Here is a 57,671-nt window from a genome sequence, read left to right on the forward strand (position 1 = left end):
ATGAATTGACTGTGTCAAAATCAAGTAAACTTGATTCTGATTGGTCACTCAGTTCATTGATAAATCTTTTTCGATTATCATCAACGAGTGCCCACACAGATTGATAGGTTTATATTGTTAAAGAGCGATCTTCGTTTGGTTGCCGTGGCTTCCTTGGAAGAGGGGGCCATTCTAGCGATATAATTTTTTGTGTCAAACACTTTTTTAAATTATTTCGTTTTACCAATTTGGCCTACTGATTGACTCGCTAGTGGGCTTGAACCCTTACTGGCTGTGCCGTGTCAGTGAGGCGGCATTATAGGGAGATAAAATATGATGGCAAGCCATTTTTAATAAAAACTGACAAAAACAGGTTGTTTGATTAAATATCCGTCGAAAGTGCACAAAAGAAGGTTTTTAGCCTTCTCTTAGTTATGATTGAATAGCAATATCTATATAAAGGCATATGCATCAGCGAACATTCGATCACTTTTGGCTTGTTTATACTGAGTAAACTGTTCTCTTGCCGAGCCTGCCATTTCAAAACGACCTGCAATATAGATATCGTAGTCTTCTAAAGACTCAAAGTCTTCACTAATTGCCTGAAGTACATTACCAACTTTACCGCTCCAAACTTCATCTGCGTTTTCAACAACAGGCACAAAATGTATGTTATCAAATTGCTGTGCAATATCCTTTAGTTCATCTTGCGCATACAACTGGCAGCTATCTTTGGCTCCCCAGTATAAATAGATAGGTGTTGTTTTATTTCGACTTATACATTGATCGAGGATTGAACGCACGTAGCTAAAACCTGTCCCCCCTGCAATCAAAAGCAGAGGTCGCTCACTTTCTTTGAGCCATGCTTCACCGTGTGGAGCATCGATACTTACAGTCCCATTGCCATTCAAAACCGCTTTCATCATTTCTACAACTTCAAATGCATAAGCATTGTGCTCTGCTGCACCAATATGCAATTCCAACTCACCATTATGGCGGCAAGGGCTACTTGCAATTGAAAATGGACGTTTATCTTTTTCACCCATTTCAACCATCAAATACTGTCCAGCTTTGAAAGTCAAAGCTGTTTCAGGATTAAGAATTATTTTATACGTATTACAAGCTAATGGTTCAATAGACTGCACTTTACATTGAATGGTCATGTTCTTCCTCTTACTTACTCAGCGAAAGTAAGTACTAAATTACTTTTTGCAAAAGCTAGGCAAGGGAATATCCAACCTTGTTGTTGCTCACTATCCGTCAACATTGGTTCAAGGTTGTATTCCACTTCACCTTCTAATTTTTTGCACATACACATAGCGCATGCGCCTATATGACAGCGGTTCGGAAAGCTGATGTTATTATTGAGTGCAGCTTCCAATATGGTTTGTCTGTCTTGAACATCGAAACTATCGCCTTTAGGCAGTAAGATCACGCTGTAGGTCATAAAATATCTAATTCATCCCACAATGAATCAATTTTACCGACAAGTTGCGCATCTTTTTTAATTGGTGTTCCCCACTCCCTCTGAACCTCATCACCTAATTTATTGGTTGCATCTAAAGCCAATTTAGAACATCGGCCTGATTGTGCTTTGAGCTGGATAGTATCGCGCGCAGGATCCATGCGAGTGGTGATAGCCCAGATTACATCATTCCAGTCACGGGCATTAACATCTTCATCACACAGCACAATAAATTTTGCGTCAGTGAACCGCCCTAAGAATGACCAAACACCTTGTAATACTGTTATAGATTGTCCTGCGCTTTGCTTCTTCATCGTGATAGTTACAAAGCGATTATCTTGAGGTGCTAACGGCAGGTAGACATCAATAATTTCTGGATGCAGTGTTTTTAACTGTTCTATATGCTCAGAGCAAATACTTGCTGTTTCCAATTCCAAAACTTCGGCGGAACTTAACGATTCTACATCCCATTTGATGGTTGCATCGAGGCCCATCTTTGAGCCTAAACCAACAACCGGAGAAGCAAAGTCTAATGAATCAATCGGAGTGTGTTCAATGAACAATGTATCTCGGACCGGCTCCATATGCTCTGTCATCGCTTGTGTTACTGAGCTCCAATCTCGGGCATTCACCGATTCATCACAAACAATCACATATTTGGTATACATAAATTGACGTAAGAATGACCATACTCCCATCATGACCCGTTTCGCATGGCCAGGATACTGTTTCTTCATTGTCACCACAGCCATTCGATACGAACAACCTTCGGGTGGTAAATAGAAGTCAACAATTTCAGGGAATTGCTTTTGGAGTATTGGTACGAAAACCTCATTAAGTGCCACGCCTAACACAGCAGGTTCATCCGGCGGGCGCCCCGTGTAAGTACTGTGATAGATTGGATTTTTACGCATCGTAATATGAGTGACGGTAAATACATGATGTTTTTCTACTTCATTATAGTAACCAGTGTGGTCACCATAAGGTCCTTCATCAGCAAATTCGTTTGGATCGATGTAGCCTTCCAGCACAATTTCAGCACTGGCAGGCACGTCTAGATCATTGCTAATTGATTTAACGACTTCGGTTTTGCTACCACGGAGCAAGCCTGCAAAAGCGTATTCAGAAAGTGTATCGGGAACGGGGGTTACCGCGCCTAAAATGGTTGCCGGATCTGCACCAAAGGCCACAGAAACTGGGAAATTTTCCCCAGGGTGAGTTTCCATCCAATCTCTTAGATCCAGAGCACCACCTCGGTGAGCAAGCCAGCGCATGATAATTTTATTTTTACCTAGCTTCTGCTGACGATAAATCCCGAGATTTTGTCTCTTCTTATTAGGCCCTTTGGTCACCGTTAAACCCCAAGTAAGGAGCGGTGCAACATCGTCAGCCCAACAACTCATCACTGGAATTTTATCTAGATCAACTTGCTCACCCTGCCAGATCACTTCTTGGCAAAATGCTTTACGCAAACGTTTAGTCGGCATATTAAGCACCTGTTTAAAAACTGGTAGCTTATCAATCGCATCCTTAAAACCTTTCGGTGGCTCCGGCTCTTTGAGATAAGCCAACAATTTACCTACTTCTCGTAGTTCTTGAACCTCTTGACGCCCCATACCAATAGCCACACGCTCTGGCGTACCGAACAGGTTGGTCAGTACGGGAAAATTGTAACCGATAGGATTTTCAAACAACAAAGCAGGACCAGCAGCACGCAAAATACGATCGCTGATCTCCGTCATTTCATAATGAGGGTCGATGGGGTGAGTTATGCGCTTCAATTGACCGATTTTTTCTAGGTGGTCAATGAACTCACGTAAATCCTTAAAACTCATAGGCCTACTGCATGGCTGGTTAAACTGCATGCAGTATACCAAAAACAAACGTGAGACGATCCCCAATTTTAATGAGGTTATTGCGAGAGCACCTGCAAAATATTATGGCTTTTTACTCGATGATTACTAGATACTAATTCTTTCAGCCAATTTGACTGCCCTTGTTCAACCAATGCACTAGCTACAAGAGATACATCATCATTGGTTGACATTTTTGCGATCAAAAACTCACGAACTAACGGTGGCATCGGCTCTATTCGCACTAACTCATCAATCGCTTGTATTTTTAAGCTTGGGTTTTCACTGGCTAGTATTATCTGACTGATGGCAAACTCGTTGCCAACACTAGCTAGACGAACCAATTCTTGTTCAAGATGGAAGTCAGCCCGCATTAGCCAGAGCAACTTATATATGTCTGGATTTTCGCTCACTTGAGCTAAACGCACCATCACTTGAGAAGATGGCAACCAACTTGTCACCGATTCAGAGGTCAATTGAGCAGCAAGATACAAAAGCGCTTCCGTTGATAAACGGTCTAATTCACGGATCAATAACGCTTCTCGTATACGCACCTGATTGGCACTGCCAGATAGCCAGGTTTTTAATATCAAATCTTTCTGCTCTACCTTGATCAAAAAATCGAGAATGGTTTGCTCTTGCTGCTGCTTTTTAATTAAGCGGTTTGCTATAGAGGGAGAATTAAAAGCAGGCGTTGAAAATTCATACCCCTCTTCTTTTTCCACTACTTGATAAGTCGGTACTATTGCTTGTTGAGATTCGACAAAGATAAGCATTTTCGGCGTTAGAGTGAGATTCAACTGCTCTATTTTCTGCAATAAAAGAAAACGCACAGCTTCTTGCTGCGGTAATGCTAAACGCTGTAACGCAAAATTCAGAGAATCAACTTCATCAAGCATCACATACTGCAGTAATTCCGCTGTTTTATTGCGAATTGACTCTTCTTGTAGCCATTGTTGGGCATTAGCTGACGGCATTTCAATTGCCAACGCTGTGGGCGTCGCCTGCAACAAAACAGCCGAAAGGAGAAGTGACGACAACATTCCTTGTTGCATGTTAACCTCCTTGTAACATTTCATCCATTGTGAAAGGTTATTGAGGATAATGCAAATAAAAACACCACCTAAGTAGGTGGCGTTCGCAAAGTATAACTTAGCTGTCGTTATTGACGACGCATTGCATCAAAAAACTCATCGTTAGTTTTCGTCATTGCAAGCTTATCAATAAGGAATTCCATCGCATCCGACTCACCCATAGGATGAACGATCTTACGTAGAATCCACATTTTTTGCAGTTCATCGGTCTTAGTTAACAACTCTTCACGACGAGTACCACTGCGGTTGAAATCAATCGCTGGGAATACACGTTTTTCTGCAATCTTACGGTTAAGGTGCAGTTCCATGTTACCTGTACCTTTAAACTCTTCGTAGATAACTTCATCCATTTTAGAGCCTGTATCCACAAGTGCAGTCGCGATAATGGTTAAACTACCACCCTCTTCGACATTACGAGCGGCACCGAAGAAACGTTTAGGACGATGCAGTGCGTTAGCGTCGACACCACCAGTCAATACCTTACCAGATGAAGGAACAACAGTGTTGTAAGCACGAGCTAAGCGGGTAATTGAGTCAAGCAAGATAACAACGTCTTTCTTATGCTCAACCAGACGCTTCGCTTTTTCAATTACCATTTCAGCAACTTGAACGTGGCGGGAAGCAGGTTCATCAAACGTCGATGCAATCACTTCACCTTTTACCAAACGTTGCATTTCAGTAACTTCTTCAGGGCGTTCATCGATAAGCAGCACCATCAACTCACATTCTGGGTGGTTGTTAGCAATACTTTGTGCAATGTTCTGTAACAACATGGTTTTACCCGCTTTTGGCGGAGCAACAATCAAACCACGCTGACCTTTACCGATAGGTGAAGCAAGATCGAGAACACGTGCGGTAATATCTTCTGTCGAACCATTACCACGCTCCATGATCATACGCTCGTTAGCGTGAAGAGGTGTTAAGTTCTCGAATAAGATTTTATTACGTGCGTTATCAGGCTTATCACGGTTAACCGTGTTAACTTTCAGCAAAGCAAAGTAACGCTCACCTTCTTTGGGTGGACGGATTTTACCCGCTACTGAGTCACCAGTGCGTAAGTTGAAACGACGAATTTGGCTTGGTGATACGTAAATATCGTCAGGACCAGCTAGGTATGAGCTGTCGGCACTGCGAAGAAAACCAAAACCGTCTTGAAGAATTTCCAAGACCCCGTCGCCAAATATGTCTTCACCACTTTTTGCGTGCGCTTTTAGGATGGAGAAGATAATGTCTTGTTTTCTTAGACGCGCTAGGTTTTCGAGGCCTAGGCTCTCACCAAGTTTCACAAGATCAGACACTGGTCTGTTCTTCAATTCTGTTAGATTCATTGTGGTGGATACTTGTTTAGTCAAAATAGGATCTATTTTCTAGTTAAGATGGATTTTGGTCTCAGGGTCGACCAAGAAGTGAACACTTGTCTAATTAACGTGCGATAAACTAGCACTAAATACTAGCCTAGTCTAGAGTTTGTTTAATTTCAAAAAACAAAGCCGTACATCAAAAATGTACGGCCTTATGATACCAGTTATAGGTTAGCGTCCAAAAACTCTTTTAACTGAGTTTTTGATAACGCGCCTACTTTCGTTGCTGCAACACTACCATTTTTAAACAGCAATAGCGTTGGGATGCCACGAATACCAAACTTAGGTGGAGTACCTGCGTTGTGGTCGATATTTAATTTACCGATAGTCAGTTTGCCTTCGTACTCTTCTGCAATTTCATCCAGAATTGGGGCAATCATCTTACAAGGACCACACCATTCTGCCCAAAAATCAACAAGAACTGGGCCTGCAGCTTTGATTACATCGTTCTCAAAACCTTCATCCGTAAGCTGCAAAATCTTATCGCTCATCTTCCACTCCAATGTGTTTTTCTGAACTGGTTGTAAGCTAACCAGTAAATAGATGCTCTATTGGAATGTATTTACTTTCGTATTGCAAGCTTAAGCTGATATTCTATAGCAATGAAAAAGACGCATATCACAGAGCAAAAGTTCGCCGATTTGGGATTAAACCCTCAAGTTGTTGAAGGATTGGAGAAAAAAGGGTTCGATTATTGTACCCCGATCCAAGCCTTGGCGTTGCCGGTACTGCTCACCGGCCAAGACATTGCAGGCCAGGCCCAAACTGGGACTGGTAAAACGCTTGCGTTTCTTACTGCTACTTTTAACCATTTGCTTACCACCCCTGAACATGAGGGACGTAAACCGACTCAGCCTCGTGCCATTATCATGGCTCCTACGCGTGAGCTAGCGATCCAGATTTACAATGATGCAGAACCACTGATTGCTAGCACTGGCATTAAAGCCGCGTTAGCGTATGGCGGTGAAAGCTATGATAAACAGTTAACCAAGTTACAAGGTGGTGTGGATGTATTGATCGGTACCACTGGCCGTATCATTGATTTCTACAAGCAGCACGTATTTAACTTAAACAACATTCAAGCAGTTGTACTTGATGAAGCCGATCGCATGTTCGACCTCGGTTTTATTAAAGATATTCGTTTCTTGTTCCGCCGTATGCCAGAACCAAAAGATCGTTTGAACATGCTTTTCTCAGCAACCTTGTCATATCGTGTGCAAGAGTTAGCTTTTGAACACATGAACAACCCAGAGCACGTGGTAGTAGAGCCTGAGCAAAAAACAGGTCATCGTATTCAAGAAGAGCTTTTCTACCCTTCTAATGAACACAAGATGGCATTATTACAGACCATTATCGAAGAAGATTGGCCAGAGCGCGCCATTATTTTTGCTAATACTAAATACCGTTGTGATTCAATCTGGGGACACTTAGCTGCAGATGGTCACCGTGTAGGTTTGCTAACGGGTGATGTTCCACAGAAAAAACGTGAAAAAATCCTTGAGCAATTCACAACTGGTGAAGTTGATATTCTCGTCGCAACAGATGTCGCCGCTCGTGGTTTGCATATTCCACAAGTAACTCACGTATTTAACTATGATTTACCCGACGATTGCGAAGATTACGTTCACCGCATTGGCCGTACCGGTCGAGCAGGAGCAAGTGGTCATTCCATCAGTTTTGCATGTGAAGAATATGCCATTAACTTAACGGCGATTGAAGAATACACCGGACACGCGATTCCTGTATCCGACTACGATGCTTCAGCTCTCATTGAAGACCTTCCAGCACCAATACGTATGCGTAGTCGCAACCCGCAACAACGTCGTACCAATAATAACGGTCCTCGTTCTGGCAATAATCGCAAGCCGCAAAACCGTCGACCACGTCAACCGCATCAGAATAAGAGTTCTTAATTCATTTATGAGCAAAGCCGCCTCTTCTCCACTCTATGCTGCCATCGACCTTGGGTCGAACAGTTTTCATATGCTCATTGTGCGTCATATCAATGGTAGTGTGCAGACCATGGCCAAAATAAAGCGTAAGGTTCGCTTAGCTGCTGGGTTAAACGATAACAACCAACTCAACCATGAAGCCATGCAAAGCGGATGGGACTGCTTAAGCTTATTTGCGGAACGACTGCAAGACATACCCGCCAGCAATATTCGTATTGTTGGTACTGCCACACTACGCACTGCGACTAACGTTGATTTGTTCTTAACCAAAGCCAATAGCATCTTAGGCCATCGAATTAACGTTATCTCTGGTGAAGAAGAAGCTGCCACTATCTACAAAGGAGTAGCTCATACTTCTGGTGGCTTAGGACGTCGCTTAGTGGTCGATATTGGTGGTGCCAGTACCGAACTCATTATTGGTGAAGGTTTTGAAGCCAAAGCCCTAACCAGTCTAAAAATGGGTTGTGTAACTTGGCTTGAACGTCATTTTAAAGATCGACAGCTCAACGTCACCAATTTCAATCAAGCGATTGAAGCTGCCAAGCAAACTCTAGAACCAATTCTTGATCAATACTCTCAGTTGGGATGGGATGTTTGTGTCGGTGCCAGCGGCACAGTACAAGCACTACAAGAAATTATGTTAGCGCAAGGTATGGATGAGGTGATCACTCATGCCAAGCTCAAACGCTTGCAAAAACAAGCGATGTTGGCCGACCATTTAGAAGAGCTAGAGATCGAAGGCTTAACCCTAGAGAGAGCGTTAGTTTTCCCAAGTGGTCTTTCCATTTTGATTGCTATCTTTGAGTTACTCAACATTGAGTCAATGACTTTAGCTGGAGGCGCACTACGCGAAGGCTTAGTTTATGAGATGGTCGACGAATTACGCCAAGACGATATTCGAGCTCGTACGATTAACAGTGTGCAAGCTCGATATCAAATTGATACTGAATACGCCCAGCAAGTTTCTAAACTGACGTTATCACTACTGCAACAGTGTGGTGGTGAAGATTGGGTTGCGGAACCACAAGCTGCAATGCTGCTATCAACGGCAGCACAATTACATGAAATCGGCTTAGCGATCGATTTCAAAAAAGGGGGCGAACACAGCGCCTACCTACTACAAAACCTCGATCTACCCGGTTATACGCGAGCACAAAAGCACTTTTTAGCTGAAGTGGTGCGCCGTTATCGTGAACAGCTTTATTCATTGCCAGAACAACACGCGCTGTCTGCAAACAGTGGTAAACGAGTTTTACGTCTACTACGCCTTGCTGTATTACTTAGCCATCGCCGAAATAGTCAGTTAGAGCCGACCTTCACGCTTCATGCGCAAGACGATCAGCTCACACTCACTTTGCAAGCAAGTTGGTTAAAAGCCAATCCTCTTACTGCAGCAGAATTAGAGATAGAGGCTAACCGTCAAACCGATATTGGTTGGCCGCTAGCTATCGAAAATAGCTAAAACAATATCAATAAAAAAGCCCGAGCACTCACCATACTCGGGCTTTTTATATTTGGCACTATTTATAGAGAAACTTATTGCGCTTTCATACCAACTGTACGAAAACCAGAGTTCACTGCCGTCAGCTTCTTAATTAAATAATTAAGTAATACGCCGTACATAGGTACAAATAAACCTAAACTAATCACTAGTTTAAAACCGTAATCAACCAACGCGATTTCAGTCCAATGTTCGGCCATAAATGGATCAGGGCTTTGGTAAAATGCAATAGCAAAAAAGGCGATGGTATCGAGAGCATTACCAAATAGCGTCGAACAGGTCGGTGCCACCCACCACTGCTTCATTTGGCGTAAGCGGTTAAAGACATGAACATCCATAATTTGTCCAAGCAAGTAAGCCATAAAGCTCGCAATCGCAATCCGCGCGACAAACAGGTTAAATTCCTGTAAGTGAGCCACTCCTTGATATTGACCTTCAAAGAACACCACCGACAAAAAGTACGACACAGCCAGTGCCGGTAACATCACTAAGAAGATAATCTTACGGGCCAATGGCGCACCAAAAATGCGCACGGTTAAGTCTGTCGCTAGAAAAATAAACGGAAATGTAAATGCCCCCCAGGTCGTATGGAAACCAAACACCGTAAAGGGTAATTGAACAAGGTAGTTGCTTGAAGCAATAATGATCAAATGAAACAGCACCAATAGTGCCAAAGCTTTGCGCTGCTGCGCAGGGGTAAAGTTATTCATACTGTACCTTTTTAGTTTGTTTTGGGGGCGAGGGAACCCAAATTGAAGAAAAATCTTCTGTGAATAAATGGTATGGCCAAGCATGAAAACTCAGCGGGCGGCGATTATACATTAATCAATTTACGCTGCAAGTGACTCCAAAAAAGCAAACGTTTAAGCTAATAAACTTTCTTTACGCTATTTTTATAGTTGGTAGCATTTTCCTTTATCACTTATGATCAAGCTTTCTCTTGTGAAGATCTGAAAGATCATGCTACTCTTCGCCTCCATTTTTTCTGGCCTAATTTTCCATCAAACTTGATGTGACTGTCGTGGTCAGTGTTATCTTTTATAATGTTGATAGACATATTATCAACATTCAATCCAAACCTTAAAGTGGAACAGAACTGATGGGCAAAGGTACTCTTTATATCGTCTCTGCACCGAGTGGCGCAGGCAAATCTAGCTTGATCTCTGCAATGTTGGAAACCAACCCAGCTTATGCAATGAAAGTGTCTGTTTCCCATACTACTCGCAGCATGCGTCCTGGCGAACAAGATGGCGTACACTATCACTTTGTTCAAAAAGAGCAGTTTAAAACACTCATTGCCCAGGGTGAATTTTTAGAGCATGCGGAAGTGTTTGGTAACTACTACGGTACTTCTCGTATTTGGATTGAAAATAACTTAGATAAAGGAATTGATGTGTTCTTGGATATTGACTGGCAAGGTGCCCGTCAAATTCGAGAGCAGATGCCACTTGCAAAAAGCGTGTTCATTTTGCCGCCATCAAACGGTGAATTAGAGCGTCGCCTTAACACTCGTGGTCAAGACAGCGAAGCGGTTATCGCCAAGCGCATGGCTGAAGCAAAATCTGAAATTTCTCATTATGATGAATACGATTATTTGATCATTAACGATGATTTCGACACTGCCCTGATTGATTTTAAAGCCATCATTCGAGCAGAAAGATTGAAGCAAGACAAGCAAGCTGCTAAATATAACGGCATGCTTAAAGCACTATTGGCTGAATAACCTCAGCCACAAACTGATATAGAGCAGTCTAATTGCTAGAATCTAGTATCGTTAGACTGTATACTTTCTCGTCATTCAAAAATTTAGTTAACTATTTGGAGTTCTCATGGCACGCGTAACTGTTCAAGACGCTGTTGAAAAAGTTGGCAACCGTTTCGACCTAGTTCTGATTGCGGCTCGCCGCGCACGTCAAATGCAAACTGGCGGTAAAGATTCACTTGTGCCAGAAGAGAACGATAAGACGACAGTTATCGCTCTTCGCGAAATTGAAGAAGGTCTTATCACGAAAGATGTACTTGATGCACGTGAGCGTCAAGAGCAACAAGAGCAAGAAGCAGCAGAATTGGCCGCAGTAAGCAGCATCGCTCACAACCGTTAATTCTGACATTCAAATTCAACAACCTTCCGGGCCTATAATTTGTACCTATTTGATAGCCTTAAAGACGTTGTACAAGAATATCTAACAGAGCCTCAAGTTGAGGCTCTGCGTCAATCTTATGTTGTCGCACGTGAGGCTCATGAAGGGCAGACACGTTCCAGCGGCGAGCCTTATATCATTCACCCTGTTGCTGTTTCTCGTATCTTGGCCGAAATGCGTCTAGATTTAGAAACGCTTCAAGCGGCATTGCTACATGATGTCATTGAAGATTGCGACGTCACCAAAGACGATCTCGAAAATCAATTTGGCCATGCCGTGGCAGAACTGGTGGATGGCGTTTCCAAGCTCGACAAACTTAAATTCCGTGACCGCAAAGAAGCACAAGCTGAGAACTTTCGTAAGATGGTGCTCGCAATGGTGCAAGATATTCGCGTTATTCTTATCAAACTTGCTGATCGCACACATAACATGCGCACTCTGGGCGCTCTGCGACCTGATAAAAAACGTCGTATTGCCCGCGAAACGCTAGAGATTTACGCCCCACTTGCTCATCGTTTGGGTATCCATAACATCAAGACTGAACTCGAAGAGCTTGGCTTTGAAGCTCTGTATCCCAATCGCTATCGTGTTCTAAAAGAAGTGGTAAAGTCAGCGCGTGGTAATCGAAAAGAAATGATCCAGCGTATCCATAGTGAAATTGAAGGCCGTCTGCAAGACGTTAACCTGCAAGTTCGCGTGGTTGGCCGTGAAAAAAACCTGTTCTCTATCTACAACAAGATGAAAACCAAAGAGCAGCGCTTTCATACCATCATGGATATCTACGCATTTCGAGTCATCGTTGATAGTGCCGATACATGCTATCGTGTGTTAGGACAAGTACACAGCCTTTACAAGCCTCGTCCAGGTCGTATGAAGGATTATATTGCCGTACCAAAAGCGAATGGCTATCAATCACTTCATACTTCAATGGTTGGCCCTCACGGTGTGCCTGTTGAAGTCCAAATCCGAACGGAAGATATGGATCAAATGGCGGACAAAGGGGTTGCGGCGCATTGGTCTTATAAAGGCAATGCTGACCGCACTGGTACCACTGCGCAAATCAAAGCGCAGCGTTGGATGCAAAGCCTACTTGAGCTTCAACAAAGTGCTGGTAACTCATTTGAATTTATTGAAAACGTAAAATCTGATCTCTTCCCTGATGAGATTTATGTCTTTACTCCAAAAGGTCGCATTGTTGAACTACCTGTCGGTGCAACCGCCGTTGATTTTGCTTACGCAGTTCATACCGACGTTGGCAATACTTGTGTTGGTACACGTGTAGATCGCAACCCATACCCACTGAGCAAAGCCCTAAAAAATGGCCAAACAATAGAAATCATCAGTGCACCTGGTGCTCGTCCTAACGCTGCTTGGCTTAACTACGTAGTAACCTCTCGTGCACGTACGAAGATCCGTCAAGTACTCAAAACGATGCGTCGCGAAGAATCAATCACTCTCGGCCGCCGTTTACTAAACCATGCGTTAGGCGATCTCTCACTGAGTGATATCAATGAGAGCAATATCAAACACGTATTAGGCGAACTAAAAATTGCCTCCGTCGATGATCTCCTTGCTGCCATTGGTTTGGGAGAACTGATGAGCATTGTCATTGCGCGCCGCTTATTGGGCGATGCTGATGAACTGACCGAAGTGCAAAGCAGTGATGGAAAGCCGAGGAAAAAACTACCAATCCGTGGCGCTGAAGGAATTTTGCTGACCTTTGCGAACTGCTGTCACCCTATTCCAGATGATCACATCATTGCTCATGTCTCTCCGGGACGTGGTTTAGTCGTGCACCGTGAAACTTGTCCAAATGTCCGTGGCTATCAACGAGAACCGGACAAATACATGGCAGTGGAATGGTCGAAAGATTATGACCAAGAGTTCATTACCGAGCTTAAAGTGGATATGCAAAACCACCAAGGTGCTTTAGCGGCATTGACCAATGTGATCTCAAAAACGGGATCAAACATTCATGGTCTATCAACAGAAGAGCGTGATGGTCGTTTGTATACGGTAACGGTACTACTGACCACAAAAGATCGCATTCACTTGGCTGGCATTATGAAGAAAATTCGCGTGATGCCTCATGCACTCAAAGTGCGACGTAGAAAGAACTAAAGATCAAAACGTGCCCTTGATGCTGATGCTCAAGGGCATTTTTATTTCCATACAAGCTAAATTTTTTATGAATATCGAACGATACCAACGAATCCAACAAGTATTAAAAGCTCGTCAACCAGACCTCACCCTATGCCTAGAGGAAGTTCACAAACCCAACAATGTGTCAGCGGTTATCCGCACCGCGGATGCAACTGGCATACATAAAATACATGCCGTGTGGCCAGATAAAAAAATGCGCACTCTAACCCATACTTCAGCGGGGGCAAGAAACTGGGTCGAGGTCGATACCCATGACACCATCGGCGATGCGGTAAGTGAATTAAAAAACCAAGGCATGCAGGTATTAGTGACGCATTTATCAGATAGCGCTGTGGATTTTAGAGAGATTGATTACACCAAACCGACCGCCATCATTTTAGGCGGTGAAAAAAATGGGATCACTCAACAAGCGTTAGATCTCGCAGACCAAGACATCATCATTCCCATGGTAGGTATGGTGCAATCACTCAATGTTTCTGTCGCCAGTGCTTTGATTCTGTATGAAGCACAGCGTCAACGCCAAGCGGCAGGCATGTATGACCGAGAAAAGAGTCTCCTACCGAGGCAAACCATTCAACGCATTATTTTTGAACGTGGTCATCCAGTCTTAGCCAAAGTGGCCAAACGTAAGGGGTTACCCTACCCCGAATTAGACCATGTAGGACAAATTGTGGCGGATGAAGCTTGGTGGCAGGCGATGCAAAGCAAGTAACCTCAACTCACCTTATTTTATCCTGTACAAAAAAACAGTTAGATGATTGAATAACAACAAAATGAACTGTTAACGAGCCACTTTATGTCACAGCTACTTTCTGCAATTCCTTTAACCTCACTCTCTGGAGTGGGGGCAAAAGTGGCTGAGAAGCTCAGTAAAATTGGCTTGAATAACGTTCAAGACCTGCTGTTTCATCTTCCTTTACGCTACGAAGACCGAACTCGTATCTACCCAATAGCCAAACTTCACCCTGGGCTTTGGGCTGCTGTACAAGGTAAAGTGATGACCGTTGATACGGTATTTGGTAAACGTAAAATGCTGACGGTTAAAATCAGCGATGGCAATGGTACGATCACACTGCGTTTTTTTAATTTCACAGCAGGAATGAAAAATAACTTTTCGGAAGGTAAGCTAGTACACGCTTACGGCGAAATAAAGCGCGGTGGTTTTGGATTAGAAATTGTCCACCCTGATTACAAATTCCATATCCCACAGCAACAACCAGATATTGAAGCCAGCTTAACACCGGTTTACCCAACCACCGATGGTCTGCGCCAATTGACGCTGCGCACCCTAACAGATCAAGCTCTCGATTTACTCGATAAAGCCGCAGTGCAAGAGTTACTGCCTTCCGGTTTATACGATCACCAATTAACGCTAGCCCAAGCGCTGCACATCATCCATCGCCCACCAACTGACATCAATCTCGAACTGTTTGATGAAGGTAAACACCCGGCACAAATTCGCTTAATCATCGAAGAATTACTTGCGCAGAATCTTTCGATGTTGGCAGTTCGTAGCCAAGGGCAACAAGATATTGCACTGCCACTGACAGAATCTGCAAACCTCAAACAGCAGCTACTTAAACAACTGCCTTTTTCGCCAACCAATGCTCAGACACGTGTGGTGCAAGAGATCGAAGCTGACCTTGCCAAACCACACCCGATGATGCGCTTGGTTCAAGGTGATGTTGGTTCCGGTAAAACATTAGTGGCAGCGTTGGCCGCTCTACGCGCGATAGAACATGGATATCAGGTTGCGTTAATGGCCCCCACCGAATTACTGGCCGAGCAACATGCGATCAATTTTGCCAACTGGTTTGAAAATATGGGCATTACTGTTGGCTGGCTGGCGGGTAAACTAAAAGGAAAAGCCAAAGAAACTGAACTTGCGCGTATTGCTAGCGGCGAGGCAAAAATGGTAGTAGGTACTCACGCACTGTTCCAAGAACATGTGCAATTCCACCATTTGGCTCTGGTGATCATTGATGAACAACATCGCTTTGGTGTCCACCAGCGTTTGGAACTGCGAGAAAAAGGAGCCAAACAAGGGGCTTATCCGCATCAGCTAATTATGACGGCCACACCGATTCCACGCACACTGGCCATGACCGCCTATGCTGACTTAGAAACCTCAGTGATTGATGAACTGCCACCGGGGCGAACCCCCATTCAAACGGTCGCCATTCCTGATACCAAACGTGATGACATCGTCGAACGAGTGCGTAACGCCTGCCTCAATGAAGGAAAACAAGCCTATTGGGTTTGTACCTTAATTGATGAATCAGAAGTATTAGAAGCACAAGCTGCGGCAGATACCGCTGAAGAACTGCAACGAACACTGCCCGATGTCAAAATTGGCTTAGTGCATGGCAGAATGAAGCCAGCTGAAAAACAGGCGGTGATGAAAGCGTTCAAAGATAACGAGCTACACTTACTGGTCGCGACCACGGTCATTGAGGTTGGAGTGGACGTTCCCAATTCGAGTTTAATGATCATTGAGAACCCAGAACGCTTAGGTTTAGCTCAACTTCATCAATTACGTGGACGCGTTGGACGCGGTTCCGTCGCCAGCCATTGTGTATTGCTTTACCACGCCCCACTCTCTAAAACGGCACAAAAAAGACTCGCGGTATTGCGCGAAAGCAATGATGGTTTTGTGATTGCCCAGCGTGATTTAGAAATCCGTGGCCCGGGCGAATTACTCGGCACCAAGCAAACTGGTTTGGCTGATTTTAAAATTGCCGATTTAATCCGCGATCAACGCTTAATACCTGAAGTACAACGTATTGCGCGTTATTTACACGACCACTATCCAAGTAACGCCACCGCGATTATTGAACGCTGGCTCGGTGATAAAGACGTTTACGCTAAAGCTTAGTACGTGACTCCTTTGCATATTAATTTGGCACCCCACCAGAAGCAAACGTTTGCTTTTCACAATAAAGCCTCTATAATTTCGCCAATTTTTTGGTGAGCGACTCACCACTCCCAGTCCGAGCGGATTCTGACTAACAGCAATCACAGATGACGTATCTGCTCCACTTAGCGCTCCCATTCAGCGGGCTCTAAGCTACTATGCACAATTAGGAAAACACTATGACTACCCAAAACGCTTCGCGTAAGTCTGACTTGGTTTATCAACTTAATGATCGACCGCCACTGCCACAAACGATTTTTGCGGCCCTACAACACTTACTGGCCATGTTTGTTGCCGTGATTACGCCATCATTAATCATCTGCCAAGCTCTCGGTGTGTCACCAGAACAAACCAACACCATTATTAGCATGTCATTGTTCGCGTCTGGTTTATCCTCTTTCATTCAAATTCGTACCATTGGTCCGATTGGCTCTGGATTATTGTCAATTCAAGGGACCAGCTTTAACTTTCTTGGCCCAATCATTGGCGCTGGCTTATCACTAAAAGCGGGCGGCGCGGATATATCAACCATGATGGCCGCAATCTTCGGCACCATTTTGGTCGCCTCCTTTGCTGAAATTTTGCTATCTCGCGTTTTAGAATACGCACGCCGAGTCATTACGCCCTTGGTCTCTGGCATTGTGGTCACACTGATTGGCCTAACGTTAGTACAAGTTGGTTTAGTCTCAATGGGGGGCGGTTACGCCGCTTTAAGCGACGGAACCTTTGGCAGCCTAGATAAACTGGCGCTAGCTGGAACCGTATTGGGGCTGATTGTGCTACTGAACCGCTCAAGCAACCCTTACATTCGTGTTGCCTCAATCGTGATTGCGATGCTCACCGGTTATGTGATGGCGTATTTCATGGGCATGATAGACACCTCCTCATTAGGTGAAACAGCAACCATTGCACTACCAATACCAATGCAGTTTGGTCTCGGTTTTGATTGGTCGCTATTTATTCCATTAGTACTAATTTTCTTGATCACCGCTCTCGAAGCAATTGGTGATATCACCGCTACATCAGAAGTGTCAGGAGAGCCTGTAAAAGGACCGATCTACATGAAGCGGATTAAAGGCGGCGTCTTAGCCGATGGTCTAAACTCTGCACTGGCAGCGGTATTTAATAGTTTCCCCAATTCAACCTTTAGCCAAAACAACGGCGTGATCATGCTAACTGGCGTGGCAAGTCGCTACGTAGGTTATTTTATCTCAGCAATGTTAGTGCTACTTGGTTTATTCCCAGGTGTTGCCAGCTTTGTGCAGTTGATTCCTGAACCAGTATTAGGCGGTGCGACCATTGTTATGTTTGGCACAATCGCAGCCGCTGGAGTGCGTATTATTTCGCGTGTTGAACTCGACCGCCGCGCCATTTTGATCATGGCACTGTCATTTTCGATGGGCTTAGGTATTGCTCAAAAACCTGAAATCTTACAATTCATGCCTGAATTCATTAAGAGTATTTTCTCATCTGGCGTAGCCGCTGGCGGTATTACCGCTATTTTGCTTAATCTAATTTTGCCAGAAAGATTGCCAGAAGAAGATGGCCTCTTAGAAGAGATGAAATCGAATTAACCAGCAAATACAACGATGGGCTCAGATGAGCCCATTTTTATTGCTATCGATTTACGATAGCAAGCGATAGGATATTAAACGATGTTGCGTTAACTTCATTTAGTTGGGAAGCTGATCTGCGCTTTCAAACCACCTTCACTGCGATTACGAACCGTCACGCTACCATGGTGCTGTCCGACAATACGTTTGACGATCGCAAGCCCCAATCCGGTCCCTTCGCTGCCTCGTGCAGTATCTCCACGCGTAAAAGGTTCAAATACTTTACTCACTTGGCTAGGCTCAATACCGGGACCATTATCTTCAACACATATCCACGCCATTTTATTATCGGCAGTGGTGCCCGTGCTGACTTTTACCCATCCATTTCCATAACGAATCGCATTCACCACCAAGTTACTCACCGCACGCTTAATTGCAATGGGGTTACCGAAAGCGGTCTGCATCGATGAATGCAAAGAGACATCAATCTTTATCTCATATCCCCCTTCAGCAGTTGCGACATCGTTGGCAATCTCATTGAGATCAACCTTCTCAAATGTCTGTATATTGACCGGTTTTAGATAATCCATAAATTGACTGATAATCTCATTGCACTCCTCGGTATCACTGATGATCCCTTCCGCTAAATAGCTGTCTTGAGGTGACATCATCTCCGTCGCAAGACGAATGCGCGTCAATGGCGTGCGTAAGTCATGGCTTATGCCTGCCATCAGTAATGCTCTATCTTCCTCTAAGGCTTGTATCCCTTGTGACATTTGGTTAAACGCCACTGTGACGGAACGAATTTCCGATGCCCCTTTTACTGGCAATGGAGGTGGATGGTCACCTCGCCCCACCGCCTTAGCCGCTTTTTCTAGCGCAATTAAAGGACGATTTTGTAAACGGATAAACAACCACCCGCCGACAACAATAAAAATCGCCATCAGCAAACTGTTGCGAAATAACGGTGAAAAATCTTCCTTTTGCAACTCAGATAGTGGGATTCGAATCAATGATCCAGGGAACGACTCCACTTTTATCCATAAAATGTAACTCTCTTTGCCGAGCATCATACGTACATCAGTGGGAGAGCCGAGCTCATGAGTCATCTCCTCACTCATCAAATCAATACTAAGCGCCTGTTCATACTCTTGTGCAATTTCACTGCCTTCAGCATGAATGGTTACCCCTAACTGCTCTAACACACGGCGGCGCTGCGGAGCATCCATATCCAACCCATCAGTATCGCTGGCTGCATCATCGAGCATGAGGTTAATTTCGTGCCCGAGAATTTTATTGAACTGCTGCAAACTTGGCATCAAAGCATAATTGAACACCGCATAGTAAGAGTACATTTGGCTAGCAATGAGTAATGAAAAGAAAAGTAGAATCGATTGAGTGAACGAGCTGCGAATACGCATACGAAGACCTTGCTGTGAAAAAAGCTCCTGATGGTAACCATTCAGGAGCTCGTTAAATCTTAAGACTCTTTACCATCTGGGACAAAGACGTAACCAAGCCCCCAAACGGTTTGAATATATCGAGGTTTGCTTGGATCAACTTCAAGCATGCGACGTAAACGGGAAATCTGCACGTCGATAGAACGCTCCATTGCGGAATATTCACGACCGCGCGCCATGTTCATCAGTTTGTCACGAGACATAGGTTCACGCGCATTGGTCACTAAAGTTTTCAATACCGCAAACTCACCGGATGTGAGTGGCATTGGTTCATCACCACGAAACATTTCACGCGTGCCTAAATTTAGGCGGAATTCACCAAATTCAATCACCGACTCTTCAGCGCTCGGAGCTCCCGGTGCTTCAATCACTTGACGACGCAATACCGCTTTAATTCGAGCCAATAGCTCACGTGGATTGAACGGTTTTGGTAGATAATCATCGGCTCCAACTTCTAACCCGACAATGCGATCCACTTCGTCGCCTTTCGCAGTAAGCATTAAAATTGGCAGCATATTGTTGGCATTACGCAAACGGCGACAAATGGATAACCCATCTTCACCAGGTAACATTAAGTCCAATACCATCAAATGGAAGTTTTCACGAGTTAACAGGCGGTCCATCTGCTCACTGTTTGCCACACTACGAACAAGAAAACCTTGTTCCGATAGGTAACGTTCAAGCAATGAACGCAAGCGTGCATCGTCATCAACCACTAAAATTTTATAGTTTTCTTGCATCTATGATCCCACCTAATTCTTAACTCGAGCCAATATCCAACCGAGTTAGTAAAATGTAACACCGTTCTGACTAAAGTCGCTGAAAGAATTGTTAACGTTTATGTCTTTTTTAGCTAATGTAGCGGACAGTTTCAACCAAGGAACGTCAGGACTATGAAGACAAACCTAATTACGCGTGAAGGCTTTAACCGTCTCAAACAAGAATTGGACTTTTTGTGGCGTGAAGAACGCCCCGAAGTGACCAAAAAAGTGACGTGGGCTGCAAGCCTTGGTGATCGCAGTGAAAATGCGGATTATCAGTACAACAAGAAGCGCCTGCGTGAAATTGACCGCCGAGTGCGTTTTTTACGCAAACGCCTCGAGCAAGTCAACGTTGTTGATTACTCGCCACAACAAGAAGGCAAAGTATTCTTTGGTGCTTGGGTCGAAATTGAAAATGAAGCCGGAGATAAGAAAAAATTCCGCATTGTCGGCCCAGATGAAATCTACGGCGGTGTAAAAAGCTACATTTCGATTGATTCACCTATGGCGCGCGCTTTGCTAAAAAAAGAAGTCGATGATGAATTTGTGGTTCGTACCCCAGAAGGAGAAAAAGAGTGGTTTGTAAATGCTATCGAATACCAGCAAGACTAGAAATCACCGCCACGAACCCCAATATTTACCCTATTCCAACCACCACCCCTGGTGGTTCTACCGAACAATAAAGAGAACCCACGGATGAGCCAAGCTATCTGTAACATGATTGCTCAAGAACTGAATGTTCGCCCAGAGCAAGTGACCGCTGCGGTTACCCTAATTGATGACGGTAATACCGTTCCTTTTATCGCCCGTTATCGTAAAGAGGTTACAGGTGGGCTTGATGATACCCAACTGCGTAACCTAGATAGTCGTTTATCCTATCTGCGTGAGCTCGATGACCGCCGTCAAACGATTCTTAAGTCGATTCAAGAACAAGGCAAACTGACTGCAGAGCTAGAGCACGATATCAACCAAGCCGACAGCAAAACTCGCCTTGAAGATTTATATCTGCCTTACAAGCCTAAGCGTCGTACCAAGGGGCAAATTGCAATTGAAGCTGGCTTAGAGCCTTTAGCTGACAAGCTGTGGAATGAACCGCAAACTGACCCTGAACGTGAAGCCATGCAATACATCAATGCAGAGCAAGGGGTCGCCGATAGCAAAGCAGCTTTAGATGGCGCACGAGCCATTGTGATGGAACGTATTGCTGAAGATGCCAACTTACTGGAAAAAATTCGCCGCCATTTAACCCGCAATGCTCAACTGGTTTCGCGAGTGATTGATGGCAAAGAAAACGCGGGCGAGAAATTCAAAGATTATTTCACTCACGATGAAGCAATCAGCAAAGTGCCATCACACCGAGCACTTGCCATGCTGCGCGGCCGTAATGAAGGCTTCTTAACGCTCAATATCAACGCAGACCCAGAACAAGAAGAAGGTGCGCGCCAGTCGTACTGCGAAACCATTATTGCCGAACATTATGGTATTCATTTAAGTTCAGCGCCTGCCGATAACTGGCGCAAGCAAGTCATTAGCTGGGCTTGGCGCATCAAGGTATCTATGCATATGGAAACCGAGCTGATGGGTGCAATGAAAGAACGAGCTGAAATCGAAGCGATTGAAGTCTTTGCCACTAACTTAAAAGACTTGTTGATGGCCGCTCCAGCTGGGCCGAGAGCCACTCTCGGCTTGGATCCTGGCTTGCGAACGGGTTCCAAAATTGCCGTTGTCGACTCCACCGGTAAAGTACTGGCGACTGAAACCATCTACCCACACCAACCGCATAATCAGCATGAGAAATCAGCCAAAATTGTTGACCAACTGGTGCGTCAGTTTAATGTGGATTTGATTGCGATTGGCAACGGTACCGCCTCACGTGAAACCGATACCTTTGTCGCCGACGTGATTAAACGTGGCAATTTGAAGGTACTGAAAATTATCGTCAGTGAAGCTGGAGCATCGGTGTACTCCGCGTCTGAGCTAGCAGCCAAAGAGTTCCCCAATATGGATGTGTCGCTACGTGGCGCAGTCTCAATTGCTCGCCGCTTACAAGATCCACTTGCGGAGTTGGTGAAAATCGACCCGAAATCGATCGGTGTCGGTCAATACCAGCACGATGTCAGTCAATCGATGCTCGCCAAACGCCTAGATGCGATTGTTGAAGACTGTGTAAACGCTGTCGGTGTTGATGTTAATACGGCTTCAGCAGCACTTTTGACTCGCGTTGCTGGCCTTTCCAATACGCTCGCACAGAATATTGTCGATTATCGCGATGAAAATGGACGCTTCGCTTCTCGTTCAACACTGAAAAAAGTAGCGCGCCTTGGACCTAAAGCATTTGAACAATGTGCCGGCTTCTTGCGCATTATGGATGGTAAAAACCCTCTGGATGCTTCCGCTGTTCACCCAGAAGCCTACCCTGTAGTAAAAGCCATCGCTGAGAAAAATAATAAAGAGATCAAAGCACTGATCGGTAATAGTGATTTTCTACGTGGACTACACGCGGTGGATTACACCAATGACAACTTCGGTGTCCCTACCGTAAGCGACATTATCAAAGAGCTAGATAAACCAGGCCGAGATCCAAGACCAGAGTTTAAAACAGCGACCTTTGCCGACGGAGTCACCGAAGTAAAAGATCTTGAAATTGGTATGATTTTGGAGGGCGTTGTATCAAACGTGGCTAATTTTGGTGCCTTTATTGATATAGGTGTTCACCAAGATGGTTTAGTGCATATTTCTGCATTAACGGATCGCTATATTGCCGACCCTCGTGAAGCAGTCAAAGCGGGGGATATCGTCAAGGTAAAAGTAATGGAAGTGGATGTTCAACGTAAGCGTATTGCGCTTTCTATGCGTTTGAATGACGAACCTGGTCAAGACAATCGTAGCCAGAGAAGTAGCGCACCAAATCAACATCAGCACAAGCCGCGCAACCAGCAGCAAAATAACCGTCGTGAAGAGCCACAACAAAACGGTGCGATGGGTGGTGCATTTGCCGCCGCTTTCGCCAAAGCAAAAAAATAATTAGCCTAAGCAAGGCTAAACGGCCCTGACATAGACGCTTAAAAACACAAATCCCCACTCATGCATCCGCATTGGGTGGGGATTTTATTTATCGCGATAGATAACGTTAACGCTACCTACAACACCGCAATGACTTCAGAAGGAGTATTAGGAGCAACTGCGTGGCCATAATGATATTTAATTACGGTTCGCCTGCGCGCCATTTTTCCCTCGGTTATCGCAGCATCAATAATGTGTTTAGGTAGCCTAAACCGCATTGCATAGCCTTTACCTTGTTCCTTGCTGTAAGTAGCGAGTGCTAATAGATCAAAGAGCCTTTCTAACTCACTTTTCTGCTCAGCTTGATAAGAAGTCGATGTTTCGTGTTCGGTGCCAACCTCATAGCCAGGATGCTCTGAAGGGTCCCATGACGACTGTTTTCGTCTTTTATCATCCGCTTTAACCTTACGCTCAGCGTTGGTTTTAGCCAGTTCAACGGTTGGCATAACCGGTGCACGAATTTTATTATCACGCGCAGCCTGTTCCGTTTGCACATTAACCGATGGGGCGATGAGTGGCACACTTATATTCGCTGGTGACACAATCATAGCCGAAACCTCCTCAGTATCGCCCGCCCCGCGAGGCTAGCCTTTAACTAAGCCAGCCTGGTTGGGTTAGATTATATATCGACCAGATTGCACAAAGTTTTAGCATCTTTAACAAATATTTACTGTTTAGTGTTTATTTATCGCTGGTAGACCGATAACGTCATTGGCTAACTTGAGAAAAAGCAATCAGCTGTTGGCAAAAAGCATCAGACTCAGTCATGAAGGGTGCATGAGATGACTCACTAAAGATATATTGCTCACTTTTTGGCAAAGCTTGTTGCAGATCGTGCGCGACCTTAATCGGTACAAGGCCATCTAATCGACCATATAAACGCAACATCGGCACCGAAATGGTTGTCAGTTGCTCACGTAAATCGACATCAGCTAACATCTTAAGCCCGGCGAGTAAGGACTGCGGATTAGGGGACGGTCTCGACAATATCGCCTGTTTGAGCAATTTGACATCTTGCCTAGCAGAAGGGCTACCCATCGCTTGCAACGCCATAAAGCGTTCAATAGTGGTGTGAAAATCATCAACCAATTGATCAGTAAAAGCGCTAAGTACGTGAGGTTGAATACCACGCCACGGTTTGTCAGCCGCAAATTTCGGTGAGCTAGCCACGGTGACCAGTTGGCTGACGTATTCACTATGGTGCAGCGCCATATGCGTGGCGACTAGGCCACCAAGAGACCATCCAACCCAAATCGCCGCTTTTGGCGCTTGCTCGAGCAGCGCCAGAGCAATGGCTTCTAAATTGGCCGCATGATTATTCGCGCTGTGTCCATAACCGGGTAAATCGACAACATGGACACGAAAATGATGCTTCAGTACATCGACGGTTTGTTGCCATACTGCACCGTTCATTCCCCAGCCATGCACTAGGACTAAATCAGCCCCTTCTCCTTCCACTTGCCAATACAACGCTGTTGCCATGGTCGCAAACTCTCCCACTAAATTCATTCTTTTGCATTACAGAAATACCGATCATAGCAGAACATCCTTTCGCCACTTTCGGTGAGTTATGTTATCGCATTGGCTTCAAAAAACCATCTATCGCTTAGTCAGCAGGCAATGCCCACTTTGCCACCTACCTATCGCTACACACCAAAATAGTGCTTGGTGTGGAACCTGTTTGACCTACTTTGCTCCCCAGCCTCGTTGTCAACAATGTGGCTTGCCGACACTGCTTAATGTACCGCAGTGCGGACAATGCTTAGCTAGTCCACCGCTTTGGCATCGTTTGTATTGTGTCGGTGATTACATATTTCCACTCAACCACACCGTTCATAGACTGAAATACGAAGGGCAATTTTGGCAAGCGCATAATTTAAGCGCGCTTTTGGCTCCACGAATTGATGAGCCGGCCCCGTTGATAACTAGCGTTCCTCTGCACTGGCAAAGACGCTTAACACGAGGCTTTAATCAAAGTGAGTTACTTGCTAATCAATTAAGCAGGCAACTTATTAATGCCACTTGTGATCATCAACTGATAAAACGTAAGCGCGCCACGCCGCAACAAAAAGGATTATCTAAGGCGCAGCGTAAACAAAACCTACAACATGCCTTTGCACTACAACGCAAACCAAATCAGAAACATATCGCAATTGTTGACGATGTTGTCACCACAGGCAGTACCATCCAACAGATCTGTAAATTACTGCTTGAAGTTGGCGTCGAAAGGATTGATATTTATTGTATCTGCCGCACTCCTGAACCAAAAGATTAGCCATTACGTTTTTGTTTAGAAAACAAAAAAGGACTGGATCCGCAGCTTTTCAGGAGTAGAATGGTGAGCAAATAGCCTACAAAATTACTCAGGTATTCGTCGTGTCAAATTCTATTACTATTACCGAAACAGCCCAAACCCATTTCGCCAAGTTGCTTGGTCAGCAACCTGATGGCACCAACATTCGTGTTTTTGTGGTGAACCCTGGTACCCAAAATGCGGAGTGCGGTGTGTCTTACTGCCCACCAGAAGCAGTAGAAGCGACCGATACTGAAATCAAATATGATGCTTTCTCTGCCTATGTGGATGAATTAAGCCTGCCTTTCTTGGAAGATGCAGAAATCGATTTCGTTACCGATAAAATGGGCTCTCAACTAACATTGAAGGCACCAAACGCCAAAATGCGCAAAGTCGCAGATGACGCGAGCTTAATCGAACGTGTTGAATATGCGATTCAAACTCAAGTTAACCCACAACTTGCAGGCCACGGTGGTCATGTAAGCTTAGTGGAAATCACCGAAGATGGCGTTGCCATCGTTGCATTTGGTGGCGGTTGTAACGGTTGTTCAATGGTTGATGTCACCCTAAAAGAAGGCATCGAGAAAGAACTACTTCAACAATTCGAAGGTGAATTGACTGCCGTTCGCGATGCTACAGAACATGACCGTGGTGATCACTCTTACTACTAAGTTAGAATCAATAAAATTAAGTTAAAACGCACAAAATGCGAAGCCGAGATAACATTCTCGGCTTTTTTTATCTTTAAATGCTTTCACTACCGTTAGTTCTTTTCAAATCAGGCATTTTTCTCATATAGTTAGAAAAGTCATTTGCCTGCAAGGAATTAGCGTATGCCACCTAGAAAACTGCCCGATATTTTAGCGACCAACACGGAAGCGAAGTCGAAACTGTTTACGATTGAATCGTTGGATTTACGCTTTTCAAATGGGGAACAGCGCACCTATGAGCGAATGAAACCCAGCGGCCGACATGCAGTGATGATGGTACCTATCACTGCGCAAGGTGATCTGCTATTGGTTCGAGAATATGCCGCAGGTACAGAACGTTATGAACTCGGTTTTCCCAAAGGTTTGATTGACCAAGGTGAAACACCACAACAAGCCGCTGTTCGTGAATTAAAAGAAGAGATTGGCTTCGGTGCCCATACGCTAACGCCTCTTAAAGAGGTCGTCCTCGCTCCCTCTTACTTTTCAAGTCGGATGACCCTATTCCTTGCACAAGATCTATACTCAGAAAAGCTAGAAGGTGATGAACCTGAGCCATTAGAAGTGATTCGCTGGCCTTTAGCGCAAGCTGAAGAGCTACTCACCCATCTCGACTTTTGTGAAGCCCGAAGTATTACCGCGCTACTGCTTGCTTTGCGCCGCTTAAAATAACAAAGCAGAGCTAAAGGATTGATGATGCCAACAGCCAAAGATTTATCTCACCTATTGCCAAATGTCATTGAAATTGCACGCTCCGCAGGGCAATTGATTCTCGATATCTACGAGAAAAAAAACTACGAAGCTTTTACTAAAAGTGACCACACACCTGTCACGAGCGCTGATCTTGCGGCCCATAAATTCATCAATGAACGACTGAGCGAGCTAACACCAGACATTCCGGTATTGTCTGAAGAAGCAGCCGACATCAGCTTAGAAAAACGTAGCCAATGGAATCGTTATTGGTTAGTCGACCCACTGGATGGCACCCAAGAGTTTATTGCTCGCAGCGGTGACTTTGCCACTATTATTGCTTTAATTGAGGATAATAAACCTGTGATGGGAGTGGTGTATGGGCCAGTTTCTGGTGTAACTTATTATGCTTATGCGGGCAAAGGGGCATGGAAAATCCCCGATATGTCTGAAAACCTACGTATTCAAACCCACAAGCATGAAACTCCGGGACAATCGATCGCCATTGCGATTAGCCGTCGTCAAGACATCAACCGCATCACTAACCGCATGAGCAGTGCTTGGAATTATGAGCTAGTGCCACTTGGCTCTGCCGCTTTAAAAGCGTGTTTAGTTGCTGAAGGGGCTGTTGACTGTTATTTGCGCTTAGGGCCAACCGGTGAATGGGACACGGCGGCGACTCAATGTATTGTTGAAGAAGCTGGGGGGAAAATCCTCAGCACTCAGCTAGAGCCGTTGTCATACAACGAGCGAGAAACGTTAGAAAACCCGAATTTCATCGTGCTTGGTGACGCGGGCTTACCTTGGGACGATATCCTTAAAGTAAAAGGCTGACCACTTGGGTCAGCCTCTAGATTTTCGCGGTTCAGTTTTCAGACTTACAGTTGCCCTTGGTACTGGAACTGATATCGGCCTTGGTTATCAGGACTACCAACCCACTTTAGCTGCTCGCCCATTTCGCTTGGAAATTGTGCTTCCGGCTTAAACCATGCTTGAAAGCTATAATTCATGTCTGGCTTAAGCTGCGCAGAGAAATCACTACTGACTTGCGCACTGCTTTGTTGACCAGTCAACGCCACATCATTGGCTTGGCAAGTTAAATCAGCCACTACAGGGCCTGGAGACAACTCTCCTAACGGTGAGCCTATTTTGCTATCGGTCCATGCTAATGTACCTTGAGCCGACTCACACCATGGGCTTGAGTATTGATACTGCTTGAGTGACAGTTCTAGCTGACCTTGGAGATCAATAGGAAATGGCAAGACTAGTGCTGCTGTTAGCTGCTTAGTCGCGGCAGACAGCACCAAGTTTTCCGCGTAAGGACCAGACAAACTAAGGCCGACATTACCTTTACCTCGCACGCCCATATAACTACCTCGCCCAAAGCGCACGGCCGCTTCTAACTTAGCCATAAACAGTGATGACAGTTGAATATCCCATTTTAGGTCACCGATATTTTTCCCCTGCCAAAATACCTGCTGAGCACTGCCAGACCAAATCGTCCCCGCGATACCTGTGATGCGTAATTCAGGTGGCATCGGGGCTTGGCTTACGACAAAAGAGGCTGGAATATGTGCAACCAAACTTGTTGTAAAAGCCAGTAGCGACAGTCCACCATATAACCATCCATGTTTCACCTAGCCACCTCGCTTCAATTGCAGACGTTTCACTTCAACCACACCACTTTGCTGCGCTCGGCCAATATCCATAAACTCAACATCAACGCCTTGAGTTTCTTTTAGAAACGCAATCCAATCGACCAACTTGGTGAAAGGCAAAGGTTGAACCCATACCTGCATCATCTCATCACGAGGTTGGATTCGAATGAGTTCAATCTGAAAACGCTGTGCACTTGAAGAAATCACTTGGTTAAACGGCTGATTGGATGCAACGACACCACCTTGCGCACGTAATCGGACAATATCATCCGCTTTATCTGTTACCCAATTCAGTAACTGTTTTTCACTCACAATACGCGCTTTAGCCAGCTCAGTTCTTTGATCTAATGGTGACAAAACACCCCAATAAATCACCCCGACAATGCCCAACACCAAACAACCCAACACCATTTTTTGTTCGCGAGCACTGATACTCGTCCACCAAGTTTGAAGTGCGTTAAGACTATTTTTCATTCAACTCACCTCATTTACTTTTGAGTACAAAAGTGCCATTCACAATCTCACCGGAGCGGTTTAACTGCCCTTGCTCAACCATAAACTGCGTTTCCAGTTGAACGCGCGCCAACTCAAAGCTCTGAAAATCGTTGCTTTGTGCTTCAAGACGAATTTCACCACGATTGCCATCATATTTAATACTTTGCACACGCATGTTCGGCACACTACCGACACTTGCTGGCAGCTTAGCTAACCATTCAAGCATGGCGCCACCACTGCCGCCACCAGCAAGACGCGACGCTTCATCATTCATCTGTCTTTTTAAATAGCTAACCGTCGGTATCTTCTGTTTATCAGGGAAAACGGCGCGAAAAACGCGTTCACTTTCGACTCGGTAAGCGGTCGCTTGTGCCTCATATTGCCCTGATTGCAATACGTTATAAGCCGTCGAGATCACCAATAACAAACACGCGGCCAGCGTACTTTTTTGCCAAACCTGCCAATGCTTGAAGAAAGAAGATTTAGCTTTGAAACTACCGGTTAACAACGTGGTTTTGCTCGCAATGGCTTGCTCTGTCAGCAACTCCATCACTAATTGAGGTTCAGCTTGCTGCCAATGTTGACCTTCAGCCAAGGTTAACCCTGGTAAAGGGGTATAAGCATTCAGCGGCAAGTATTGATCATCTTGTTTCACCCATTCAGAATGGCTAAACAGCTCTAACCACTCAGCCTCAAGGCTTACGCCTAAATATTCCCCTTTACGAATCAGCCACTCCTTACCCATTTGCAGTGCTGATAACCCGTCATGCAAAGGAACGGCGAGCACATCTGGTAGCACTTTCTTAACTTCCATTCCTGCCGATTTTAACTGTTCAAGGCAGTGGGTAAGATAGCTACGATCAACCCCCGCTACATAAGCGGTTGACGCCGTTTTCTGCAAAATAGAAAAATGCAGATCATCGACATCTTGAGCAATCTCATCTTCAATTAAATAAGGCAACATTGCTTCCAACTGACGAGAAGCGCCCGATGGAATATCAACCTTCGTAAGTACCAAATCGCTTGCAGCCAGCAACACAATTGTGGTTCGCTGCGCAGCGTAAGTGGCGAGCTCAGATAACTGCTCCCAACCAGATATTTCACCACTGGCAATGACTTCTTGTTGTTGTGATGACCACACCAACCAAGGTATTTCAGCGTCCTGTTGACTACTCAGTCGAACGGTCAGAAACTCGCTCACTGATCCCTCCAAAGCGACGGCGTACTACCGTTGCGGTTTCTCTATTATCACTAAACAATAAACTGCGAATGCGAACTCGCGAGTCATCAACCAATATTTGAGCATCGAGTTCAAAGTAAGCGCTATCCACTGAGAGATACTGTTTCGCTTCATCTTTCACTTTGCTATCTACGGCGGCAATTGATGCCTCCGCTAAGAAATCATCGACACTCCCCCACCCATCAAATGGACGGTTTTCTAATACGTTTTTTGCATCAGATTCACTTAAATGCGGGCTGAACATCGCCACCAGCAATTTTGCGTTCTCTGGTGCGACAGTATTAACGTTTAATCGCCAATCATCGCTTGGCAATGCACAAACGTAAGGAGCTATACGTTGCATCACGTCACCCGTCACTTGCTGTACTGCGCGAAGCTCACTGCTATCAGCCAGTAAAGTGTTAGCCGCTAAATAAGCCGGAGACATCGACTCATAATAGCTGTCTTCAACACCGTAAGATGACTGGACATTGCTGTCGTCATCAATGTATTCCCATGCAGAATCAGCAATCACCTCCGCTTGGTAGCTATCAACTTCTGACTCTTCCAATAAATGTTGCAGCACCTGCACTAAATAGGGCTTATTAGCTCCGCCTGTAGTGGACGTAACTCGAGCTAATACATTGAGATTAAAACACGCCTGCTTATCGGTAACACGACCTTTAACTGTGCCGTAATCGAGAGGATAGGTTTGCTCTTCCAACGCCCAAGGCTGGCTCAAATTAATGTTATCGCTATCTTTGTAGCTCTGCTCTATAGCAGCTTGCGCTAACGATTCAACCCCAAGGCTATACCAGTAAGCCTGTTGATAGTTGATCTGATTACTGGCTCTTTGAAACTGAGTAAACAAACGTTCTGACATGGTCGCCGCAATTGATACCATGATCGCCAGCAGCAATAAAATAACAATCAATGCCACACCTTGTTGCGAACGCCTACCTTGTAGTGAGCGATTATGATGCGTCATTATCAGCTCCCTGCGTGTTCTGGTTGATGGCACCACCAGACGTCAGATAAATACGTTCAATTTCACCGTAATCTTTCAGCACTAGCTTCACCGCGACGGCTTGCGGTATTTTTAATGATTCTTGCCAATCCTCACTCCAGTTGTCATTGCTATAAAAACGCAACGACATCGATTCCACATCTGATAAAAGTGGAGTGATAATGCCTTCTTGACCAGCAGGCGTATCAGGGTAACGCCACCAAACGCGTTCAAGTACCCCTTCTTTGATGCGATAACCTACTTTAGTCACTTCGCCACGTGGAAATTGTTGCTGTGGGTTATGCCACCCAAGACGAGCAAACAACACACCCTTTTGATCGGAGTCGAGCAAGTACTCTTTCCACTGCAATATCTGTTTATTGGGTTCTTCACCATTGGTGCGAAATTGACGAGTCGCCATTTGGCGAAAATCACCGTCCATTAACACCATGGCTCGCTGCAACGCATTTAAACGCTGGCTGCGCTGCTGAGAAATTTCATTGCTACGCTGTACCTGATTAAGCACCTGATAAGCACCAACACTTAAACTCGCAAAGATAGCGATCGCCACCAGCACTTCAATCAGAGTAAAACCTTGGCGTTTTTTATTTGACGACATAGCTTCTTACCGTCACCAAAGGTGATCCTTGTTTCTCTAATGCTGCACTGACATCAAACGCTTTCAATAAATTGTCGGCCGTAGGCACTAACGTGACTTTCCAATACCAAGTACGCCCAGCCAACTCCTGTGTTCCTGTTTGCGCTTTCAAGCTTTTAGGGCTGAGCATCACTTGCGCCATTTGATTATCGACCACCATCGCCGCAAAGGTTTTTTCTTCCAAATAGCTGATGGTGTTAATGTGTTGGCTCACTGAACGAATCACGCTGATCGACGCGGTGGCAAAAATCGCTAGAGCAACCAAGACTTCTAATAAGGTCATGCCTCGTGTTCTACGCATCATCCGATGCCCCTGGCTCTAATAGCTTAATTTCGCCATTGTCTTTGACAATAACCCGCCAACCTTGCTCGGCATCTTGCGTGTTGGGATATATGCTCAAGACAAAGGGCGTTAGCTCGCCACTCGACAAGATAAACACTTGCGGTGGTCGCTGTTTTTCTTGCTCTTTCTCTTCAGCAAACATCTCTTCATCAAATAAAGAGCCAGGCTTAAACAGCCGATCATCATTTTTCCAAGCGTCACCCCCAAGCTCAAATTGCATCGCGAGCTCTTCTGGAAGTTGAATTGCATTGGTCATTTTTTTACTCTCTAATGGCTGCCAACCTTTGTCATCCAATGCTAGAAACACAAGACGTGATGTCTTCTCATCCACTCGCAAACCAAAATCCTTACCACTGAGAATAGCTTCTTCATTCACCAGTTGCAGACGTTGGTACAAACTCATCGCATATTGTTTTGCTTCATCTTTTCCTGAACTAGGAAGCGTAGCAATGACTGCCACTGCACTAAGAGAAAGCAGTACTAGCACGAGTAATATTTCGAGTAGGGTGAAACCACGTTTGCTTGTCATCAGAAAATTGCTGTCACTAGAAAATCGTTGCCGTCAGAAAAATGAGGCGACCCGATAGTCGCCCTCTGTTATTTGCTTATCGGAAGTCTTGCATGTTCCAGTTGCCAATATCAGCACTCACCCCTTCACCGCCTTCTTGACCATCAGCACCTAAGGTGAAAATGTCCACGGTACCGTTGTCGCCAGGGCTTAGGTATTGGTAAGGGTTACCCCAAGGGTCATTTGGTAAACGACGAATGTACCCACCATCACGATAATTACGTGGTTCTGGGCTAGACGGCTTGGTCACTAACGCCTCAAGTCCTTGATCGGTTGTTGGATAAACGCTGTTATCAAGCTTGTACATATCCAAAGCATTTTCTAATGCCACGATGTCGGTGATGGCTTTTTGTTGGTCGGCTTTTTCTTTGTTTCCCAATAAATTAGGAACAACAAAGCTCGCTAAAATACCCAAAATTACCACTACAACCATTACTTCAAGCAAGGTAAAACCTGATTGCTTGTCTGCTTTTTTTCTCATTCCAATCTCCAACGTAGTTTTTGTCTAAATAACAGGTGAATGTTTACCTATTACTAACGACTCATTAAATTATTCATTTCTAAAATTGGCATCAAGGTCGCCATTACGATAAATAGAACCAAACCTGCCATTAAAGCGATGAGCGCTGGGGTGAAAATGCCCAATGCGATATTGATGGTCGACTCAAAGTTTGCGTCCTGGTTATCCGCTGCGCGAGTCAACATACTTTCAAGTTCACCACTTTGCTCACCACTGGCGATCATATGCAACATCATCGGTGGGAATAATTTGGTTTGATCCAATGCCTTACGCAAACTGGCACCTTCACGTACGTTATCGGCAGCCATCGTTACTTGCTGCTTGACGTATTGGTTTGCCATTACGTCCACCGCCACCTTCATACCTTCCAAAATAGGAATGGCACTGGAGGTACAAATAGACAAGGTGCGTGCAAAACGTGAGGTATTCAAACCGCGCGAGATCTTACCTATCATCGGCATGTAAATTACTTTTCGGTCCCACTTCAAACGTAAATTTGGTTTACTCAGTAACCATTTAGCAAGGAATACCAGTGCAATGGTTAGCACTAATAGCTGTATACCCCAGTGCTGAATAAAATCACTCGATGACAACAGGAATTGAGTCGACTTAGGTAATTCCTGCCCCATCTGTACAAACTGGCCAATAATTTTTGGCACGACCGCCGCCAGCAAAAAGGCGACAATACCGACGGCAAAAACAACCAAGACTATTGGATAGATCATGGCTTGCATCAGCTTTGAACGCATTTTTTGGCGATTTTCTGCATAATCAGCCAAGCGTTCCAACACCGAATCAAGATGTCCTGATTTTTCACCCGCAGCAACCATTGAACGAAACAATTCATCGAAAATATGCGGGTAGTCACCCAGGCTATCCGACAATGTGTAGCCTTCGGTCACTTTTGAACGCACAGCTGCTAACATGTTACGAATTCGCGGCTTTTCAGACTGTTCGGATACCGCTTTTAAACACTCTTCCAGTGGCATTCCTGACTGCACTAGCGTCGATAATTGGCGCGTGATTAATGCTAAGTCTGGCGTGCTAATGCCGCGTTTCATGCTAAACGGTGACTGTTCTTGCTTCGCTGCTTTCGCTTTGGTTCCCAGCACTTCAACCGGAATTAGCCCTTGCTCTTTTAAGCGTTGGCGAACTTGACGGGCATTATCACCTTCAATAACACCCTTTTTCTGTTTGCCTTTAGCATCTAATGCTTTGTATTCAAATGCGCCCATTAATTACGCTTCCTTGGTCACTCGCATCACTTCTTCTAATGAAGTAATGCCTTGAAGCACTTTATCTAACCCATCATCACGGATACTTGGCGTTCGTTCTCGAACCGATTTTTCGATAGACTGTTCACCCGCTTCACTGTGAATCAACTCTTGCACTTTATCGTCAATTAACAGTAATTCATGGATCCCAGTTCGGCCGCGATAGCCTTTTTGGTTACATTTTTCACAACCTTTGGCACGATATAACGTCAGTTCTTGATCCGGTTGCAGATTAAACAGTTTCTTTTGCTCTTTGTCGGCTGGATAAGCTTCTTTACAATCTGAGCACAAAGTGCGCACCAAACGCTGCGCTAATACGCCAAGCAGCGATGATGAAATAAGAAATGGTTCAATCCCCATATCTCGCAGACGAGTAATCGCGCCAATCGCGGTATTGGTGTGCAAGGTCGACATCACTAAGTGGCCAGTTAAAGAGGCTTGAACGGCAATTTGTGCAGTCTCTAAATCACGAATTTCACCGACCATTACCACATCTGGGTCTTGACGCAAAATAGCACGTAATCCACGTGCAAACGTCATATCCACTTTAGGGTTAACCTGCGTTTGACCAATACCGTCAATATCAAATTCGATTGGATCTTCAACGGTCAAAATGTTGCGTTCGTTGCTGTTGAGCTCTTGCAACCCAGCATACAAGGTGGTCGATTTACCCGAGCCTGTTGGGCCGGTGACCAAGATAATGCCATGCGGCCTTTTGATTAATTGGCGGAAGTTTTCATGGTTTGCCGCTGTCATACCTAAGCTGTGTAAATCAAGGCGAGTGGCATTTTTGTCCAATAGACGCATTACCACACGCTCTCCATGCGAAGATGGCATGGTAGATACACGAACATCAACCGCACGGCCACCAATACGTAATGAAATACGACCATCTTGTGGGACGCGTTTTTCGGCGATATCAAGCTTGGCCATCACCTTCACGCGTGACACGAGCAAGGGGGCAAGTTTACGGCTCGGTGATAACACCTCACGCAACACACCATCAACACGAAAACGAATCGAAAGGACTTTTTCAAAGGTTTCGATATGAATATCGGAAGCCCCTTCTTTGATCGCCTCACCCAGCATCGCGTTAATCAATTTAATGATTGGGGCATCATCTTCCGACTCGAGCAAATCTTCACTTTGGGGCAATTCTTCAGCCAGTGAGAAAAAGTCGTCGTTATCTGCACCAATATCTTCCATCAATTGCCGCGCTTCTGAAGAGTCACGCTGATACGCATCGGTCAACTTACTTTCAAACTCACTTGCGGTCATTTCAACTAAATTTAAAGGTTGTTTAACCACACGTTTGACCTCCACCAGCGATTCTATCGCCAGTGGTGCAACGTAAAACAAAGTCGGTATCGATCTCTCTTCCGCTTGCTCTAACACCAATTTAAAGCGATTGGCGAAACTAAACGGTAAACGACGGTACTGAAGTTGTTGCAAAACATCGGTCATTGCGACTTTTCCATTTGATCGATAAAGGCTTGTACTTCTGGTGCATGAAGGCGCTCAGTACCAAATTTAGGGACAACGGGAATGTTATTATCATCCATCAACTTCAGGCCTTGGTCTAACTTGTACAACTGTTCTGCTCGAATGTAGTTGTATTTGCGCTGTGTAATACCATCTGCCGTCATACCATCACGGATAATGGTTGGCTTGATAAACACCATTAGGTTTTTCTTTTCCACTTGAGTACGAGTCGATTTAAACAAATAACCGAGTCCGGGAATATCACCAAGCAGTGGCACTTTCGATTCACTTTCCACCGCACGTTCGTCAATTAAACCACCCAGTACCAGCATCTGCCCATCTTGAACAATGACTGAAGTATTAAGCTGACGTTTAGCAAAACGTACATCGACCGCGCCATTGGCACCTAATACGTTCGACACTTCTTGTTCAATTTGCAATTGAACGGAATCACCTTCGTTAATTTGTGGTACCACTTTGAGTTTAATACCCACCTCTTTACGGTCAACGGTTTGGAATGGATTATCATTGCTAGAACCCGCCGTTGAACCAGTAAGAACTGGGACTTCTTCACCAACAATAAAAGATGCTTCGCCATTATCCATCACGGTGATACTTGGTGATGACAGAATATTGGAGTTTGAATTACTCGCAACCGCACTGATTAAAGCCGTCCAATCCCCCATCACTAAGCTCATAGCAGCGCCATTGACCGAACCAAGTGCTGAAGCTAATGTTGAGTAATCGCCTTTAGTGGTTGTTTCTTCGTAGTATTTGATAGCACCTGTATCACTATCTCGAATTGGTTTTTTCTCGATGGTATCTTTTGCTTCTTCTAAACCAACCATCACCTGACCAATTGGTGCGCCTGCATTGCCATATTGAATAACAGAGCCGCTTTCCAACGACCCCCATTGAACCCCTAGGTTGATGCCATCACCTTCGGCCATTTCAACAATCAGAGCTTCAATAAGCACCTGTGCGCGACGAATATCAAGCTGGGCTATCACGTCTTCCAGTGCTTTCATAATATCTTGAGGTGCCGTGACGATCAGTGAATTGGTTTGAGGGTGCGCAGAAATCATTACCTCACCGCGTTGCGCCCCTTGACCCGACTTTTGACCCAATTGCTTTTCTGCTTGTAAGTTATCAGAGACACCTTTTAGTACATCGACCAGATCTTCGGCTTTAGCGTACTTAAGGTAAATAACGCGGTTGTTGCCCTTGGTTGCCATCTCAACATCTAACTGTTTGATCAAACGCTTTAAGCGTTCACGCACCTTGGGATCACCCGAGATCAAAATCGCGTTGGTACGATCATCGGCCACAAGCTTGGGTTGCAGAAATTCTGGGGTATTTTTAGCATCATTCGTTTTATTTAATGCCTCAACAATACGTACCATTTCAGCTGCGGATGCATTGTTTAGTTCAACCACTTCAATGTCTTTATCACCGGCTTGGTCAACACGTTTGATAATATCGGCCAAACGGTTAACCACAGCAGCACGTCCAGTAATCAAAATAATATTGGCCGGGTCGTAATGCACTACGTTACCCGCGCCCGCGTTATCAATCAATTGGCGTAACAATGGCGATAACTCACGCACCGAGACATTACGCACGGCAACCACACGCGTAATCACGCTGTCGCCATTTTCTTTCTCGTCATCACCGACCACTGGTATAGCGGATGTTTTTGCATCTTTCGCTTTAATAACTTTCAGGACGCCATTGTCCATCTCAACCACAGCAAAACCATACACTTCCAGTACATTCAAAAAGAAGCTGTAGTATTGCTCTTCAGTGAGCGTGTCGTAACTACGAACGTCGACTTTGCCTCGAACTGAAGGGTCTACAATAATGGTTTTTTCGAGATTACGGCCAACGATATTGATGAACTCTTGAATGTCTGTACCCTTAAAACTGGCACTAAAATCGTTAGCAAGTACCAATGGTGACGACAGCAAACCTCCCATCAATAACCAAGTACTTTTGTTTAACCAATGCTTCACGTCTTACTCCCTAAACTCATGCTTATGCATCAGTCTTTTTAAAATTGGATATAAATGTCATGTGGTTGTCCGTCTCTTTCAACCGTTAAGTTGATTTCGGTTAACTCCGAGACTGACTGAAAAATTTTGCTCATGGCATCTGGATCCGTTAAATCCTGTCCATTTAATTGAATGGCGATATCATCGTTTTGCAAGCCGACAGACTCAAACAATTCAGGGGATTTACCCGGGCTCACTCGGTATCCAAGCACCTTATCATCTCGCTTGACTTGAGACAGGCGAACATACTTGAATATTTCTTGCGGATTGCGAGAAATTGCGATTCGAATGTCATCCAACTTCTCTTCTTCAGACGCGGGGTTATTACCTCGCGCATTAGAAGCAACAACTCTTTCAGGCACTTGCACACTTGGCTTGTGATAATCAACCCCATCTAACATCAGTGTTTCATCACGACCAGAGTTATCAATAATAACACGATCAACTAGCACGGCTTTTAACTTTGCTCTTGTGCCTTCAATCACTTCATTGACGCCATAAGTGGCCTGACTGCCACGATTAGCAATAACCGCCAAACTTCTACTGGGTTCATTACTGGCAACTACACCAACCAACAATAAACTTAAGCTAGTTTTAGGCGCATCTTTGACTACAGTTTGCACCACCTCTGCTTTTTCCTCACTATAACGGCCAAATAAGTCACCTTGTTGTAATGAGGAAAGATCAAGCGACTGCTGAGTAACAGTAGTCGATGAACTTGATGTCGGCACCCAAGGTGCAACATCAAAGGTATTTTGTTGTAGCAACCACACCATCTTGCCCATTATCCAAGCAGATAGAATCAGTAATAACAAAGTGAGAGCAAAACTGATTTGTTTTTGCCACTGTGGTATTTTTTGTAGCAAGCCTATCTGCCATGAGCTTGATGAGGTCATACTGCTAAGATTAATTCGCCTCAAAAGATATCCTTTATTTGCAATTTTTCGTTAACCATTTTGCTTTTGTAACCAGCGATATCATTTTCATATAGTTCATTGCCTTATACAACCGAACTAATATATCACATACCTCTTCAGCGTCCCTTTATCTGACATTAATTTGTCGGGTCGCTTGAAAATCTGGAACGAAAACACCATTGTAAGCCAAACATAAACACGCAAGGCTAACTCTGTTAGAGGCACTTTCCTAGTATGAGTTCTGAGACTGAACAAATAAGATTAGATAAATGGTTATGGGCTGCACGCTTTTATAAAACTCGTTCTATCGCTCGAAACATGGTCGATGGTGGTAAAGTTCACTATAATGGTCAGCGTAGTAAACCTAGCAAAATTGTCGAACTTGGCGCAACCATAACCTTGCGCCAAGGTCCAGAAGAGAAAACCGTGACCGTTGAGAAATTATCTGGGCAACGCCGCGGGGCTCCTGAAGCACAAGCCTTGTATAGTGAAACCAGCGAAAGTATAGCTAAACGTGCACACCATGCCGAGCAACGTAAACTCAATGCACATAATCCAAGCCCAGAGCGACGGCCTGATAAAAAACAGCGTCGAGACATTATTAAATTTAAACATCAATAAAAGCGGGACCATGCTCCGAGGAAATAGCTAAATGGCAAATAACATTTTAAATCGCTACTTATTTAAAGACCTTTCTGTACGTGGCGAATTGGTACAATTGGATAAAGTGTATCAAGAAATCATCTCTAGCAAGGAATACCCTGCGCCTGTACAAAAACTGTTAGGCGAATTGATGGTAGCGACCACATTACTGACTGCAACACTCAAATTTGAAGGCTCGATTACCATGCAACTGCAAGGTAATGGCCCGGTATCGCTTGCGGTGATTAACGGTGACAACGAACAAAAAGTTCGTGGCGTTGCGCGCTGGGAAGGTGATATTGCTGATGATGCAGACCTGCATACCTTAATGGGTAAAGGCCATCTTGTTATCACTATTGAACCAAAGCAAGGCGAGCGTTACCAAGGTGTCGTCGGCCTAGAGGGCGCTAATTTAGTTGAAGTATTAGAGGGCTACTTTATCCGCTCAGAACAGTTGAAGACTCGCCTTTGGATCCGTATCGGTGAGCATGAAGGCAAAGCCCATGCCGCTGGTATGTTGCTACAAACCATGCCTGATGGTACTGGCACTCCCGATGACTTTGAACATTTAGAACAACTGACCAATACCGTCAAAAATGAAGAGTTGTTTACTTTACCAGCCAACGAGCTGCTTTATCGTCTTTATAACCAAGAAAAAGTACAACTGTTCGACCCGCAGCCAGTAGAGTTCCACTGCGGCTGTTCACGTGAACGCAGTGGTGCAGCGATCATCACTATCGGCCAAGATGAAATTAACGACATTTTAGCCACTGAAGGATCAGTTTCTTTACATTGTGATTACTGCGGCACGAATTATTCCTTTGACCAAGCAGAGATAACTGAACTCTACCGTCAAGCGACCCAGAATAACGGTACTCTTCATTAATTTGCATGCATTATCAAGCACGTGAAATACATCCCAGAGCCAGCATCAAGCTGGCTTTTTTTGTGATCAAAATCCAATGAAATCAAACACCAACGTGACAGTACGCCATACTTAATTTTTAAAAAGTATTAATCTTTTTGATCTAGCGCAAAGGTTTACGTGCGCGATAAAATAGTTAGGCCAATATGTGACGGGACATCTAAAACCATACAACAGTCGTGGGCGATTTTTGAGCTACGTCCCTGTTTTATCCCAGTCTCGTTGCTAGCATGGTGAGCAGATAACAATTACAAAATCCCTACAAAATCCTTATAAGGAGCACCTATGACCGTTATGGAACACACAAAGGCTGCACAATTAGACCTAACCCAACACGGATTAAAAAATGTAACTGAAGTTGTTCGCAACCCAAGTTATGAACAACTGTTCGAAGAAGAGACTCGCCCAGAACTCGAAGGCTATGAAAAAGGCATCGTCACTGAGCTTGGCGCGGTAGCTGTCGATACAGGTATTTTTACTGGCCGCTCACCAAAAGATAAATTCATTGTGAAAGATGACACCACTCGTGAAAATATGTGGTGGACTTCAGACACAGTAAAAAACGATAACAAACCCATTGATCAAGAAACATGGAATGACCTAAAAGAACTGGTTACCAACCAGCTTTCCGGTAAGCGAGTATTTGTTTTAGATGGCTACTGCGGTGCAAACCCAGAGTCTCGCCTAAGTATTCGTTTTATCACCGAAGTGGCATGGCAAGCGCACTTTGTTAAGAACATGTTCATCCGTCCTACCGAGGAAGAGCTCGCTACATTTGAACCTGACTTCGTTGTCATGAATGGCGCAAAATGTGTCAACAAAAAATGGGAAGAGCATGGCTTGAATTCTGAAAACTTTACTGTATTTAATTTAAGTGAAGGTATGCAATTGATTGGCGGTACTTGGTACGGCGGCGAGATGAAAAAAGGTATGTTCGCAATGATGAACTACTTCTTGCCTCTACAAGGTATTGCTTCTATGCACTGCTCTGCAAACATGGGTAAAGAAGGCGATGTTGCAATTTTCTTCGGCTTATCTGGCACAGGTAAAACCACCCTTTCAACCGATCCAAAACGCGCTTTGATCGGTGATGATGAACATGGTTGGGATGACGAAGGTGTGTTTAACTTCGAAGGTGGTTGTTACGCAAAAACCATTAAACTCTCTAAAGAAGCTGAACCAGACATCTACAACGCTATTCGCCGTGATGCCCTATTAGAAAACGTAACAGTGCGCAATGATGGCTCTATTGATTTCGATGATGGTTCGAAAACCGAAAACACTCGTGTTTCTTACCCAATTCACCATATCGACAATATCGTTAAGCCAGTTTCAAAAGGCGGTCACGCGAATAAAGTAATCTTCCTATCGGCTGATGCATTTGGCGTGCTCCCTCCAGTATCAAAATTGACACCAGAACAAACCAAATATCACTTCTTATCAGGCTTTACTGCTAAACTTGCAGGTACTGAGCGAGGTATTACTGAACCAACACCGACATTCTCAGCTTGTTTTGGCGCAGCGTTCTTAACGCTACATCCAACCAAATACGCAGAAGTATTGGTAAAACGTATGGAAGCGGCCGGTGCAGAAGCTTACTTAGTTAACACCGGTTGGAATGGCAGTGGTAAACGTATTTCGATTCAAGATACGCGCGGTATTATCGATGCAATCCTAAACGGTTCGATTGAAAATGCAGAGACAAAGCATATTCCAATCTTCAACTTAGAAGTACCAACATCACTTCCAGGTGTTGATGCTGCTATTCTAGACCCTCGTGACACTTACGTTGATCCATTACAATGGGAAAGCAAGGCGCACGATCTAGCTTCTCGCTTTATCAATAACTTTGCGAAGTACACCGATAACGCAGAAGGTCAATCTTTAGTGGCAGCAGGCCCTCAAATCGACTAAAACTGATAAGTTTGTAACAAGCCCCTTTTAACAGGGGCTTTTTTTTGTTGCCGATAAAGAGAATTTGTTTCACTCTGTCACGACAAGGGATTAGGGATAGGGAAATCATGAAAAAGGTATTGGCGTTACTGATTACAGTTATCGCTCTTGTGCTAACCGCGCTGTTGGGCTGTTTTGCTTTGTTACATACCCAATACGCTACACCAGTTAGCCAATTGGTTGTAGAGCGACTTTCTAAGGGCAATATCACCTTTGAATCGGTCGAGTACCAATACCCTTTACATTTTCGCTTTCATCACCTGGTAATACATCAAGATAAACAGACAACCCCCATTGCACAGGCTGATATTTGGCTTAATACCACTCTGATCCACAATAACCAATTGGTAATTGATAGTATCTTACTTGATGGTCTTAGCTTGCAGCATGATATTCCTAACCTGCCGCGCCTTCCTTATCTCTATCTTCATCAATTAGCACTGCATAATGTCGATATCGCTCATCAAAGTTGGGTGGCCCGTGGAGTTAATACGCAGATCAAGCAACCCTCTTGGTCAGATAAGCACTCATCAATTCCTTTTGGAGAGATTCAATTTTCTGCCGAACAACTCTACTGGCAAGGTGAAGCTTTAAATAATGTGCTGCTAGATATGGATTACAAGCCACATAACAGCACCGTTTATGGGCTTTCATTTACATGGCAAGGTGCGGCTATTTCAGGACAAGCTGAACAATATCCACAAGGATGGTCTCTGGTCAACGTCACGGTTGATAAACTCAACCTTAGCGCCAACGAAAGTAAGCGACTGACTCGAATCAGCCAAGCGTATTTAATCAACCAGATCGATCACATCAACAGTCTGGATATCTTAAATAGCAATTTGACTATGGATGATGTGAACTTGCGCAATGTTGATATCTCACTAGAAAACCTCTATCCGCACGCTTCACTTTGGCAACAAAAGCAAGGCTATGTATCACTTAGAGCAGACGATGCGACTTGGTTCGGTCAGCAGTGGGTTGAACCCAGTATTAGTATCGAAACGCGCCCAGGGCAACTCATTATCAATGACTTTAATGCTGAGCTGTATCAAGGTGATATTCAGTTATCGGGGAGCATGACTCCATCGTCTCTGTCATTAAAGCAGCTTAATGTTCGCGGTTTAAAATGGGTCAATGAGACGGCACATGGCTTCGATTGGCTCGCTCAGTTGCTATCACCAATTGAAAACATGAGTATAGAAAAGCTAAATATCGGTAACAGCCAGATTATACAACTTGCCAAAGCCCCTTACTGGCAACTTTCTGGTGTAAATATCGAGGGACACGATCTGACGTTGATTAACAACAAACGCTTTGGGTTATGGCAAGGAGAGTTGCAGATAACAGCAAATAGCGCCAGTTATGACAGTGTACTTGCCACGCAAAGCGTGATTGAAATGCACAGCGATCAAGGAAAGTGGAGTTTAGATCGCCTGTTTATTCCTTTAGAAAAAGGTTATATCGATGCAATAGCTAAGTGGGACTTCAACGCAATCAGCGGGCCTTGGCAAACTGAAATTCACGCTGATGGTTTTTCTCTATCTCTTATCAATAATGCTCTACCATTACCTTTTAGCATCGAAGGGGTTAGTGAATTTGAAGTGCAATTGCAAGGTCTGGCGAGTGATCACTCAACTCTAGCTCATTCCTTAACGGGTAGTTTGAAAGCAAACCTACGCGAAGCAACGTTACTGACCAGCAATGAATACGATCAAAGAACAGAGCATCCTTTTAACTTGGATGACCTGACGATTACCGCTGATCGGGGACGCATAATAATTGAACCCACTCAACTGGCCACGCAGGATATACAACTGAACATCACTGGTAATATTGACTTACTCGATATGAAAAATGCACAGATTAGCGTTGATGTTAAGCAAACTTGCCGTGAAACTCGCTTTGAACTGATTCACGACAAGCAGCAAATGAACTATTCATGTGACCCTCAAGAGTCAGATAATTCTGCCAACAGCTCTTGGTAATTGGGGATAAGCATGTAAGTACCAACGAACTCAACTGCTGGTTTATCCCCACTAGCAATAGTCACATCCACCACAATACGCGCTTTGCGTCCGCTGGCTAATCGGTCTAAATCACCACTGATCCCATCAAGTGATGTTAATGCCACCGGATTATGTACTACAGGGTGACGATAACGAATTCGACTATCAACCAAAACAATGTCACCGTCTAGGTTTCTCTCTCGCATCAATAACCACGCCATCCCCCAGCCGGTAAGAGTTGCCAAGGTAAATGCTGAACCGGCAAACATGGTGTTATGCGGGTTAAGGTTGGGATTTAATTGGGCACTACATTCAAATTGGTAACCAGTATACTGAGTAACTTTAATACCCATTTTTTCACTAATGGGGATATGAGTCGCCCAACGCTCTTGTAATTCCGTACACCATTCAGGCTTGCGTAATACGTTTGCCATAGGGTCAAGCGGCTTAACCATTTGCTGATGACGCACTGGGCCACGCTCATCGGTTAACGATCCACGTCTTTCAAAGCCATTCCTTTCATAAAAGGCGATGGCATCTTCGCGCGCATTACACACCAAACGCTTCGCTCCCTCTTGGCGAGCAAGCGACTCTAATGCCACCAGCACAAGTGAACCCATGCCTTTGCTACGACGACTACTTTTGACCGCCATGTAGCGAATTTGACCTTCACAGTCAGGCGTGATGTAAAGTCGACCAATCGCAATCGGCCGTCCACGCCCATCGACGATCATGCGGTGGTGGCTCATGCCATCATATTCATCTCGTTCAGAACCAATCGGCAAATGCCATGGTTCACGCAACATTTGCCAACGAAAGTGATAATACTTATTGAGTTGGTTGTCGGTAATTGGTGTAATCAGTTTAAACATATTGCTATCCCTAAATTGCCGAACCTACTAGTAAGAACGATACCCGAACAGCTTGAAGTTACAGATAGATGGCAAGCAAGTTCCCCCCATCAGCATAGATAAACTATGTGCTTGGGGGGTGAAAACCTAACCAACACTGCTGTAGCCTCTAGCTGGGAAAGGTATATCCAAACTAAAGAAGCGACCATTAATTCCTTTATTAAACCTGAAGCCAGAACGTTACTGGACCATCATTGATCAGTGATACTTTCATATCCGCGGCAAAGCGGCCTCGCTGAGTAGGTAAGACTTGTTCACATCGATCCGAGAAGTAATCATACAGACGTTCAGCGTCTGCCGGATGAGCACCTTTAGAAAATCCTGCTCGCGTTCCCTTTTTCGTATCAGCAGGTAATGTAAATTGAGACACCACCAATACCTGACCGTTCACTTGTTGGACGTTTAAGTTCATCTTTCCGTCTTGGTCTTCAAAAACGCGGTAGCTAGTGACTCGTTCGACTAGACGCTTTGCTTTCGCTTCATCATCGTCTTTTTCAACACCCAGTAAGACTAATAAACCTTGGTTTATTTCACCAACCACTTGACCATCAACACGAACGGCGGCTTCACTCACTCTCTGGATCAACGCTATCACTTTGACTTCCTTTCACTTCTTGATTTGAAACTGGCGATGAGTTTAGCATTTCTTTGCTGTTGCTCCAGTGCTCTTTCTCACCTAAAGCAGCTGTCACTTCAGCACCAACCAACACAATCATCCAACACAAATACACCCAGACAAACAAAATAGGAATTGCAGCTAGCGCGCCATAAATAAGTTGATACGAAGGAAATTGAGTAATGTATGCAGCAAACCCTTTCTTGCTGAATTCAAATAAAAGCGCAGCCACAATAGCGCCAATAAGTGCATGGGAAAAATGCACTTTCTTGTTGGGAACCAGTAGGTAAAGGCCCACAAATGCGCAAAATGACAAGATAAAAGGCAGCCAGCGTAGTAGTAAATTATACGCTCCGGTGACGGTTTCATTATCAACGATTTTCAGAGAGGTGATGTAAGACGTCGCCGCAATACTCGCACCAACCAAAATAGGGCCAAGTGTCAACACCATCCAGTACATTGAAAAAGACAGCACCATACGACGCTTCTTTTTTACTCGCCAAATGTAGTTCAAATTCTTATCAATATTTGATATCAGCATTAACGCGGCGACAAATAAAAAGCCACCACCAACTGCCGTCATCTTGCCCGTATTGGCAATAAACTCGATTAATGCTTCGCGCACCACATCACCCGCAGCAGGAACAAAGTGGGTAATAACGAAATCTTGAATCACAACACCAACATTGGTGAAAATAGAAAATGAGGAGAGAATGGACAGAAGAACAGTCAGCATCGGAACAATCGATAGTAACGTGATATAGGCTAAATAGCCCGCATTTACGTTAACACGGTCATGGCCCATACGGTTCAGCAGATAACGTATAAACTGGATCCCAGCTTTCACGGCTTGATCAAATTTCAACTTGTATCTCCCTATCAACTCATTCATTGTACTAGACTTATCCATAAACCGCTTACTCATACCACCAATCACTTTGAGACTCCGTCGTATCAAAGTCATTCTAATCGAAAGGAAATTAAGATGCCTTATTTGCTCGCCGTACTTGTCTCCATCTTCACGTTAACAGGTTGTCAATCGGCTTACTATTCTGCGCTGGAACAAGTTGGTTATCACAAACGAGATATTATGGTTGATCGCGTTGAAGATGCTAAAACCTCTCAACAAGATGCTCAGCAAGAATTTACTAGTGCTCTAGAGGCATTATCTGTACTGACCAATTTCAACGGCGGTGAGCTTGAAGAAGTTTATAACCAGATCAACGATAAATACCAGGATAGTGAACAAGCCGCACAAGAGGTTAGTAATCGTATTGCTGCCATTGAAGATGTATCTGATGCCCTATTTGATGAATGGCAATCTGAGCTAGAACTTTATACCAGCAGCAAACTGAAACGAGCAAGCCAACAAAAGCTGAAAGAAACAAAAGCGTCTTATCAAACCATGCTGTCAGCCATGAAGCGCGCCGAGCAGAAAATGACACCAGTACTTAATACGCTCAGAGACAATACGTTGTATTTAAAACACAACTTGAATGCGAGTGCGATAGGTTCTATGCAAAGTGAATTCATCAGTTTAGAGCAAGATATCAGCTATGCGATCAAACAAATGAACACTGCGATTGCTGAGTCTGATAAGTTTTTAACCAAGCTCAACGCTAAATAAAAGACACTTACGCCGACTGAATCTCATACTAATCACAGTAAATACATGATCAGAAATAGCGTAAAAAAATGCTTGATAACAAGGCGGAATTTATCGATCAGTAGTTATTCTACCATCAAAAATTCTAACGCCGTTATCGAGTGTTTTAACAAGCGAGGATGACCAGCTATTCACTATGATTGGTATTAGCTTCGATAAAGTCGGCTCGCTCTATTACGCTTCCCCAAGGCACTTCAATCACCTCAAATCCAAGCGTTTGGTAAGTTTCTTGTAGCTTACGATGAATCTCTAACGCTTCTAAAAATGAATGAGGACGCACGGCATCCTGAACGTAAATTGACGCTTCAGGACGGCAGAGAAAAGCATATCGATGATAACCTTGGCTCTCTTGAATATATTCATCAGGCACTGCCAAGCCACCTTGCTTTAGATAGGCGCAAATATCAGGAATCGCTCTATCCAAAAAACACTGTTTTCCACTTTGTTGCGCTTGCCGCTTCTGTTCACTCATCAATTGTAAGCATAACTGCGCAAAAGCCGCTAAGTCAGTCCACGGTAATATGCCATCTTTATGCTGGCTTTGCTGCTCAATCAGCGTACGAGAACCTTCAGCAAAGGTGAGATATCCTCGGTGTTTTAATTGTTCAATGATTGTGGTTTTTCCAGCTCCAGGACCGCCAGAAATAATAATCGGTTTCATCTTCTTCCTTTAAATAAAAACGACAGATACAAAAAAGGGCGAGAAGTTATTTCTCACCCTTTCATATTACTCTACGAAGTGCAGGTTTAGCTTTTAAGCTTAGCCACGGCTTGCACGTTTACGATCGTTTTCAGTCAGGTGACGCTTACGAATACGAATGCTCTCTGGCGTTACTTCTACTAGTTCATCATCATCAATGAACTCTAGAGCTTGCTCAAGCGTGTACTTGATTGCCGGAGAAAGCACTTGCGCTTCATCAGTACCAGAAGCACGAACGTTAGTTAGCTGTTTACCTTTCAGGCAGTTAACTGTTAAGTCGTTAGAACGGTTATGAATACCGATAACTTGACCTTCGTAAACTTCATCTGCGTGCTCAGTAAATAGACGGCCACGCTCTTGTAGGTTAAACAGTGCGTAAGTCAATGCTTTACCGGTTGCATTAGAGATAAGCACACCATTGTTACGTTGACCAATGGTACCACCTTTGTGTGGACCGTAGTGATCAAATGTATGGTAAAGCAAACCAGAACCTGAAGTCAGCGTCATGAATTCCGTTTGGAAACCAATCAAACCACGAGATGGCATCGCGAAGTCTAAACGTACACGGCCTTTACCATCTGGAGACATATCTTTCAGTTCACCTTTACGTAAACCAATTTTCTCCATAATGCCGCCTTGGTGTTCTTCCATTACGTCGATGGTTACCGTTTCAAACGGTTCCATTTTCTGACCATCTTCTTCTTTGATGATAACTTCAGGACGAGATACCGCTAACTCAAAACCTTCACGACGCATGTTTTCGATAAGGATTGAAAGGTGAAGCTCACCACGACCTGATACACGGAAACGGTCTGGGTTATCAGTTTCTTCAACACGTAGTGCAACGTTGTGTACCAATTCTTTTTGCAGACGCTCAAGAATGTTACGTGAAGTCACGAACTTACCTTCTTTACCTGCAAAAGGAGAAGTGTTTACTTGGAAAGTCATGGTTACTGTTGGTTCATCAACAGAAAGTGGAACCATAGCTTCTACATTGTTTTGGTCACAGATAGTGTCCGAGATTTTAAGCTCGCCCAAACCCGTTACCGCGATAATGTCACCAGCATTAGCTTTTTCAACTTCATGACGCTCAAGGCCAAGATAACCTAAAACCGTACCCACTTTACCGTTACGTTTTTTGCCGTCTGCACCAATAATGGTCACTTGTTGGTTTGCTTTAACAGAACCACGAGTTACACGACAAACACCGATAACACCAACATAAGAGCTGTAATCAAGCTGAGACACTTGCATTTGCAGCGGGCCATCAAGGTCTACGTTTGGTGCTTCTACTGTGTCAACAACTGCTTGGAACAGTGGTTCCATATTTTCGCCAGTCTCACCTTCTTCTAGCGTAGCCCAACCGTTTAGTGCTGAAGCGTAAACGACTTTAAAGTCTAGCTGTTCATCAGTTGCACCTAGGTTATCGAATAGGTCGAATACTTGATCCATAACCCAATCAGGACGAGCACCTGGACGGTCGATTTTGTTGATAACAACAATTGGCTTCAAGCCGTGTGCGAATGCTTTTTGTGTTACGAAACGCGTTTGTGGCATTGGGCCATCAACAGCGTCAACGATAAGCAAAACAGAGTCAACCATAGACATGATACGTTCAACTTCACCACCGAAGTCTGCGTGTCCTGGGGTGTCTACGATGTTGATGCGGTAATCGTTCCAGTTGATTGCTGTATTTTTCGCAAGAATAGTAATACCGCGCTCTTTCTCGATATCGTTCGAGTCCATGACCCGCTCTTCCGTTTCACCGCGAGACTCTAACGTACCTGACTGCTGCAGGAGTTTATCAACCAAGGTTGTTTTACCGTGGTCGACGTGTGCGATGATCGCGATATTTCTTAATTTATCAATCTGTGGAGTAGCCATGGATTTTGCTTCACTTATTAAAGGAGTAACTCGCTTCGGGACATTACTGCAACGAGCATAGAACTTGATTTTAAAAACGGTCAATAATGTACCAGATTTTGGCGAAAAACCTAGAAATATGTGATCTATCACGCTGATTTTCGCTCCCTACCAGTTTAGCCCTTAACTTGATTTGAAACAAATTGCATCAAAAGGAACAAAATCCTCATTGACAAGATGTTTAAATCTAGGCTGAATAGTCCAAGCTTGTTTGATAATGGTGCAGCGAAAACAACCAAGCACCAACATGGTGCAGAGAAAGATCATTATGGTGCAATCATCTATTAAAACCAGACACTAAATTAAGCAACCAATTGAAATTAATGGACTAATTTTTTTGGCATGAATTTGGCTTTAACGGAAACAGCATCGATTAATAAGTTTGAAATGAAATTAATCAATGCTAGTTTCAATCGATTCGGGCTATTACCGCTTTAATAACACTGGAGGTTATCCAAGATGTCAGTAGAAAACGTTCTATCGCTTATCCAAGAAAACGAAGTTAAGTTTATTGACCTGCGCTTTACCGATACAAAAGGTAAAGAGCAACATATCTCAATTCCTGCTCACCAAATCGACGCAGACTTCTTCGAAGAAGGTAAGATGTTCGATGGTTCATCAGTTGCTGGCTGGAAAGGCATTAATGAATCTGACATGGTAATGATGCCGGACGCATCAAGTGCAGTTCTTGACCCATTCACAGAAGATGCAACGCTAAACATCCGTTGTGATATTCTAGAGCCTGCAACCATGCAAGGTTACGACCGTGACCCACGCTCTATCGCTAAACGCGCTGAAGATTACATGCGCTCTACAGGCATAGCAGACACCGTTCTTGTTGGCCCAGAACCTGAATTCTTCCTATTCGATGACGTGAAATACAGCAACGACATGTCTGGTGCATCATTTAAAATTGATGACGTAGAAGCAGCATGGAATACTGGTGCCGACATCGAAGGCGGTAACAAAGGTCACCGTCCAGGTGTTAAAGGTGGTTACTTCCCAGTAGCGCCAGTTGACTCATCACAAGATATTCGCTCAGCGATGTGTTTGATCATGGAAGAGATGGGCTTAGTTGTTGAAGCACACCACCATGAAGTAGCGACAGCGGGTCAAAACGAAATCGCAACTCGCTTCAACACGCTAACGACTAAAGCAGATGAAATCCAAATCTATAAGTACGTTGTTCATAACGTTGCTCACGCATTTGGTAAAACAGCAACTTTCATGCCTAAACCACTTGTTGGCGACAACGGTAGCGGTATGCACGTTCACCAATCTCTAGCAAAAGACGGTGTAAACCTATTTGCTGGTGACAAATACGGCGGTCTATCTGACCTAGCGCTTTACTACATTGGCGGTATTATCAAGCACGCGCGCGCTATCAACGCATTTGCTAACCCGTCAACTAACTCATACAAGCGTCTTGTTCCAGGGTTTGAAGCACCAGTTATGCTCGCTTACTCAGCTCGTAACCGCTCAGCTTCTATCCGTATCCCTGTGGTACCAAGCCCGAAAGCACGTCGTATCGAAGCTCGCTTCCCAGATCCAGCAGCAAACCCATACTTAGCGTTTGCAGCACTTCTTATGGCTGGTCTTGATGGTATCAAGAACAAGATCCACCCAGGTGAAGCAATGGATAAAGATTTGTATGACCTACCTGCGGAAGAAGCAGCTGAGATTCCAAAAGTAGCAGAATCACTAGAAGTGGCTCTGAAAGCACTGGACGAAGACCGTGAGTTCTTAACCGCTGGCGGCGTATTCTCTGATGATTTCATCGACTCTTACATCGCGCTAAAATCAAAAGATGTAGAACGTGTGAATATGGCTGTTCACCCACTAGAATTTGAATTGTACTACTCTGTATAATTCTTATCCCAAGTGTAAAATGTAACTTTGGTTACTGATTTATTAGGCTCGCCTCGCAGGCGGGCCTTTTTAATATTAGGAGAAAAGCAAGCACACGCTAGCATTAGTGTTATAGCAATAACGGCCATATGCGCCGCTATTCACCTAATGTGAAAACATCTTTTTGAAGGAAGAGATCGTGAACCTAATTCGTAGCATCATCATTACGCTCAGCGTGTTTATTGCAACACTTAGCAACGCTCAGAATGTGTACACATGGGTAAATGGCGATAACATTCGCCACTTTAGTGATGAGCCAATAAGTGATGATGCCCAACTAAACTACCGAACTGAAAAAATAGTCATTGCCGACGCTCATGTCGTAGCCACAACTCCTACTTTTGAAGCACTCGAACCTGCCGAGCAACCTCAGCTCGACAAAACCACGCAAGATAAATACTCACCAGTTTTAGTGCCACTTACCATAACTATCATTTCACCAACCAATAATGAAAATATTCATAACAGCGCTGGGCAAATTACGATTCAATTTGAGCTGAATCGCCGTTTAAGTGCCGTAGAACAATTGCAACTACTACTTAATGAAAAGCCCTATAGCGCGCCAACAAATCAAACTCGTTGGGTGCTAAAAAACATTGACCGAGGCAGTCATCGCTTTTTAATTCAATCAGTTGTAAACGGCAAGGTTATTGCATCTTCATCGATTGTGACGGTGCATTTACATCGAGCAACTGTGAAACAATGACCTTCTGACCAAGACGCTTGATATAACAATAGGTTTCACTTTTTCTTCTGATACCAATGCGCCATACTTAGCCATATGATGCACCAAGTTTGTGCGGCGCACCATTTTGGAACGCGAACAAGGATGAAAACGTGAATTACGAGCTAAGCCAAACCATTTTAAACAATGTGGTCACCGCGACATTGATGCTAGATGAATCACTTTCGGTCCGTTACGCCAACCCTGCAGCAGAACAATTATTTTCCCAAAGTGCCAAGCGTATCATCAACCAACCTTTATCGAAATTAATCCAGCATGCTTCGTTAGATTTAGCATTGCTATCTCAACCTTTGCAAAGTGGTCAAAGCATTACTGACAGTGATGTTACGTTTGTCGTTGATGGTAAACCGCTGATGCTTGAAGTCACTGTAAGTCCAATATCTTGGCAACGTGAATTAATGCTATTGGTCGAAATGCGAAAAGTGGGGCAACAGCGTCGCCTAACTCAAGAGCTCAACCAACACGCACAACAACAAGCTGCAAAGTTACTGGTGAGAGGCTTAGCACATGAAATTAAAAACCCATTAGGTGGACTGCGTGGTGCAGCTCAACTGCTGGAAAGAATGCTTCCTGACCAGAGCTTAACTGAATACACCCAAATCATTATTGAGCAAGCAGACCGCTTACGTGCGCTGGTGGATCGCTTGCTTGGTCCACAAAGACCTGGCAAAAAGCAGTCTGAAAACTTGCATGTCATCTTGGAAAAAGTTCGACAGCTGGTCGAGCTAGAAGCTAGCACCAATTTAGTAATAGAGCGAGATTATGACCCAAGCCTGCCGGATATTTTGATGGATACCGATCAAATCGAACAAGCTTTACTCAATATCGTCAGCAATGCAGCTCAAATATTAACATCCCAGCCACACGGAAAAATAACGTTGCGCACCAGAACGGTGCACCAAGCTAATATTCATGGCCAGCGGCATAAATTGGTCGCACGTATCGAGATCACCGATAACGGACCTGGTATTCCATTGGAATTGCAAGACACACTCTTCTACCCAATGGTCAGTGGGCGAGAAGGCGGGACAGGCTTAGGTCTCTCAATCTCACAAAATCTCATTGACCAACATAATGGAAAAATTGATGTAGAAAGCTGGCCAGGTAGAACAACATTTACAATATATTTACCCATTTCACCACTGTGATATTCAGTTTGCTGTCAAGGAATAAAAATTATGAGTAAAGGATACGTTTGGGTTGTCGATGACGATAGTTCAATCCGTTGGGTAATGGAAAAAACACTTTCGTCTGCCAATATAAAATGTGAAACCTTCTCGGATGCAGAAAGTGTATTGATGGCACTAGAAAGAGAAACGCCAGATGTACTCATTTCAGACATACGAATGCCAGGCATTGACGGTATCGAACTGCTCAATCAAGTTCACTCTCGCTCTCCTGAATTGCCCGTTATTATTATGACCGCGCATTCTGACCTAGACGCAGCCGTTAATGCTTATCAAAAAGGCGCTTTTGAATATCTGCCTAAACCATTCGATGTAGATGAAACACTTACCTTAGTTGAACGAGCGATCGCTCACGGTCAAGAGCAACGTAAAGAACAATCAGCCCAGCAAGCTGGCATTGATGACACGCCAGAAATCATCGGTGAAGCACCATCAATGCAAGAGGTGTTTCGTGCGATTGGTCGTTTATCTCGTTCGTCTATTTCAGTGCTCATTAATGGTGAGTCAGGTACCGGCAAAGAGTTAGTCGCGCATGCACTTCATCGCCACAGTCCTCGCTCACAAAAACCGTTTATAGCCCTGAATATGGCCGCAATCCCCAAAGACCTTATTGAATCGGAGCTATTTGGCCATGAGAGAGGAGCATTCACTGGTGCGAATAGCGTCCGCCAAGGCCGCTTCGAGCAAGCCAATGGTGGAACGTTATTTCTAGATGAAATCGGTGATATGCCACTCGATATTCAGACCCGTTTATTACGCGTCCTCGCCGACGGTCAGTTTTATCGGGTTGGAGGACATTCAGCGATCAAAGTTGACGTACGCATTGTCGCTGCAACTCACCAAAATTTAGAGAAGCTCGTTCATCAAGGCAAATTCCGCGAAGATTTATTTCACCGCCTCAATGTGATTCGAATTCATATTCCAGCACTACGTGAACGACGTCAGGATATTGAAAAGCTAACAAAACATTTCCTAGCCCTAGCAGCGAAAGAGCTAAGTGTGGAGATGAAGACCTTACACCCTAAAAGTGTCGAGATTTTAAATCGATTAGAATGGCCAGGTAACGTGCGTCAACTTGAAAATATTTGTCGATGGCTAACCGTGATGGCAAGTGGCAGTGAGGTTCTGCCCAGTGATCTTCCTTCCGAATTATTATCAGAAAAGAAAAATAACGAGTTTGATAATGATATAAGTTGGCAACAACAACTTGCAAGTTGGGCTAAGTCATCCTTAGCTTCAGGAGAAACTGAACTGCTTTCTTACGCACTCCCTGAATTTGAACGTATACTTTTAGAAGCAGCACTCCATCATACCAATGGGCATAAACAAGATGCCGCAAAGGTGCTAGGATGGGGACGCAACACGCTGACAAGGAAGTTAAAAGAACTTTACTAATAACTTAAGCTGGTGATTAGCTTGTAATCAGCAAGCTAAATCCCCCTCTTCCTTCGCGTGTTTTCTCAATTTTTTATGGAAGAAAAGACACGATATGCCATTTATCAACCAAATTACGCTGAGAGCAGCCGTTGTTCTCCCGTTTGTTATGATCTTCCTGCTCACCATTGGTGTGATCATTGGCGTTCAAAAATATCACTATGAAGGTGTCGTGGATGACCTTAGTAGCAAACAACTTATTTCTTTAACAAATAACGTTGAGCAACATCTACTCAACTTTCTCGACAAACCGTTTCAAGCAAGTCTCGCTCTCAGTCATAGCATTGGCTTCAACCACCTCTATACTCCAGGTAACACAAGTAAAATTGAACAATATTTGCTAACCAGTTTCGATAGTCTTTACAAAACAATCGAGCAGCTTGATGTCATCAGTTTTGGTGGGGAGCAAGCCGAGTTTGTTGGTTTTAGAAAAGAAAATGACCATGAATACTCGCTCATGCTGCAAGATGAAAGAACGCAACAGAATTTAATCATCTATAAAGGTGACACGATAAATGGAAGCATCCGCTCTACCATTGTTGATTATGATCCTCGAATCCGGCCGTGGTATAGCCCTGTAGCCAAAAGTCTCACATCTGGCTGGTCTTCTATTTATGCCAATGTCGACGAACGCCAAGAAGTCACCCTCTCAGCTCTCGCTCCCGTTTTTGATAGTAGCCAATTTATCGGCGTCGTCGTTAGTGATGTAAAAATAAACACCTTCAACACCTTTCTTAATTCATTAAGAAAACAGACGCGTGCCAATGTATATATCATAGATCAGCAGAAACGGCTTGTTGCCCACTCAAACGCAAGTGCCGTTGTCTCATGGGGAACTAACTTATCCCCCCAAGGAGAACGACTATTTGCAATAGAAAATACAAACCCTGTAATACAAGCCAGTGCTCAATATGTCGATACCCATAATACGTTGCTATCCTCTTCACTCAGTAAATTTGAAACCAGCGTCGATAGAATTCGTTACTTCAATCTTCTCACTCCATTTAAAGATCAATATGGCCTTCATTGGTTCATAGGGGTCTCAATATCGGAAACTGATCTATTAGGCAAACTTCCAGAAAATCAGCAAAATAGCTGGATAATCGGATGCATCGTCAGTCTGATCGGCATTGGAATTGGGCTTATTGCATTTAATCATGTAACCACACCGATTACTGCTACAGCTTCTGCTGCCAAACAACTTGCAAAAGGAGACTGGGAAAGTGCGATGCCTAAGGCAGGAAAGATTTATGAGATAAGCTTATTGGTTTATTCATTTAATGAAATGGCAAATAATTTAAAAGCCTCGTTTAAAGCACTTCGTTCTCAATTGGTCTATGACTCTCTTACTAAACTTTATAGCCGAGAGGGTTTAATAGAAAGCTGTGAGCATTTAAATAAACTCAACGGTAGCCTGCTTATCGTTGGTATAGATAAATTCAGAGACATCAATGACAGCCTGGGATATCAACAAGGCGATAAATTACTAGTGATCATTGCAGAAAGACTACGCTCTCTTTTTGCTAACAACTCATACATTGCACGTATTGGTGGCGATGAGTTTGCCATTTACATACCATCCGCAAAGCAAAGATCTGAAACCCAAAGCGCAGCAAATAACATTCTACAAATGTTTTCAGCCCCCGTTGCGATGTACAGTGAACAAGTAGTGATCAACGTATCCATTGGTGTTGTGCTCGGTGATGAGAGCGCGAATATGACACTCAGTCTACGTAACGGTAGTATCGCATTAAGCAATGCAAAACTAGAACTGACACACATCAGCTATTACTCACCAGAAATGGCTGAGCAATCACGTAAACGCACGCAAATGCTGACTCAAATTAAGCTGGCGATTGAGAACCAAGAATACATCCCCTTTTATCAACCTATCGTAGAGCTTACTACGGG

Annotated in this window: 51 protein-coding genes and 2 pseudogenes (1 of these 53 running past the window's edge); 24 read left to right on the forward strand and 29 right to left on the reverse strand. The window is 44.3% G+C overall.

What is annotated here, in order from left to right; all coding sequences use genetic code 11:
• Nucleotides 1–431: 431 nt before the first annotated feature.
• From fre to trxA, 7 genes and pseudogenes are all read right to left on the reverse strand, one after another.
• Nucleotides 432–1,142, reverse strand: coding sequence for an NAD(P)H-flavin reductase (fre, locus tag AACW06_RS11080; RefSeq protein WP_192075097.1), 711 nt, complete (start codon nucleotides 1,140–1,142; stop codon nucleotides 432–434).
• A gap of 14 nt (nucleotides 1,143–1,156) precedes the next feature.
• Nucleotides 1,157–1,426 (reverse strand): 2Fe-2S iron-sulfur cluster-binding protein, encoded by a 270-nt coding sequence (locus AACW06_RS11085; protein ID WP_192075098.1) that lies wholly within the window; start codon nucleotides 1,424–1,426, stop codon nucleotides 1,157–1,159.
• Nucleotides 1,423–1,836 (reverse strand): annotated as a pseudogene (locus AACW06_RS21000) (4-hydroxy-3-polyprenylbenzoate decarboxylase); the annotation flags it as partial. The pseudogene AACW06_RS21000 and the gene AACW06_RS11085, both read right to left, overlap by 4 nt.
• Nucleotides 1,837–1,901: 65 nt before the next feature.
• Nucleotides 1,902–3,279 (reverse strand): annotated as a pseudogene (gene ubiD / locus AACW06_RS11090) (4-hydroxy-3-polyprenylbenzoate decarboxylase); the annotation flags it as partial.
• A gap of 77 nt (nucleotides 3,280–3,356) precedes the next feature.
• Nucleotides 3,357–4,352: a hypothetical protein gene (locus AACW06_RS11095; protein ID WP_192075100.1), complete on the reverse strand. Its 996-nt coding sequence runs from the start codon at nucleotides 4,350–4,352 to the stop codon at nucleotides 3,357–3,359.
• A gap of 107 nt (nucleotides 4,353–4,459) precedes the next feature.
• Nucleotides 4,460–5,719 (reverse strand): transcription termination factor Rho, encoded by a 1,260-nt coding sequence (gene rho, locus AACW06_RS11100; RefSeq protein WP_053312212.1) that lies wholly within the window; start codon nucleotides 5,717–5,719, stop codon nucleotides 4,460–4,462.
• A gap of 197 nt (nucleotides 5,720–5,916) precedes the next feature.
• Complete coding sequence (trxA, locus tag AACW06_RS11105; RefSeq protein WP_053312213.1) at nucleotides 5,917–6,243, reverse strand: thioredoxin TrxA; 327 nt, start codon at nucleotides 6,241–6,243, stop codon at nucleotides 5,917–5,919.
• A gap of 111 nt (nucleotides 6,244–6,354) precedes the next feature.
• Here trxA and rhlB point away from each other — a divergent pair, with 111 nt between their 5' ends.
• Together rhlB and gppA are read left to right on the forward strand one after the other, a co-directional pair.
• The gene (rhlB, locus tag AACW06_RS11110) at nucleotides 6,355–7,665 is read left to right on the forward strand and encodes an ATP-dependent RNA helicase RhlB (RefSeq protein WP_171981284.1); all 1,311 of its coding nucleotides are present in this window, start codon (nucleotides 6,355–6,357) and stop codon (nucleotides 7,663–7,665) included.
• Between the two features lie 7 nt (nucleotides 7,666–7,672).
• Complete coding sequence (gene gppA, locus AACW06_RS11115; protein ID WP_192075101.1) at nucleotides 7,673–9,166, forward strand: guanosine-5'-triphosphate,3'-diphosphate diphosphatase; 1,494 nt, start codon at nucleotides 7,673–7,675, stop codon at nucleotides 9,164–9,166.
• 74 nt (nucleotides 9,167–9,240) lie between these two features.
• Here the strand turns inward: gppA and AACW06_RS11120 are convergent, their stop codons facing one another.
• Nucleotides 9,241–9,915, reverse strand: a complete 675-nt coding sequence (locus AACW06_RS11120; protein WP_192075102.1) for a 7-cyano-7-deazaguanine/7-aminomethyl-7-deazaguanine transporter — start codon at nucleotides 9,913–9,915, stop codon at nucleotides 9,241–9,243.
• 389 nt (nucleotides 9,916–10,304) lie between these two features.
• Between AACW06_RS11120 and gmk the strand changes: the two genes are divergently transcribed.
• The 6 genes from gmk to AACW06_RS11150 all read left to right on the forward strand — a co-directional run bounded on the left by gmk (nucleotide 10,305) and on the right by AACW06_RS11150 (nucleotide 17,997).
• The gene (gene gmk / locus AACW06_RS11125) at nucleotides 10,305–10,928 is read left to right on the forward strand and encodes a guanylate kinase (RefSeq protein ID WP_192075103.1); all 624 of its coding nucleotides are present in this window, start codon (nucleotides 10,305–10,307) and stop codon (nucleotides 10,926–10,928) included.
• A gap of 106 nt (nucleotides 10,929–11,034) precedes the next feature.
• Nucleotides 11,035–11,307 (forward strand): DNA-directed RNA polymerase subunit omega, encoded by a 273-nt coding sequence (rpoZ, locus tag AACW06_RS11130; RefSeq protein ID WP_053312218.1) that lies wholly within the window; start codon nucleotides 11,035–11,037, stop codon nucleotides 11,305–11,307.
• A 39-nt stretch (nucleotides 11,308–11,346) separates the two neighbouring features.
• A complete protein-coding gene (gene spoT / locus AACW06_RS11135) occupies nucleotides 11,347–13,467 on the forward strand; it encodes a bifunctional GTP diphosphokinase/guanosine-3',5'-bis pyrophosphate 3'-pyrophosphohydrolase (protein WP_192075104.1) in 2,121 nt (706 codons plus the stop codon).
• 67 nt (nucleotides 13,468–13,534) lie between these two features.
• Nucleotides 13,535–14,221 carry a tRNA (guanosine(18)-2'-O)-methyltransferase TrmH gene (gene trmH, locus AACW06_RS11140; protein WP_192075105.1) on the forward strand — a complete coding sequence of 229 codons (687 nt, stop codon included), beginning with the start codon at nucleotides 13,535–13,537 and terminating at the stop codon, nucleotides 14,219–14,221.
• Nucleotides 14,222–14,305: 84 nt separating this feature from the next.
• Nucleotides 14,306–16,384 (forward strand): ATP-dependent DNA helicase RecG, encoded by a 2,079-nt coding sequence (gene recG, locus AACW06_RS11145; protein WP_192075106.1) that lies wholly within the window; start codon nucleotides 14,306–14,308, stop codon nucleotides 16,382–16,384.
• 218 nt (nucleotides 16,385–16,602) lie between these two features.
• Nucleotides 16,603–17,997 carry a uracil-xanthine permease family protein gene (locus tag AACW06_RS11150; RefSeq protein ID WP_053312221.1) on the forward strand — a complete coding sequence of 465 codons (1,395 nt, stop codon included), beginning with the start codon at nucleotides 16,603–16,605 and terminating at the stop codon, nucleotides 17,995–17,997.
• 95 nt (nucleotides 17,998–18,092) lie between these two features.
• Here the strand turns inward: AACW06_RS11150 and envZ are convergent, their stop codons facing one another.
• Both envZ and ompR read right to left on the reverse strand, forming a co-directional pair.
• A complete protein-coding gene (gene envZ / locus AACW06_RS11155) occupies nucleotides 18,093–19,397 on the reverse strand; it encodes a two-component system sensor histidine kinase EnvZ (RefSeq protein WP_192075107.1) in 1,305 nt (434 codons plus the stop codon).
• Nucleotides 19,398–19,456: 59 nt separating this feature from the next.
• On the reverse strand, nucleotides 19,457–20,176 hold the full coding sequence (gene ompR, locus AACW06_RS11160) for an osmolarity response regulator transcription factor OmpR (RefSeq protein ID WP_053312223.1): 720 nt from the start codon (nucleotides 20,174–20,176) through the stop codon (nucleotides 19,457–19,459).
• A 153-nt stretch (nucleotides 20,177–20,329) separates the two neighbouring features.
• Between ompR and greB the strand changes: the two genes are divergently transcribed.
• Together greB and AACW06_RS11170 are read left to right on the forward strand one after the other, a co-directional pair.
• Nucleotides 20,330–20,809, forward strand: coding sequence for a transcription elongation factor GreB (gene greB, locus AACW06_RS11165; RefSeq protein WP_053312224.1), 480 nt, complete (start codon nucleotides 20,330–20,332; stop codon nucleotides 20,807–20,809).
• 84 nt (nucleotides 20,810–20,893) lie between these two features.
• Nucleotides 20,894–23,221 (forward strand): Tex family protein, encoded by a 2,328-nt coding sequence (locus AACW06_RS11170; protein WP_192075108.1) that lies wholly within the window; start codon nucleotides 20,894–20,896, stop codon nucleotides 23,219–23,221.
• Between the two features lie 116 nt (nucleotides 23,222–23,337).
• On the opposite strand, the gene AACW06_RS11175 is transcribed toward AACW06_RS11170, so the two are convergent.
• Nucleotides 23,338–23,808 carry a hypothetical protein gene (locus tag AACW06_RS11175; protein ID WP_053312226.1) on the reverse strand — a complete coding sequence of 157 codons (471 nt, stop codon included), beginning with the start codon at nucleotides 23,806–23,808 and terminating at the stop codon, nucleotides 23,338–23,340.
• Between the two features lie 160 nt (nucleotides 23,809–23,968).
• Nucleotides 23,969–24,742 carry a pimeloyl-ACP methyl ester esterase BioH gene (gene bioH / locus AACW06_RS11180; RefSeq protein ID WP_192075131.1) on the reverse strand — a complete coding sequence of 258 codons (774 nt, stop codon included), beginning with the start codon at nucleotides 24,740–24,742 and terminating at the stop codon, nucleotides 23,969–23,971.
• Nucleotides 24,743–24,830: 88 nt separating this feature from the next.
• Between bioH and AACW06_RS11185 the strand changes: the two genes are divergently transcribed.
• The 4 genes from AACW06_RS11185 (at nucleotide 24,831) to cysQ (ending at nucleotide 27,784) form a co-directional block, all read left to right on the forward strand.
• Nucleotides 24,831–25,535 carry a ComF family protein gene (locus AACW06_RS11185; protein ID WP_192075109.1) on the forward strand — a complete coding sequence of 235 codons (705 nt, stop codon included), beginning with the start codon at nucleotides 24,831–24,833 and terminating at the stop codon, nucleotides 25,533–25,535.
• Between the two features lie 101 nt (nucleotides 25,536–25,636).
• Nucleotides 25,637–26,224, forward strand: coding sequence for a Fe-S biogenesis protein NfuA (gene nfuA, locus AACW06_RS11190; protein ID WP_053312228.1), 588 nt, complete (start codon nucleotides 25,637–25,639; stop codon nucleotides 26,222–26,224).
• 162 nt (nucleotides 26,225–26,386) lie between these two features.
• The gene (nudE, locus tag AACW06_RS11195) at nucleotides 26,387–26,932 is read left to right on the forward strand and encodes an ADP compounds hydrolase NudE (RefSeq protein ID WP_053312229.1); all 546 of its coding nucleotides are present in this window, start codon (nucleotides 26,387–26,389) and stop codon (nucleotides 26,930–26,932) included.
• A gap of 24 nt (nucleotides 26,933–26,956) precedes the next feature.
• Nucleotides 26,957–27,784 (forward strand): 3'(2'),5'-bisphosphate nucleotidase CysQ, encoded by an 828-nt coding sequence (gene cysQ, locus AACW06_RS11200; RefSeq protein WP_192075110.1) that lies wholly within the window; start codon nucleotides 26,957–26,959, stop codon nucleotides 27,782–27,784.
• A 44-nt stretch (nucleotides 27,785–27,828) separates the two neighbouring features.
• Here cysQ and AACW06_RS11205 read toward each other — a convergent pair whose 3' ends face one another.
• The 12 genes from AACW06_RS11205 to gspC form a co-directional block, all read right to left on the reverse strand.
• Entirely contained in the window at nucleotides 27,829–28,587 is a 759-nt protein-coding gene (locus AACW06_RS11205; protein ID WP_337923398.1) for a type II secretion system protein N, read from the reverse strand.
• Nucleotides 28,588–29,082: a type II secretion system protein M gene (locus AACW06_RS11210; RefSeq protein WP_192075111.1), complete on the reverse strand. Its 495-nt coding sequence runs from the start codon at nucleotides 29,080–29,082 to the stop codon at nucleotides 28,588–28,590.
• Between the two features lie 10 nt (nucleotides 29,083–29,092).
• Complete coding sequence (gene gspL, locus AACW06_RS11215) at nucleotides 29,093–30,304, reverse strand: type II secretion system protein GspL (RefSeq protein WP_192075112.1); 1,212 nt, start codon at nucleotides 30,302–30,304, stop codon at nucleotides 29,093–29,095.
• Nucleotides 30,273–31,310 carry a type II secretion system minor pseudopilin GspK gene (gspK, locus tag AACW06_RS11220; RefSeq protein ID WP_192075113.1) on the reverse strand — a complete coding sequence of 346 codons (1,038 nt, stop codon included), beginning with the start codon at nucleotides 31,308–31,310 and terminating at the stop codon, nucleotides 30,273–30,275. Before gspK ends, gspL begins: the two co-directional genes overlap by 32 nt.
• Complete coding sequence (gspJ, locus tag AACW06_RS11225; RefSeq protein ID WP_192075114.1) at nucleotides 31,297–31,947, reverse strand: type II secretion system minor pseudopilin GspJ; 651 nt, start codon at nucleotides 31,945–31,947, stop codon at nucleotides 31,297–31,299. The genes gspK and gspJ overlap by 14 nt, the downstream gene beginning before the upstream one ends.
• On the reverse strand, nucleotides 31,934–32,290 hold the full coding sequence (gspI, locus tag AACW06_RS11230; protein WP_053312236.1) for a type II secretion system minor pseudopilin GspI: 357 nt from the start codon (nucleotides 32,288–32,290) through the stop codon (nucleotides 31,934–31,936). The genes gspJ and gspI overlap by 14 nt, the downstream gene beginning before the upstream one ends.
• Nucleotides 32,280–32,858, reverse strand: coding sequence for a type II secretion system minor pseudopilin GspH (gspH, locus tag AACW06_RS11235; RefSeq protein ID WP_192075115.1), 579 nt, complete (start codon nucleotides 32,856–32,858; stop codon nucleotides 32,280–32,282). Before gspH ends, gspI begins: the two co-directional genes overlap by 11 nt.
• A 76-nt stretch (nucleotides 32,859–32,934) precedes the next feature.
• A complete protein-coding gene (gspG, locus tag AACW06_RS11240) occupies nucleotides 32,935–33,378 on the reverse strand; it encodes a type II secretion system major pseudopilin GspG (RefSeq protein ID WP_192075116.1) in 444 nt (147 codons plus the stop codon).
• A 53-nt stretch (nucleotides 33,379–33,431) separates the two neighbouring features.
• Nucleotides 33,432–34,652 (reverse strand): type II secretion system inner membrane protein GspF, encoded by a 1,221-nt coding sequence (gene gspF, locus AACW06_RS11245; protein ID WP_168786872.1) that lies wholly within the window; start codon nucleotides 34,650–34,652, stop codon nucleotides 33,432–33,434.
• Between the two features lie 3 nt (nucleotides 34,653–34,655).
• Nucleotides 34,656–36,155, reverse strand: a complete 1,500-nt coding sequence (gene gspE, locus AACW06_RS11250; RefSeq protein WP_192075117.1) for a type II secretion system ATPase GspE — start codon at nucleotides 36,153–36,155, stop codon at nucleotides 34,656–34,658.
• Nucleotides 36,152–38,185 (reverse strand): type II secretion system secretin GspD, encoded by a 2,034-nt coding sequence (gene gspD / locus AACW06_RS11255; RefSeq protein WP_192075118.1) that lies wholly within the window; start codon nucleotides 38,183–38,185, stop codon nucleotides 36,152–36,154. The genes gspE and gspD overlap by 4 nt, the downstream gene beginning before the upstream one ends.
• Nucleotides 38,186–38,223: 38 nt before the next feature.
• Complete coding sequence (gene gspC, locus AACW06_RS11260) at nucleotides 38,224–39,144, reverse strand: type II secretion system protein GspC (RefSeq protein WP_238336684.1); 921 nt, start codon at nucleotides 39,142–39,144, stop codon at nucleotides 38,224–38,226.
• 231 nt (nucleotides 39,145–39,375) lie between these two features.
• Between gspC and hslR the strand changes: the two genes are divergently transcribed.
• From hslR to AACW06_RS11280, 4 genes are all read left to right on the forward strand, one after another.
• Nucleotides 39,376–39,762, forward strand: coding sequence for a ribosome-associated heat shock protein Hsp15 (gene hslR / locus AACW06_RS11265; RefSeq protein ID WP_053312243.1), 387 nt, complete (start codon nucleotides 39,376–39,378; stop codon nucleotides 39,760–39,762).
• Between the two features lie 31 nt (nucleotides 39,763–39,793).
• Complete coding sequence (hslO, locus tag AACW06_RS11270; protein ID WP_192075119.1) at nucleotides 39,794–40,669, forward strand: Hsp33 family molecular chaperone HslO; 876 nt, start codon at nucleotides 39,794–39,796, stop codon at nucleotides 40,667–40,669.
• Between the two features lie 324 nt (nucleotides 40,670–40,993).
• Nucleotides 40,994–42,622 (forward strand): phosphoenolpyruvate carboxykinase (ATP), encoded by a 1,629-nt coding sequence (pckA, locus tag AACW06_RS11275; RefSeq protein ID WP_192075120.1) that lies wholly within the window; start codon nucleotides 40,994–40,996, stop codon nucleotides 42,620–42,622.
• Nucleotides 42,623–42,729: 107 nt separating this feature from the next.
• Nucleotides 42,730–44,649 carry an AsmA family protein gene (locus tag AACW06_RS11280; RefSeq protein ID WP_192075121.1) on the forward strand — a complete coding sequence of 640 codons (1,920 nt, stop codon included), beginning with the start codon at nucleotides 42,730–42,732 and terminating at the stop codon, nucleotides 44,647–44,649.
• On the opposite strand, the gene AACW06_RS11285 is transcribed toward AACW06_RS11280, so the two are convergent.
• The 3 genes from AACW06_RS11285 to AACW06_RS11295 all read right to left on the reverse strand — a co-directional run bounded on the left by AACW06_RS11285 (nucleotide 44,613) and on the right by AACW06_RS11295 (nucleotide 47,089).
• Nucleotides 44,613–45,542 (reverse strand): bifunctional GNAT family N-acetyltransferase/hotdog fold thioesterase, encoded by a 930-nt coding sequence (locus tag AACW06_RS11285; protein WP_053312247.1) that lies wholly within the window; start codon nucleotides 45,540–45,542, stop codon nucleotides 44,613–44,615. The two genes, AACW06_RS11280 and AACW06_RS11285, sit on opposite strands and share 37 nt — an antisense overlap.
• A gap of 199 nt (nucleotides 45,543–45,741) precedes the next feature.
• On the reverse strand, nucleotides 45,742–46,176 hold the full coding sequence (dtd, locus tag AACW06_RS11290) for a D-aminoacyl-tRNA deacylase (RefSeq protein ID WP_053312248.1): 435 nt from the start codon (nucleotides 46,174–46,176) through the stop codon (nucleotides 45,742–45,744).
• Nucleotides 46,148–47,089, reverse strand: a complete 942-nt coding sequence (locus AACW06_RS11295; RefSeq protein ID WP_272956760.1) for a virulence factor BrkB family protein — start codon at nucleotides 47,087–47,089, stop codon at nucleotides 46,148–46,150. Before AACW06_RS11295 ends, dtd begins: the two co-directional genes overlap by 29 nt.
• 93 nt (nucleotides 47,090–47,182) lie before the next feature.
• On the opposite strand from AACW06_RS11295, the gene AACW06_RS11300 reads away from it, so the two are divergent.
• Nucleotides 47,183–47,824, forward strand: a complete 642-nt coding sequence (locus AACW06_RS11300; RefSeq protein ID WP_192075123.1) for a DUF2959 domain-containing protein — start codon at nucleotides 47,183–47,185, stop codon at nucleotides 47,822–47,824.
• 166 nt (nucleotides 47,825–47,990) lie between these two features.
• Here AACW06_RS11300 and AACW06_RS11305 read toward each other — a convergent pair whose 3' ends face one another.
• Both AACW06_RS11305 and typA read right to left on the reverse strand, forming a co-directional pair.
• Nucleotides 47,991–48,524 carry an AAA family ATPase gene (locus AACW06_RS11305; RefSeq protein WP_192075124.1) on the reverse strand — a complete coding sequence of 178 codons (534 nt, stop codon included), beginning with the start codon at nucleotides 48,522–48,524 and terminating at the stop codon, nucleotides 47,991–47,993.
• A gap of 99 nt (nucleotides 48,525–48,623) precedes the next feature.
• On the reverse strand, nucleotides 48,624–50,447 hold the full coding sequence (gene typA, locus AACW06_RS11310) for a translational GTPase TypA (protein WP_192075125.1): 1,824 nt from the start codon (nucleotides 50,445–50,447) through the stop codon (nucleotides 48,624–48,626).
• 498 nt (nucleotides 50,448–50,945) lie between these two features.
• On the opposite strand from typA, the gene glnA reads away from it, so the two are divergent.
• The 5 genes from glnA to AACW06_RS11335 all read left to right on the forward strand — a co-directional run.
• On the forward strand, nucleotides 50,946–52,355 hold the full coding sequence (glnA, locus tag AACW06_RS11315; protein ID WP_192075126.1) for a glutamate--ammonia ligase: 1,410 nt from the start codon (nucleotides 50,946–50,948) through the stop codon (nucleotides 52,353–52,355).
• A gap of 178 nt (nucleotides 52,356–52,533) precedes the next feature.
• Nucleotides 52,534–53,100 (forward strand): nitrogen regulation protein NR, encoded by a 567-nt coding sequence (locus AACW06_RS11320; protein WP_192075127.1) that lies wholly within the window; start codon nucleotides 52,534–52,536, stop codon nucleotides 53,098–53,100.
• Nucleotides 53,101–53,231: 131 nt separating this feature from the next.
• A complete protein-coding gene (gene glnL / locus AACW06_RS11325) occupies nucleotides 53,232–54,287 on the forward strand; it encodes a nitrogen regulation protein NR(II) (RefSeq protein WP_053312253.1) in 1,056 nt (351 codons plus the stop codon).
• A 30-nt stretch (nucleotides 54,288–54,317) separates the two neighbouring features.
• A complete protein-coding gene (gene glnG, locus AACW06_RS11330) occupies nucleotides 54,318–55,721 on the forward strand; it encodes a nitrogen regulation protein NR(I) (RefSeq protein ID WP_192075128.1) in 1,404 nt (467 codons plus the stop codon).
• 94 nt (nucleotides 55,722–55,815) lie between these two features.
• A protein-coding gene (locus AACW06_RS11335) for a bifunctional diguanylate cyclase/phosphodiesterase (protein WP_192075129.1) crosses the window boundary here: on the forward strand, nucleotides 55,816–57,671 show its 5' portion. It continues 700 nt past the right edge of the window; only the first 1,856 of its 2,556 coding nucleotides appear in the window; its start codon is at nucleotides 55,816–55,818; the stop codon falls past the right edge of the window.

The sequence above is a fragment of the Vibrio sp. S12_S33 genome, from assembly GCF_963889785.1.
Taxonomy (GTDB): Bacteria; Pseudomonadota; Gammaproteobacteria; order Enterobacterales; family Vibrionaceae; genus Vibrio; species Vibrio aestuarianus.

What these genes read in the sequence shown, in the direction of transcription:
- fre (WP_192075097.1), bottom strand. Translation starts at nt 1,142, where the DNA reads ATGACCATTCAATGTAAAGTGCAGTCTATTGAACCATTAGCTTGTAAT.
- AACW06_RS11085 (WP_192075098.1), bottom strand. Translation starts at nt 1,426, where the DNA reads ATGACCTACAGCGTGATCTTACTGCCTAAAGGCGATAGTTTCGATGTT.
- AACW06_RS11095 (WP_192075100.1), bottom strand. Translation starts at nt 4,352, where the DNA reads ATGCAACAAGGAATGTTGTCGTCACTTCTCCTTTCGGCTGTTTTGTTG.
- rho (WP_053312212.1), bottom strand. Translation starts at nt 5,719, where the DNA reads ATGAATCTAACAGAATTGAAGAACAGACCAGTGTCTGATCTTGTGAAA.
- trxA (WP_053312213.1), bottom strand. Translation starts at nt 6,243, where the DNA reads ATGAGCGATAAGATTTTGCAGCTTACGGATGAAGGTTTTGAGAACGAT.
- rhlB (WP_171981284.1), top strand. Translation starts at nt 6,355, where the DNA reads ATGAAAAAGACGCATATCACAGAGCAAAAGTTCGCCGATTTGGGATTA.
- gppA (WP_192075101.1), top strand. Translation starts at nt 7,673, where the DNA reads ATGAGCAAAGCCGCCTCTTCTCCACTCTATGCTGCCATCGACCTTGGG.
- AACW06_RS11120 (WP_192075102.1), bottom strand. Translation starts at nt 9,915, where the DNA reads ATGAATAACTTTACCCCTGCGCAGCAGCGCAAAGCTTTGGCACTATTG.
- gmk (WP_192075103.1), top strand. Translation starts at nt 10,305, where the DNA reads ATGGGCAAAGGTACTCTTTATATCGTCTCTGCACCGAGTGGCGCAGGC.
- rpoZ (WP_053312218.1), top strand. Translation starts at nt 11,035, where the DNA reads ATGGCACGCGTAACTGTTCAAGACGCTGTTGAAAAAGTTGGCAACCGT.
- trmH (WP_192075105.1), top strand. Translation starts at nt 13,535, where the DNA reads ATGAATATCGAACGATACCAACGAATCCAACAAGTATTAAAAGCTCGT.
- recG (WP_192075106.1), top strand. Translation starts at nt 14,306, where the DNA reads ATGTCACAGCTACTTTCTGCAATTCCTTTAACCTCACTCTCTGGAGTG.
- AACW06_RS11150 (WP_053312221.1), top strand. Translation starts at nt 16,603, where the DNA reads ATGACTACCCAAAACGCTTCGCGTAAGTCTGACTTGGTTTATCAACTT.
- envZ (WP_192075107.1), bottom strand. Translation starts at nt 19,397, where the DNA reads ATGCGTATTCGCAGCTCGTTCACTCAATCGATTCTACTTTTCTTTTCA.
- ompR (WP_053312223.1), bottom strand. Translation starts at nt 20,176, where the DNA reads ATGCAAGAAAACTATAAAATTTTAGTGGTTGATGACGATGCACGCTTG.
- greB (WP_053312224.1), top strand. Translation starts at nt 20,330, where the DNA reads ATGAAGACAAACCTAATTACGCGTGAAGGCTTTAACCGTCTCAAACAA.
- AACW06_RS11170 (WP_192075108.1), top strand. Translation starts at nt 20,894, where the DNA reads ATGAGCCAAGCTATCTGTAACATGATTGCTCAAGAACTGAATGTTCGC.
- AACW06_RS11175 (WP_053312226.1), bottom strand. Translation starts at nt 23,808, where the DNA reads ATGATTGTGTCACCAGCGAATATAAGTGTGCCACTCATCGCCCCATCG.
- bioH (WP_192075131.1), bottom strand. Translation starts at nt 24,742, where the DNA reads ATGGCAACAGCGTTGTATTGGCAAGTGGAAGGAGAAGGGGCTGATTTA.
- AACW06_RS11185 (WP_192075109.1), top strand. Translation starts at nt 24,831, where the DNA reads ATGTTATCGCATTGGCTTCAAAAAACCATCTATCGCTTAGTCAGCAGG.
- nudE (WP_053312229.1), top strand. Translation starts at nt 26,387, where the DNA reads ATGCCACCTAGAAAACTGCCCGATATTTTAGCGACCAACACGGAAGCG.
- cysQ (WP_192075110.1), top strand. Translation starts at nt 26,957, where the DNA reads ATGCCAACAGCCAAAGATTTATCTCACCTATTGCCAAATGTCATTGAA.
- AACW06_RS11210 (WP_192075111.1), bottom strand. Translation starts at nt 29,082, where the DNA reads ATGAAAAATAGTCTTAACGCACTTCAAACTTGGTGGACGAGTATCAGT.
- gspK (WP_192075113.1), bottom strand. Translation starts at nt 31,310, where the DNA reads ATGACGCATCATAATCGCTCACTACAAGGTAGGCGTTCGCAACAAGGT.
- gspJ (WP_192075114.1), bottom strand. Translation starts at nt 31,947, where the DNA reads ATGTCGTCAAATAAAAAACGCCAAGGTTTTACTCTGATTGAAGTGCTG.
- gspI (WP_053312236.1), bottom strand. Translation starts at nt 32,290, where the DNA reads ATGATGCGTAGAACACGAGGCATGACCTTATTAGAAGTCTTGGTTGCT.
- gspH (WP_192075115.1), bottom strand. Translation starts at nt 32,858, where the DNA reads ATGACAAGCAAACGTGGTTTCACCCTACTCGAAATATTACTCGTGCTA.
- gspG (WP_192075116.1), bottom strand. Translation starts at nt 33,378, where the DNA reads ATGAGAAAAAAAGCAGACAAGCAATCAGGTTTTACCTTGCTTGAAGTA.
- gspF (WP_168786872.1), bottom strand. Translation starts at nt 34,652, where the DNA reads ATGGGCGCATTTGAATACAAAGCATTAGATGCTAAAGGCAAACAGAAA.
- gspE (WP_192075117.1), bottom strand. Translation starts at nt 36,155, where the DNA reads ATGACCGATGTTTTGCAACAACTTCAGTACCGTCGTTTACCGTTTAGT.
- hslR (WP_053312243.1), top strand. Translation starts at nt 39,376, where the DNA reads ATGAGTTCTGAGACTGAACAAATAAGATTAGATAAATGGTTATGGGCT.
- hslO (WP_192075119.1), top strand. Translation starts at nt 39,794, where the DNA reads ATGGCAAATAACATTTTAAATCGCTACTTATTTAAAGACCTTTCTGTA.
- pckA (WP_192075120.1), top strand. Translation starts at nt 40,994, where the DNA reads ATGACCGTTATGGAACACACAAAGGCTGCACAATTAGACCTAACCCAA.
- AACW06_RS11280 (WP_192075121.1), top strand. Translation starts at nt 42,730, where the DNA reads ATGAAAAAGGTATTGGCGTTACTGATTACAGTTATCGCTCTTGTGCTA.
- AACW06_RS11285 (WP_053312247.1), bottom strand. Translation starts at nt 45,542, where the DNA reads ATGTTTAAACTGATTACACCAATTACCGACAACCAACTCAATAAGTAT.
- AACW06_RS11295 (WP_272956760.1), bottom strand. Translation starts at nt 47,089, where the DNA reads ATGAATGAGTTGATAGGGAGATACAAGTTGAAATTTGATCAAGCCGTG.
- AACW06_RS11300 (WP_192075123.1), top strand. Translation starts at nt 47,183, where the DNA reads ATGCCTTATTTGCTCGCCGTACTTGTCTCCATCTTCACGTTAACAGGT.
- AACW06_RS11305 (WP_192075124.1), bottom strand. Translation starts at nt 48,524, where the DNA reads ATGAAACCGATTATTATTTCTGGCGGTCCTGGAGCTGGAAAAACCACA.
- typA (WP_192075125.1), bottom strand. Translation starts at nt 50,447, where the DNA reads ATGGCTACTCCACAGATTGATAAATTAAGAAATATCGCGATCATCGCA.
- glnA (WP_192075126.1), top strand. Translation starts at nt 50,946, where the DNA reads ATGTCAGTAGAAAACGTTCTATCGCTTATCCAAGAAAACGAAGTTAAG.
- glnG (WP_192075128.1), top strand. Translation starts at nt 54,318, where the DNA reads ATGAGTAAAGGATACGTTTGGGTTGTCGATGACGATAGTTCAATCCGT.